Raw genomic sequence first — 57,671 nt, 5'->3', positions numbered from 1 at the left:
GGTGGCCGATGCAACGGCTATCACATGGCTAAGAACTGCTTTGAAAATCGCCTCAGTTGCCTGAACTGTAACTGCCTCCACGCTGGCGGTTGTGACGTTGTAAATGAAACCGAAAGCCCCTCTGAATGCCCCTACGTGCTGGATTTCTGCACTTACTACCAAATCAAAATCAGCTGATCCGGAGCAGCAATACAATGACCGATCACACTATCAACCCATACTGCGCGGCTCTCGAAGCCCTTCGCGCAGCACCCACGCACAAGCTGAAAGAAGTCGGTGACCAGTGGCGGTCGCCGGATCGGCTGTGGTGGGGTATCAACTCAAAATATGGCCCTTTCGTCCTGGACCTTTTTGCTGATCGAGATAACGCGAAGTGTGAAGCGTTCTACAGCGCTGAAGATAATGCGCTTACGCAGGACTGGAGTGCACGCCTGGCAGAACTGAACGGCGCCGGATACGCCAACCCACCCTATTCCCGCGCCAGCCAGCACGAAGGCCAGTACATCACTGGCATGCGCCACATCATGGCTCACACGCTTGCCATGCGTGAAGCCGGTGGCCGCTATGTTTTTCTGATTAAAGCGGCAACAGGAGAAGTCTGGTGGCCGGAAGAAGCGGATCACGTCGCTTTCATTCGCGGGCGCATCAGCTTTGACCTGCCAGTGTGGTATCGCCCGGAAGAGGGGCAGCCATCAGAATCATCAGCTGGGTTCGGTGCGGCGATCGCAGTGTTCGATAAAACGTGGCGCGGGCCGAAGTTTGACTACGTGAGCCGCGATGAGCTGGAAGCGCGCGGCGCAGCGTTCATGCGGCAGATTGAGCTGGCGGCGGCCAGAATGATTCCACCAGCACCCACCGCCCGGTCGCTGCCGGAAACCGAAAACGATGTCTGGCCAGAAGAAGTACACCGCATTGCCAGGGGAATAGAACACCTCGCCGAGCTGCCATCAGAAAAAAACCGCAAAGTGATGCAGCACATCAACCATCTGCTGCTGGACCGCGCGCCATCCGGCACGATCATCGTTATGGCTCAGTCACTGGCATCAACTTTTAAGGAATTCCCGAATGCGTGAAATCATCGTAGATAACTTCGCCGGCGGCGGCGGGGCCAGCACTGGCATTGAAATGGCAACCGGGCGCAGCGTCGATATTGCTATCAACCACGACCCGAACGCGATCGCCATGCACACAACGAATCACCCGGACACGCTGCACTATTGCGAGTCGGTGTTTGATATTGACCCGGTAGCAGCCACCAGTGGCGCGCCGGTAGGTTTAGCCTGGTTCTCCCCGGACTGCCGCCACTTCTCGAAAGCGAAAGGCAGCACCCCGGTGAAGAAGGAGATCAGGGGGCTGGCCTGGATTGTCCTGCGCTGGGCGCTGGCCACCCGCCCCCGCGTCATGATGCTTGAGAACGTTGAGGAGTTTAAAACCTGGGGTCCGCTGCTGGCAGATGAAGAACGCCCGGACCAGGCCCGCGCTGGTGAAACGTTCGCCGCGTTCGTGGGCATGCTGGGTGCTGGCGTACCAGCAGATCACCCAGCGCTGGATGAAGTCTGCGAGTTCCTGGTGATTGACCGGCACAGCCCGGCGGCACAGCGGCTGACTGACGGCCTCGGCTATGCAGTCGAATACCAGGAGTTACGCGCCTGCGATTACGGCGCGCCGACGATCCGCAAAAGATTCTTTATGGTGATGCGCTGCGACGGGCGGCCGGTGGCCTGGCCGGAACAGTCGCACGGTGATCCAAAATCACTGCAGGTGCAAAGCGGCCAGCTCAAGCCGTGGCGTACCGCCGCAGAGTGCATTGACTGGTCATTGCCCTGCCCGTCGATTTTCTCCCGTAAAAAGCCGCTGGCTGAAAATACGCTTAAGCGCATTGCCCGCGGCATCCAGCGCTTCGTGATCGACAACCCGACGCCTTTCATCGTGAAGTGCAACCACACCAGCAGCAAAACCAGTTATGACACTTTCCGGGGCCAGGGTCTGGATGCGCCGCTACAGACCATCACGAAAAAGACAGGTTATGCAGTCGTAATCCCACACCTCACTAAATTCCGTACCGGCGCAACCGGGCAGGAAGTGACTGACCCGATGCCGACCGTTACCGCTGGCACCTCCGTGCGACCGGGCGGCAATGGTCATGCGCTGGGAATGGTTGAAGCAGCAATAACTCCGTTCACCGTTGGCGCTGGCGGCCCGAAATACTCAGCAAAGCCGCGCAGCGTTGATCAGCCGATGAATACCGTTGTTAACACGAATCACTCCTGCGTGATTGCACCAGTGATCGCCCGTCAGTTCGGCGCCAGCGTGGGCCATGCAGTAGACCAGCCAGCGGGGACGGTTACTGCCGGCGGTGGTGGCAAAAGCCAGCTGGTATGCCCGACGCTAATACAGATGGGATATGGCGAACGAGTAGGACAGGCTCCGCGAGTGCTGGACCTGCATAAGCCCACCGGAACCGTCACCGCCGGTGGCAATAAATTTGCAGTAACCAGTGCATTCCTGGCTAAGCACTTCGGCGGGAACTACACCGGACCAGGTGCGCCGCTGGATGGGCCAATGCACACCGTCACAACCACGGATCACCACGCGCTGGTGACGTCGAGCATCATCAAAATGCGCGGCACAAACACCGGGCAGCCCATCGACACACCGCTGCAAACGGTCACAGCTGGCGGCCAGCACTTCGGCGAAGTCCAGACCAGCCTGGCGGTACATGACTATGACGAAGATCGCGCCGCGCTGGTCAGTGAGTTCCTGCGTCAGCATGACCTGAGCGAGTTCGTCCAGATCCAGGGGGTGACATACCGCATCGTTGATATCGGCATGCGCATGTTGCAGCCGAAGGAACTGTACGCCGCCCAGGGCTTCCCCGCCTGGTACGTGATTGATCAGGACTACCGCAGCAACAAATACGCAAAAGATAAACAGGTTGCCCGCTGCGGCAACGCCGTGCCGCCGCCGTTCGCCGAGGCGCTGGTGCGCGCAAACCTGCCAGAAATGTGCATTACAGAGGAGAAAGTAGCATGAAAGATAACCAGAGCTGGATGGACACTAAAGAGGTCTGTGAGCACTTGTGCGTATCGGCACGAACGCTTGAGCGGTACCGGAAACGGGATATCAGCGCCAACCCATTCCCGGATCCGGATGATTACTGCATCGGTCGCGCCAATAAGTGGCTGCGCGCCAAAGTGCTGGCGTGGCAGCAGGCGGAAGTGCAGCAACCCAAAAGAAAGGCGTTGCAGCACATCCACGGCAAGTTCCAGCGGGATCAGTTCGGGCGCATCACCCGGCACTGCGCGGCGTGAACTCCAGCACGTCAGGCTCAATGATACCCATCAACCTCGCCCACCACTTCCCGTACGCCACCCGCATTTCATCCATGTACTGATATTTGTCGTACACGCCCAGCACGCCAGGCAGCGCATGCCCCAGCATTTTCTCTGCAACTATCGGATCTGCCAGCTCAGAGAAGTTGGTGCGCGCTGTACGTCTCAAATCATGCACAGTGAAATGCGGAACATTCTCCTGGTACGCTTTGAGCATAAACTGCCGAAGGTTGGCTGTTATGCTCAGGTGATTACCCTCAGGCATTGGCCCCTCTTTCCGACCAGAAAACACAAACTCACCTGGCGCGATATCCATTGCGCGCTGGAGCAACGGCACTATTTCCGGGATTATCGGCCGCAGAAGCGGCTGCCCGGTCTGGCGCCCGGTTTTGTGATTCTCTGGTGGCACAGTCCATACCCCCTCAACGAAATCAAAATCACTCTCCTTCGACAGGCGCAGCTCAGATAGTCGGCAGGCAAAGAACAACAGCAGCTTCAGTAGTAGCTTGTTCCTCTCCATTAGCCTCGAGTCGTCGATCGCCATCCAGACCATCGCAATTTCCTTCCGATCCAGCACCCTTTTCCCGATACCTTTTTTGATACCGAAGTCGCGGCCGGTCAGCTCACTGAGTGGGTTAACCGTCAGGATCTGCCGCTTCACTGCCCAGCTGTAACACTGCTTTGCATTGCTGATCACCCGCTTTGTGATTTCGCTGTATGCCTTCGACAGGCGGTCCAGCAGCGTCAGCCAGTTGTGCAGAGTCAGTTCTGCCGCCGGGTACTTCCCTACTTTCGGGAAAACGTGTAGCTCGAACGATCGGATGATCAGCGGTGAGCTTTCTTTCTGAATGCACACCATCGCGAACCACTCACGGAACAACTGCTCGAAGGTGAACTGCGTGCTGATCTTCCCGCGCTCCAGGTCGCGCTTGATTTTCGGGTTGTCGCCTTTGGCCAGAACTGCGGCCCATTTCTCTACTTCTTCGCGAGCATCCTTCAGGCCAATTTGCGGGTAACTGCCGATCGTCATCTTGTCCTGTTTACCCAGGAACCGATAGCGATAGAAGAAGGTGACGGCGCCTTTTACGGACACACGCACCCACAGACCATCACGGTCTGCTTTTTCAACTACCTTCTCCCGCTCTTTGTTCAGGCAGGATTTAAGGTAGCTATCTGAAATAGCCATGTTTTTTGTCTCCCCGTGTCCATGATGGACACACTGCAACGAGCCAATAGTAGAATATGGACACGCTGATGGACAGTAAAACGATGGCTTATGCGGTCGGATCGTGACGCATGTTGTCGTAGGTGGTTTGGTTTGGGAACAGAGGGGGTAAGGCTTTGAGTGGGATTTTTGTCGGAGGTTGTCGGAGCTTGTCGGGCAGTTAATTATCGATGTGGGCGATGATAGAAAAGTTTCTTATGTGCTTCATTATTGAGATTTTTCTGCCTTACAAATTCTGGAACTCTCGCGATGCGAAGTCAGGAGAGCGTGATATCACAGGCGAACACTGGCCCGAAAGGCAGCATTCTACACTACATATCAAAGGGGTGGAATCTTCACGGTCAGGCAAAAACGCATGCATGACCATATCGAACGGGAAACAGGGAAGATGACGAGGTGAAATAAGGCGGTTGGCGAGGGAATACAGCCAACCGTCTTTTCGCGGGTCAGGCATCGGTACTGACGTGAATAGCGTCAGGTGGCAATGCCACGCTGAGGATCACCGGCTGGAAAGAGGCAGAACGGCCCAATATTCCGGAGATACCTTTTGCAATAATAAACCCGCCCACGCCGCCCAGCAGCGCACCGCAGGCAGCCGCCAGATCGCTGTGAAACAACATCTGAAACACACCGGCCAGGACAAAAAGCCCGATCAGAGGGGTCATGTAAACCAGAAACGCCGAGCTGAGCAGGCTGGTTTCAGCAATGCCCAGTTCGATACGCTGGCCGGGGGTAAGCGGCTGCGCACTGGCGATTTTCATCACATGCGCGTTCTTCGGCCCGAGCTTATCCAGCATGTGACTGCCGCAGCCTTTGCGTGCCGAGCAGCTGCTACAGGATGTTTTGATTTCGGAGTGCAGCGTGGCAATACCATTCTGCCACGACACTACCGTTGCCCATTCTCTCATCATGGCGCGGCCCCTAAAGTGACACTATCAGCAATACGTTTAGCGGTAGCCGGTGGCAGTTCACCCACTACCGTGATCTCCGCATTATTACGCACTTCAGTTTGGACCGTACGACGACCAGTGCGCAATTGCTGTGGCGAACTGGTTTTATCGGCAAGCGTCACGTTAATGGAGAAGCTAAACAGGCCATCAGTAAAGAGGATGGTTTCAACCGGACGGTCAAGTGAGGGAAGCTGACGGCGGCTTTTCGCCACTTCCTTCATCCCTGCTGGCAGCCAACCCGCTTTCCAGTTAAATGTCACGGCATTTGACGTAGGGACAGATAACACCGGAGGAAGCTTGGCGCTTTCCAACCCCTGCATGATATTGCGAACGCCGTCATCCACCGCGAAACTGACCACCCGATACTGTTCGAGTGTCTCGCCATCACGATCGAGGAGATCAACCCGCAAAGGCAGTTTCGTTTCGCTGTCCAACCAGACGATATAACTGTAACGAGTGCCATCACGAGGGACGATGCGAATCACTTCACACAGCTGATCGGCAATACGCGTGCGTCCAACGGAAACAAAATCGTAGGTTTCAGCCAGACGGTCGAAATCGGCATACACCAGCGCAGGCAGCGAATCGACAATATGATCCCCCGTCATGGTGAACGGCTCAAGGCCCGATTCAAAATAGCTGACCTCATTGCCACGCTGGATAATCTCGCGGCGCGGGCCATCCATCTGAAGCAACTGCGCATAACTTTTGTTGTTGATGATGGAATGACGGTAGCGTAGTGACTCGATGCCCAGCCGCGATACGTTGATATAGGCGAGTTCATAGCTGAGAGACTGACTGGCCTGTTCCATCTGATGTAACAACGCCCCGGAGGGCGTTGACGCGGCCGGGGCGACAGAGGAGTAAATCAGGCAGCCAGCGATAAAACTGGCGGCGCACCAAAACGGCTTCATTGCTGCGGTTGCATTCCTAACGACTGAGTACCTGGAACCTGAGCAGCAGCCTGTTGATCAGGGCTTTGCTCAAACTGTAACTGCTCAGCATGCAGACGACGTTGCAGTTCGTAATCCTGCAATAGCGCGTTAACGCGGCGACGTTGATCCTGCACCTGCTGATTCGCATTAAGCTGCGTACTGGCGTTGTCCGCTGGCACACCGAGGCTGACCGGAGAGGCTTGCCCCATCATCGGCAACGTATTGAATACCGGAGAATCTGGGGACTGGACATCAGCCGGTTTGTTGTACTGCTGCACACCGACGATCACCGCCAGTGAAACGCAGGCAGCCAGGCCCACCTGAGTAATCTGAGCCGCCCATGGACGCAGTTTCGCCCAAAATGGCATGGCTGCGACCTGTGCCGGCACAGGCTGTTCTTCCGGAATCAGATGCGTAATATTTTTTGCTGGCTCATTCTCAATCGCTGCCATCACACGGGCAGAAATATCAAAATCAAGCAGTTGTGGGACATCGCCGCGCAGTGTGTCGCGAATCAGATGATAGCTTTCCCAGTCTTTTTGCAGCACAACGTCTTTAGACAACGCAGACATCAATTCATTGTCCAGCGTTTCACCGTCCATAAGAGCGGAAAGTTGTTCTTTCTGCATGCCTCAATACCCTTCCTGTGTCGCTATCGCTAGCGTTGGATAAGCGGTTGAATTTTATTATCAATAGCTTCACGGGCGCGGAAAATACGTGAACGAACCGTACCGACCGGGCAATCCATGATCACAGCTATCTCTTCGTAGCTCAGGCCATCGAGTTCACGTAAGGTGATTGCCATACGCAAGTCTTCGGGTAACATCTCGATGGTACGAAAAACTATCTGTCTCAATTCTTCCGACAACATTAAGTTCTCAGGGTTCGAAATTTCTTTCAGCGCTCCCGCACTTTCAAAATTCTCGGCGTCGATAGCGTCCACATCGCTCGATGGTGGACGACGTCCCTGAGCAACCAGGTAATTTTTGGCCGTATTGACGGCAATCCGGTAGAGCCAGGTATAAAAAGCACTGTCGCCCCGAAAAGATTCCAGCGCACGATAGGCTTTAATAAACGACTCTTGCACTACATCAGGCACATCCCCTGACGGCACATAGCGGGAAACCAGACTGGCCACTTTATGCTGATAGCGAACTACCAGTAAGTTAAATGACTTCTGATCTCCCTTCTGCACTCGTTCAACGAGGACCTGATCCGTTAGCTGCTCGCTCATCCGAGGTAAGATCTCCCCAAACTTGTCTCCACGCGTAATCGCACTTCCAGCAATAACTCAATCATTATGAACAAGCATCCAGTCTGAGTCGCATTCATCGGAAAAGTTCCATTACGCCATTATATTTGTTGTGCCATCAGGGGACATCGACAAACCAGCACGCGTTTTTATGCATTCTCGCTGACCTGTGGGCCACTGCCTCTCTCTCACTCCCGGAACATCATCGCTCAGGAGCCTGATGACGCCCGCAGAGTAACGCAAGAAGCCAGTTTTTTCACCTTATAATCACGTCAACACGTGACAGTTCGCCAGAGTAAAGCCTGCCTGGTGCATTTACGTGATGTCACCAACGCCGTGAGGCTTGTTCAATTTTTGATTTAGCTCCCACTGTGGAGAGGGGCCAATAAAAAGCCTTTTTGCCTGGATAAGTGAGTGCTATGCTCAACAAACAATCTGTTTAGTAAATTAAACAACATGACTCTTTCTTCCGATTACAGCTGTGATGTGTTGATTATTGGTAGTGGCGCGGCGGGCTTATCACTGGCATTACGCCTGGCAGAGAAACATCAGGTCACCGTACTGAGTAAAGGTCCGGTCAGTGAAGGCTCAACGTTTTATGCCCAGGGCGGGATTGCCGCCGTGTTTGATGAAACAGACAGCATTGAGTCGCACGTTGAAGATACGCTGATTGCAGGGGGCGGCCTGTGCGATCGCGAGGCCGTCTCGTTTATCGCCAGTAATGCACGCCATTGTGTGCAGTGGTTGATTGATAACGGCATGCTGTTCGATAAAGAAACCCCGGTGGACAGCGAAGAACGCTATCACCTGACGCGTGAAGGCGGTCACAGCCATCGTCGCATTCTGCACAGCGCGGATGCCACCGGGAAAGCCGTGGAAAACACGCTGGTCAGCCAAGCGTTAAGTCACCCAAACATTACCCTGATTGAGCGCGGTAATGCTGTTGACCTGATCGTCTCCGATAAAATCGGCCTGCCTGGCGAGCGCCGCGTGGTGGGCGCTTACATCTGGAACCGTCAACGAGAAGCCGTAGAAACCTGCCGTGCACGTGCCGTGGTACTGGCCACCGGGGGGGCAGCAAAAGTCTATCAGTACACCACCAACCCAGATGTGGCCTCCGGGGACGGTATTGCGATGGCATGGCGCGCGGGCTGTCGGGTCGCTAATCTCGAATTCAACCAGTTCCATCCGACCTGCCTGTTCCACCCGGATGCACGTAACTTCTTGCTGACCGAGGCACTGCGTGGAGAAGGCGCGGTGTTAAAACGCCCGGATGGCAGCCGATTTATGCCCGACTTCGATGAACGAGGCGAACTGGCGCCACGCGATATTGTGGCACGCGCCATTGACCACGAAATGAAACGCCTTGGCGCTGACTGCATGTACCTGGATATCAGCCACCAGCCGCCGGAGTTCGTGCGCGCGCACTTCCCGATGATCTACGAGAAACTGCTGACACTGGGCATTGATCTCACCACACAGCCGATCCCGATTGTTCCGGCAGCGCACTACACCTGCGGCGGTGTCATGGTCGACCAGCAAGGGCGTACCGACCTTAACGGACTTTATGCTATTGGAGAGGTCAGTTATACCGGGCTGCATGGCGCCAACCGCCTGGCATCGAACTCGCTGCTGGAGTGCCTGGTGTACGGTTGGTCTGCGGCAGAAGACATCAATCAGCGCCTGCCTGCTGTTGAGAGGGTCGAGGGCCTGCCCGCGTGGGATGAAAGCCGCGTGGATGATTCCGATGAGCGCGTGGTCATCCAGCACAACTGGCATGAACTGCGGTTATTTATGTGGGACTACATGGGGATTGTACGCACCACGAAACGGCTGGAGCGCGCGCTGCGCCGCATCACGACGCTACAACAGGAAATTGACGAGTATTACGCCCATTTTCGCATTTCCAACAACCTGCTGGAGCTGCGTAACCTGGTGCAGGTCGCTGAGCTGATGGTACGCTGTGCAATGGCACGTAAAGAGAGCCGGGGCCTGCATTACACCCTCGACTATCCGGAAGCCCTGGGCGAGGCGTTACCAACGATTCTGGCGCCCTGATTAGCGGAACAGATAGAAATCGCGGGTCAGGCTGCAGTGAGCATCGGAATACTGATGGTCCGGCCCGCGTATCGTCATGCGATCCAGTAATTGCTCGCCCGGCTTGGGTGATAACGCCAGCAGCACCCGATTGGGCGGCCGGGTATCATTATCGGCAACATCAGTGCGAAAACGCAGATGCCAGCCGCGCTGTAAAGCCAACTCAACCAACTTACTTCCCGCCGACTCCGGCAGGATCACACAGAAGAAGCCCTCTTCCGCGATCAAGTTTTCCGCGCACACCAACAGCACATCATGCGTCAGATCGGTGGTATAGCGCGCCGAAGCCCGCTCAGGCGATGCACATTCCGACCCCGGTGAAAAATAAGGGGGGTTACTGACGATAAGCGAATAACGCTGATCGCAGCGCTGAGACCATTCGACAATATCGGCCTGGTGCACATGCACTCTTCCCGACCAGGGCGAGGCCGCCACATTTTCCTGCGCCTGCGCGGCCGCCATTTCATCCAGTTCAACGGCATCAATGTTCACGGACTCTGCCGTTCTCTGCGCCATCATCAACGCGATCAAGCCGCTGCCCGTGCCGATATCCAGCACTCGCTGTACATTCGCGACAGGGGCCCATGCACCGAGCAGCACACCATCGGTGCCGACTTTCATGGCACAGCGATCGTGGGCGACAAAAAACTGTTTGAAGGTGAATCCGTTGGCGCGGAGAATGGCTTTCTGTTGTGACATTTGACTGACCTGAAAGGGAAACGGCGCTAGCATAGGACAAACTGTGACGAAGGAAAAGTCATTAACTCCACACAAACAGATGAAGATCGTGTTCAATCTGTCTATAATCAGCGCCCCAAACTGAGGTAGACCATGACTGTAACCACTTTTTCCGAACTCGAACTAGACGAGAGCCTACTGCAAGCCCTGCAGGAGAAAGGCTACACGCGTCCTACTGCCATACAGGCAGAAGCTATTCCGGCAGCACTGGAGGGTCGCGACGTTCTGGGTTCGGCACCAACCGGTACAGGCAAGACTGCGGCCTACCTGCTGCCCGCATTACAGCATCTGCTCGACTTCCCGCGTAAGAAGTCTGGCCCGCCACGCATTTTAATCCTGACCCCAACGCGCGAACTGGCGATGCAGGTTGCAGACCAGGCGCGTGAAATGGCCAAACATACGCATCTGGATATTGCCACTATCACGGGTGGCGTTGCGTTTATGAACCATGCCGAAGTGTTCAGTGAAAACCAGGACATCGTGGTAGCGACTACCGGGCGTCTGCTGCAATACATTAAAGAAGAGAATTTTGACTGCCGTGCAGTTGAAACGCTGGTTCTCGATGAAGCCGACCGCATGCTGGATATGGGCTTTGCTCAGGATATCGAAACCATTGCGGCTGAAACCCGCTGGCGTAAGCAGACTTTGCTGTTCTCCGCCACGCTGGAAGGCGAAGCGATCAAAGATTTCGCCGAGCGCATTCTGAACGAGCCGATTGAAATTGAAGCCGACCCGGCGCGCCGTGAGCGTAAGAAAATCCAGCAGTGGTACTACCGCGCGGATGATATCAAACACAAAACTGCGCTGCTGATCCACCTGATGAAACAGCCGGAAGTGACCCGTTCAGTGGTCTTCGTGCGTAAACGTGAGCGTGTGCACGAGCTGTGTGGCTGGCTGCGTGAAGCAGGCATTAACACCAGCTATCTGGAAGGGGAACTGGTTCAGGCGAAGCGCAACGAAGCGATTAAACGTGTGGCTGAAGGTCGTGTAAACGTCCTGGTCGCAACCGATATTGCTGCACGCGGCATCGACATCGACGATGTCAGCCACGTGTTTAACTTCGATATGCCAGTGACCGCCGACACCTACCTGCACCGCATTGGCCGTACCGGCCGTGCAGGCAAAAAAGGTATCGCTATTTCACTGGTTGAAGCGCACGACAACATGCTGCTGGGCAGAATCATTCGTTACATCAAGGAGCCGCTGAAAGCGCGCACCGTTGATGAACTGCGCCCGGTCACGCGCGCACCCAGCGAAAAGCTGCAAGGCAAACCCTCGAAGAAAGTGTTAGCCAAGCGCAAGCATTTAAAAGATAAAGAGAAGCAGGAAGAGAAGCCGCGCGTTAAAGAGCGTCATCGCGATGCCAAAAATGTGGGTAAACGTCGTAAGCCAACAGCAGCAAAAACTGACAGTGCTGAATAATCACACTGCATGACAAAAAACCGCCTTATTGGGGCGGTTTTTTATTGCCTGAAATTGACAGAAACAGGGGTCAGAGCAAGAAAACTCACGTTCTAATACAAATGAATAATTTTCGTTAGATCCCCGGCCTGTTAAAAACAGATTCTGCACAATGTAATCATGATGTTAATAAAAAAGGACCGAAGGTGTATTTTTCACCCCCGGCCCTTTTATCGTACCCCGTTCAGGCTTACAGGCTTTCAGTAAAGGTACGGGTAATCACATCTCGCTGCTGTTCTGGCGTCAATGAGTTAAAACGCACGGCATAGCCCGAAACACGGATAGTCAGCTGTGGGTATTTTTCCGGGTTTTTTACGGCTTCTTCCAGCGTTTCACGGCTCAGGACGTTCACGTTCAGATGCTGGCCGCCTTCCACGCGCACCTGCGGTTTCATTTCCAGTGGAATTTCACGATATTCGATCTGGCCAAGCTCGCTGACTGGCACGATCTGATCTTCGCTATAACCTGCTTTGGCACAAACGCAACGCGCTTCCGCTTTATCACTGTCCAGCAGCCAGAATGAATTCAGTAATGCACTGTTGGATGCTTGAGTAATTTGAATTCCGGTAATCATGTGAGTCGCCTCCCAGGCAATACGGCGCTGCTCTCATTTCCAGCGCCAGGTTGATGAAAAAAACCGTGATCTTCTGGGATCTGTATACCAGCACCAGAATGGTGTCTCCTTGATACAAATCAACCTGCGAGGAGGAATTTAAAGCCTGAAAACAGCAACTTTCTGTTTTATATCAATTTTATCAAATCAAAAAATTCTTCTTTTTTTGCAAATTTTCAACTTTATTTTAAGTATTACCTTGTGGCAAAGCGCGATAAGCTACGCACTTTGATGATGAGAAGGAGACGGTAATGGTCAATACCATGACCTGGCACGACGTGCTGGCCGAGGAAAAAGAGAAGCCTTATTTCAGGGAAACACTGGCAAAAGTCGCGGCAGAGCGCGCAGCCGGTAAGACCGTCTATCCACCGCAAAAAGACGTTTTTAACGCATTTCGTCTCACTGAACTGGGCGAAGTGAAAGTGGTGATTTTAGGTCAGGACCCCTACCACGGTCCGAATCAGGCACATGGGCTGGCGTTCTCCGTTCTGCCTGGTGTTGCGGTACCCCCTTCACTGGTGAATATGTATAAAGAACTGGTCACGGATATTCCTGGTTTTGAGCGACCAAAACACGGCTTTCTCGAAAGCTGGGCACGTCAGGGCGTGATGCTGCTCAACACCGTACTAACCGTGGAAGCGGGCCAGGCACATTCACATGCTAAATTCGGCTGGGAAACCTTTACGGATAATGTGATTGCGGCCATTAATCAGCATCGTGAGGGCGTGATATTTCTGCTGTGGGGCTCTCACGCGCAGAAAAAGGGCGCGATTATTGACCGTAACCGCCATCACGTACTACAAGCCCCCCACCCTTCCCCGCTCTCTGCGCATCGCGGTTTCTTCGGCTCTGCCCATTTTTCGAAAACCAATCAGTGGCTCAGTGAGCACGGCGAAACCCCCATTGACTGGGTTCCGCACTTACCTTCCGAGTAAGCTCGATTATCAGGGGGTATCAACCCCCTGTCAGGCACGGGCATCCTGTTCATTTACATTCCCACACGTAATAATGCGATTTTCGTCACAATTTTTTATCAAGATTTCCCTCTCCCTGCCGATCTGATCGGCTTCAGGGTGCATATTCATGCGCCCAAGATTGGCTGGTCCATTCAGGGGAGAAGAACGGATGTTATCCATGAAGAATATGAAAGTAGGTGTCCGTCTGGGCGCCGCCTTCGGCCTGGTGATACTGTTATTGATTATCGTTAGTGCCACAGCAACACTCAAAATTGGCAACATTAATCAGGCGGTAGACAGTATCGTCAGCGATCGTTATATCAAAGTCCGGCTGGCATTTGATGTACGCGATGGCGTCAACGAACAGATTAAATATTTGCGCGGTATGGTTCTGGATATTGCCCGTCCGGACAGTAACATCAAACGGTTTAAGCAGCTCGATGGCGCGACGCAGAAAACCAATGCGGCGATTGAAAAAATCGCACAGTTGCAAAGCACTGAGATGGGGATTAAAAAAATCCAGGACGTCAAAGATGCCGCCCAGCGTTTTGAGAGTGATAAACAAGAACTGCTGACCCTCATCCGTGCAGGAGATGTTGCGCCGGCCACGGAATATGTACTGCGAAAAATCACCACCTCGCAGAATGCGTTTCTCGATATAGTGGTGAGTTTTGCGGATTCACAGTCCTCACAGTTGCAGGCTGAAGGAGCCAATGCCGTCAGTGATGGCACCACCGCCATTCACATCACGCTGATTTTCTCGCTACTGGCTATCGCTGCGGCGATGCTGCTCGGCTTCTTCTTAACCCGTTCGATTGTGCGCCCGCTGCGTGAAGCCGTCGGCATTGCTGAAAATGTTGCCGCTGGCGATCTGCGCACCACCATTCATGTCAACTCGACGGATGAAACCGGTCAGTTGATGCTGGCGCTGAAAAATATGAATGACAATCTGCTGAAAATTGTTAACGAAGTCCGTTCCGGTACGGACCTGATTGCCAAGGCATCCAGTGAGATTTCAGCGGGTAATATGGATCTCTCCTCACGCACTGAGCAACAGGCCAGCTCCCTCGAAGAAACCGCCTCTGCGATGGAGCAGATTACCGCCACGGTGAAACAAAACGCCGATAACGCTCGCCAGGCTAACCAGTTAGCCGCTCAGGCCTCTCTGGTGGCGGAACAGAGCGGCGATGCGGTGAAGCAGGTGGTCAGTACGATGGAAATGATCAACGGATCATCGAAGAAAATCGTCGATATTATCAGTGTGATTGACGGTATTGCCTTCCAGACCAATATCCTGGCGCTGAATGCGGCGGTAGAAGCCGCCCGTGCAGGTGAGCAAGGGCGTGGTTTTGCCGTTGTGGCTTCAGAGGTTCGCAGCCTGGCACAGCGCTCGGCATCTGCTGCCAAAGAGATTGCACAGCTGATTCAGGATTCTGTTGCACGGGTGGATGAAGGTGGCCGCCAGGTCGCAAAAGCCGGGCTGACCATGGACGACGTCCTCAGCAGCGTGAAAAACGTGACCGGAATTATCGGTGAGATTACTATCGCCAGCGCCGAGCAAAGCAGCGGCATTGATGAGATCAACATGGCCATCACGCAGATGGATCAGGTGACTCAGCAGAATGCGGCGCTGGTGAATCAGTCGGCAGCGGCAGCCCAGTCAATGCAGGAACAGGCCGAACAACTGTCTCTGGCAATACGCGTGTTTAAGGTGAATGAACCCGCTTACCACTAATTCACCGGCAAAAAAATAGCCGCACTAGGCGGCTATTTTAAACAGGCAGACACAGGGGCGACCGGAAAAAAAGGTCCCCCCCTACAGCAATTAATTTTTAGCTTTCGATACTGCAACCATCGCCGGGCGCAGCAGGCGACCGTTCAGGGTATAGCCACGCTGCATCACCATCAGCACATGATTTGGCGCAACGTCTTCAGATTCCATCATAGACATTGCCTGATGGACTTCCGGGTTGAACGGCACGTTGATATCCCCCACCACTTCCACGCCAAACTTGCGCACAGCGCCCAGCAGGGATTTCATGGTCAGTTCGATGCCTTCAATCATAGCGGCCAACTCAGGATTGGATTTATCCGCCACTTCCAGCGCGCGTTCCAGGCTATCAATCACTGGCAACAGCTCGTTGGCAAATTTTTCCAGCGCAAATTTGTGCGCTTTTTCCACATCCAGTTCACTACGGCGACGGATGTTTTCGATCTCAGCCTGAGCACGAAGCTGTGCGTCACGCACACCGCCCAGTGACTCCGCCAGTTGGGCTTCCAGTTGTGCAATACGCTCATCCCGCGGGTCCACCACTTCTGCTGTCTCCGCGTCCTGGGTTTGCGCCTGCTCCATCTCAATTTCGTCTGAGACTTGCTCGTTAGGTGTGTTCTGTTCTTTACTACTCATGAATTTCTCCGCGTTTGTGCATATTCATCTCGCTGGTTCGCTTATTATGGGGATCAGAATCGCGGTTTCAAGGGAACCAGTCACATTGTCGGGGGAGTTTACCTCGTGAGGAATGCCAGGAACATGAATAACCACTTCAACTGCATCGGGATCGTCGGCCATCCACGCCATCCCACTGCACTAACCACCCACGAGATGCTCTATCGCTGGCTGACAGCGAGAGGCTATCAGGTGATTATTGAGCAGCAGATTGCGCGTGAGTTAAAACTGGAAGGCGTGCAGACCGGAACGCTGGCAGAGATTGGCCGCAAGGCCGACCTGGCGGTGGTGGTCGGTGGTGACGGGAATATGCTGGGCGCAGCAAGGGTGCTGGCACGTTACGATATTAAGGTCATCGGGATTAATCGCGGCAATCTCGGGTTTCTCACCGATCTCGATCCTGATAACGCTCAGCAGCAACTCGCTGACGTGCTGGAAGGAGAATACTTCGTCGAGAGCCGCTTCCTGCTGGAAGCTCAGGTTTGCCGCCAGTCCGGCAGCCCGCGTATTGGTACGGCGATCAATGAGGTGGTGCTGCACCCGGGTAAAGTGGCACATATGATCGAATTCGAAGTGTACATTGATGAGAACTTCGCGTTTTCACAGCGTTCGGATGGCTTGATCATCTCCACGCCGACCGGGTCGACGGCTTATTCATTGTCAGCAGGAGGCCCCATTCTGACGCCATCGCTGGATGCTATCGCCGTGGTACCGATGTTCCCCCATACCCTCTCGGCTCGCCCGCTAGTGATTAACAGCAGCAGTACGATTCGTCTGCGTTTTTCTCATATGCGCAGCGATCTGGAGATCAGTTGTGACAGCCAGATAGCACTCCCCATTCAACAGGGAGAAGATGTATTAATCCGTCGCAGTGATTACCACCTCAACCTGATACACCCTAAAAATTACAATTATTTCAACACGCTAAGCTCAAAACTGGGTTGGTCAAAAAAATTATTCTAAAACTGCTGCCAGCGGGTTTACTGTTTATAAAACCAGTATATACTGTATGAAAAACCATATCTGTGTTTTCATACAGGAATACCATCATGCTGGCACAACTGACCATCAGTAATTTCGCGATTGTACGTGAGCTGGAGATCGACTTTCAGCGTGGAATGACGGCCATTACCGGTGAGACAGGTGCAGGTAAATCCATCGCTATCGATGCGCTGGGTTTATGCCTGGGTGGCCGGGCCGATGCAGATATGGTGCGCCAGGGTGCGGCACGCGCCGACATCTGTGCGCGATTCTCGCTGAAAGATACTCCTTCAGCCCAGCGCTGGTTAACCGACAATCAACTCGACGACGGCAATGAATGTCTGCTGCGCCGGGTGATCAGCAGCGATGGGCGTTCACGTGGCTTTATCAACGGCACCGCCGTGCCTCTTTCACAGCTGCGCGATCTCGGCCAGGCGCTGATTCAGATCCACGGCCAACATGCTCACCAGCTCCTGCTCAAACCTGAACATCAAAAAAATCTGCTGGATGCCTATGCGGGCGAACCGTTGCTGATGCAAAACATGGCGCAACACTATCGCCAGTGGCATCAGAGCTGTCGCACCCTTGCCCAGCATCAGCAACAGTCACAGGAGCGTGAAGCCCGTCGTGAGCTGCTGCAATATCAGCTCAAAGAGCTGAATGAATTCGCCCCGGTCAGCGGTGAATATGAGCAGATTGATGAAGAGTACAAACGTCTGGCGAACAGCGGACAGCTGCTTTCCACCAGCCAGCAGACTCTGCTGATGCTGGCTGATGGCGAAGATAACAATCTGCAAAGCCAGCTGTATAACGCACGCCAGCTGATGGCAGAACTGATTGAGATGGATGACAAGCTGAGTGGCGTCTTTGCCATGCTGGAAGAAGCCGCTATCCAGATCAGCGAAGCCAGTGATGAACTGCGCCATTATTGCGATCGTCTGGATCTCGATCCCAACCGTCTGCACGAACTGGAGCAGCGCCTGTCACGTCAGATCGGCCTGGGACGTAAGCACCACATCGCGCCGGAAGAGCTGCCGACCTTTTACCAGCAGCTACTGGCTGAACAGCAGCAGTTGGATCAGCAGGAAAGCGATCAGGATGAGCTGAGCCAGGCCGTCAGCCTTCATTACGATGCGGCCCTCAGCTGCGCACGGCAGTTGCATGACCGCCGTGTTCACTTTGCCGATGAACTGACCGGGCTGATTACCGAAAGCATGCATATGCTGTCGATGCCTCACGGGCGCTTCACCATTGATATCCAGTTCAACCCGGATCATCTGACTGCCGAAGGCGCTGACCGCATTGATTTCCGCGTCAGCACCAACCCAGGTCAACCGGTTCAGCCGCTGGCGAAGGTCGCTTCCGGCGGGGAGCTTTCGCGTATTGCGTTAGCGATTCAGGTCATTACTGCCCGTAAGATGGACACACCGGCGTTGATTTTCGATGAAGTGGATGTCGGTATTAGCGGGCCAACCGCCGCAGTTGTTGGAAAAATGCTGCGTCAGCTGGGTGAATCTACGCAGGTTATGTGCGTGACGCATCTGCCGCAGGTTGCTGGTTGTGGTCATCAGCATTTCTATGTCAGCAAAGAGACCGATGGCGAGATGACAGAGACGCATATGAAGCCCCTGGACAAGCGTGCACGCCTGCAAGAACTGGCGCGCCTGCTGGGTGGCAGCGAAGTCACACGCAACACGCTGGCGAACGCAAAAGAACTTTTAGCCGCGTGAAGATTGCACTTTTTTACCGGATTGTGGTCATATCGTTGCTTCGCAGAGGTTTTAAACTGCGGAAAGGTTTATTATCATCGGCAAGTTACGCTGGTATCATCATTGCACACTGATAAACCCGAAAGACCCGGAGCTGCGGTTTCAGGGGAAACGAATATAGCCACAAAGGAATAAACATTGATTATGCGCTGTAAAACGCTGACTGCTGCTGCGGTGGTTCTTCTGATGATGACCGCGGGTTGTTCCACTCTGGAGCGCGTGGTTTACCGCCCGGATATCAACCAGGGCAACTACCTGGTCGCCAACGATGTTGCTAAAATTCATACGGGGATGACCCAGCAGCAGGTTGCCTATACCCTGGGTACGCCGATGATGCATGATCCGTTTGGCAGCAACGTCTGGTATTACGTGTTCCGCCAGCAGCCAGGCCACGAGGCGGTGAAGCAGCAGACACTGACCCTGACCTTCGATCAGAGCGGCACACTGACTAACATTGATAACAAAGCTGCTCTGTCTGCTAACGCAGGCTAAAAGCAGGTTGTGAGCTCAACAAGATAAGGCGCAGATTGCGCCTTATTTTTTTGCCGCGCGTTCAGCACGCTGACGACGAAGATCTTTAGGGTCGGCGATCAGCGGACGATAGATTTCAATACGATCGCCGCTCTGTACCACATCATGCAGTTTAACCGCGCGACTGAAGATGCCTACTTTGTTTTCCTGCAAATCAATATCGCTGCGTAGAGCCAGCAGACCAGAAGCGACAATGGCCTGCTCAACGGTGCTGCCCTCTTCGACCTTTACGCTGTAAAGGTACTGTTTATCCGGCAATGCATACACCACTTCAACAGCGATATCAGGCACTGTACACCTCTTTCGCGCGCTGGGTGAAAGCCTGTACCATGCTGCTGGCCAGCTCTTTAAAAATACGGCCAAAAGCCAGTTCGACCAGCATATTGGTGAACTCGAAATCCAGATTTAACTCCACTTTGCAGGCTTCATCGCTCAACGCCGTAAAGCGCCAGCCGCCGCTCAGTTTGCGGAACGGACCGTCAACGAGTTGCATATGGATGCTTTGGTTATCCGTCAGCGTGTTACGCGTGACAAAAGTCTTACTGATTCCAGCTTTAGAGACATCCACCGAGGCCGTCATTTGATCGGAACTGGCATCCAGCACCCGGCTACCGGTGCAACCCGGCAAAAACTGCGGATAACTGTCAACATCATTCACTAAGCGGTACATTTGTTCCGCACTGTACGGCACCAGCGCCGAACGACTAATCTGGGACATATCGATTCCTGTCATTTTCTAAACATACCAATAATACCATCGCCGGCAATCAAACAAAAATTCTCTCCTGCTAACCATCTGCTAGAATAGGCTTTTCCCCCATGCCTGGCGCTACAGGGGATGCCATTAATCACTGCTTCATGTACACTAAGTGGCACTATGACAAAGAAAAAAGCACATAAACCCGGTTCCGCGACCATTGCCATGAACAAGCGCGCCCGCCACGAATACTTCATCGAAGAAGAGTTCGAAGCCGGGCTTTCGCTCCAGGGATGGGAAGTCAAATCTCTCCGCGCCGGTAAGGCCAACATCAGTGATAGCTACATCATGCTACGCGATGGCGAAGCCTACCTGTTCGGGTCAACTTTCCAGCCTCTGAGCGTCGCCTCATCGCATTATGTTTGCGATCCCACGCGCAGCCGTAAGCTGCTGCTGAAAAAGCGCGAGCTGGATAGCCTGATTGGTAAAGCCAATCGTGATGGTTTTACTATCGTTGCACTGTCGATGTACTGGAAGAATGCCTGGGCCAAGCTGAAGATCGGCGTGGCGAAAGGTAAGAAAGAGCACGACAAGCGCGATGACATTAAAGATCGTGAGTGGAAACAAGACAAAGCACGTATCATGAAGCACGCTAATCGCTAACCTACTGGTACAACGACAGGTTTTTCTGATATACTGCGAAACAGTACTTGGGGCTGATTCTGGATTCGACAGGATTTGCAAAGCCCTAGGAGCATGCCGAGGGGCGGTTTGCCTCGTAAAAAGCCGCAAAAAAATAGTTGCAAACGACGAAAACTACGCACTAGCAGCTTAATAACCTGCTTAGAGCCCTCTCTCCCTAGCTTCCGTTCTTAAGACGGGGATCAAGAGAGGTCAAACCTAAAAGAACTCGCGTGAATACCTTGCCTGGGGTTGAAGCGCTAAAATCTAATCAGGCTAGTTTGTCAGTGGCGTGTCCGTTCGCAGCTGACCGGCGAATGTAAAGATGGACTAAGCATGTAGTGCCGACGGTGTAGTAATTCTGGACGCGGGTTCAACTCCCGCCAGCTCCACCAAATCTTTTCGCGGCGGTTCCAGAGCCGACCGCGTAGAAGTCCTGAAAGCCCACAAGGTTAACGCCGAGTGGGCTTTTTTGTGCCCTCGATTTGCCCCGCGAAGTCCGAACTCAACTCATTAAATCCGAACATTTTAGGCCCATTGATAGGCCAATGAAAACGATTATGTTTTTCGATGGGCCTCCAGGAGCAGAGACTGAGCATGGCAAGTCAAACCATAGCCATTGACCGATACAGAAATCAAAGCCGCCAAACCTAAAGACGTCGATTACCAGCTGTATGATGGTGACGGGCTTACTCTATTAATCAAGTTCAGTGGTAGTAAACTCTGGCAGTTCCGTTACTATCGACCGCTGACAAAACAGCGAACCAAACAGAGCTTCGGTGTCTACCCTGCCGTCTCACTTTCTGATGCGCGTAAACTCAGAGCTGAATCTCGTGCATTACTGGCAAAAGAGATCGGCCCTCAGGAACACCAGAAAGAACTGGCAAGGAATTCTCTGGAAGCAAAGACCAACACGTTCAAACTTGTCGCTGAACGTTGGTGGAACATCAAGAAAGCCAGCGTCACAGAAGACTACGCCGAAGATATCTGGCGTTCACTGGAGAGAGATGTTTTTCCTGCAATCGGTGATGTAAGCCTCACCGATATCAAAGCCCATATATTGGTTCAGGCAGTACAACCAGTACAGGCAAGAGGAGCATTAGAAACCGTCCGTCGCCTTTGCCAGCGTATCAATGAAGTTATGATTTACGCGCAGAACACAGGTCTGATTGATGCTGTTCCCAGCGTCAATATTGGCAAAGCCTTCGAGAAGCCTCAGAAGAAGAACATGCCAAGCATTCGGCCCGATCAGTTACCGCAACTGATGCAGACCATGCGCACTGCCAGCATCAATCTGTCAACCCGGTGCCTGTTTATGTGGCAGCTTCTCACTATCACCCGCCCAGCCGAAGCAGCTGAGGCTCGCTGGGATGAAGTGGATCTGGAAGCGCGAGAATGGAAAATCCCCGCATCACGGATGAAAATGAACCGTGACCATACTGTTCCCTTGTCAGATGAAGCAGTGGCTGTTCTGGAGTTGATGAAGCCGTTAAGCGGCAACCGGGAATTTATCTTCCCTAGCCGTATCAAGCCCAACCAGCCAATGAATAGCCAAACCGTCAACGCTTCACTGAAACGTGCAGGTTTTGGTGGTGTGCTTGTTTCACACGGCCTGCGATCTATTGCAAGTACGGCCGTTAATGAGCAGGGATTTCCACCTGATGTCATTGAAGCCGCACTTGCTCATGTGGACAAAAATGAAGTACGTCGCGCTTATAACCGCAGCGACTATCTTGAGCAACGACGTCCCATGATGCAATGGTGGGCGGACTTTGTTATGGCAGCAGATCGTGGGAGCATTATTGAAGGGGGAATGAAAGGAATGCGGTTGATCGGATGACTTATATGAACTCAGATGAGCCTAGACTTTTGGGCTGATCTGGAGAAATTATTATATTTCCATCCGGTATGTGCTTTGATTTCAACGGGTCGATGCATTGCAAAGCCAAAAGCGGGCCTCGTCGTTGGACTGACCCAGCACCTGCAGCGTGTTGCGCGATAAAAAGCGCATCCCTGTTGAAGACTTTCCACTCACGTAAAGGGGATACGATCACGTGCACCTGGATAAGTTGGAGTTACCGAGCTAAAAAATGATGTTTTCAATTTCAACATATAAAACTTCCCGGTTATGCAACTTTACTTGTATCGCATTGATCGTGCTTGATATAGTAATGGAAAGTTCTAATAGATTTGATCTATTCATTTAAAACCAGATTAGTCAAGGAAAAACTAATGACACTTTTATGCGATAAAGAATATCCCAATGGCATGTTAACGGATAACTTTATTAAAAAAGCCTTGTCGCAATTATTTTGTGAAAATGCAGATGAGACCAAAGCTAAATATTCAACATATGAGTTATCTTTAGATGCCGGTTTTGAGCTCATCAAATATGACGACAAAGGTAATATTCAACGAAATGAAAAAGAAGAGTCGACTGGAAAAGTTTGCGCTAATCCGGGCGATACCATATTAGTCTACTCGAAAGAAGTTTTTTCTTTACCTAAAAATGTTTATGCTCGAGTAAATACTGTCGGGCAGATTTTTATGGCTGGATTTTCAGCTGAAAATACTTATGTTGATCCGGGATTTACAGGTCAAATATCTATCACGTTAATCAATAACTCCAACCGAACTTTAACAATGGATGAAGGGATTCCCCTTGCCAGGGTTGAGTTTATAAAATTATCAGATGAACCATCAATAACTCATAAAGGAAGGAGTGGTGTACGAGCGACAAAAGTTAAGCAAAGTATTGATAAGGAGTTAACCTCTGCTTTCGAAAAAGTTGAGTTGAAAGAATTATTCGATGAAATTAAAAGTTCTATAGCAATTGATGCTATACAGAAAAAATCCGTTCGGACAGATATTGCATTGTCAAGAGCATATATTAAGCTGGTTTCTGATATTGATTCAATTAATACATTATTACAAAAACAAGAAAAAAAGATCAAATATTGGTCTTGGCTGGCATCATTAGGCTTGGGCACTGCATCTGCGTTTTGGATAGATAAATTTGGGTTAACGACTATTATGGCTGGTTGGATTAATAGCGACTCGAATCAACCTATGTGGTTGGTAGTAATTATCAATATTGTTTGTTCTATAATTGCTACTTTCATATATGAGAAATTTTTGAGGAGATTTATTAAATGATTAAAATTACTCGTAAAAAATTTAGGGAATATTATCAACCTAGTAAAATAATGCTAGGTATTTTTTCCGACATTGAATTAAATAGATTTAATATTATTACGTTATGCTTTACAACTACCTGTTCTTATAATCCGCCGATGATAGCGATATCAATAGAAGATAGGAATCATTCTTATCACTTAGCAGAGCAATCTAAGGAGGTGGTTTTAGCTATTCCAGGAAAGTCGTTAGCCAATGAAGCTATGCAGTGCGGATTTTATAGCGGTCGAGATATCGATAAATTTTCGACGTGTGGATTTACAAAATTAAAGTTGCCTAATGTAGAGATACCCGGCATAGCTGAAGCCATTGCCAATATCGAAGTTAAAGTCATTAATCGTATAAAAACAGGTGACCATATAACCTTGTTTTGTGAAGTTTTAGGTTATCACTTAAATAATGCAATAGTTGAAAAAAATTTAGTATCTATCGGTCCAAATACGCTTGGGTATGATTTATTAATTAAGAAAGGAATGCATAGGATCGGAGTCGTAAATGGTGAGAATGAAAAATACATCGATTTTTTTAACAATTAAATATGAATTTGAGCAGGTCTGTTTTGGGCATTTTTTAATGCCCAAAAAAACATTTTGGATTAAGTAACTTCGTAATTTTCAAACCAAATAAAATTATCTCTAAGGCAAAGATCTAATTCAATCATTTTCTTTTGGAGTGGAAAAATTTCGTTTTTTACAACAATTTTGCTTGCATTCCCCACCCCCCAAAAACCCACCCTTGCTCGACATAATTCCCATCATTGATGAGTTACGGGTTCGCTATGTAAGTAGACCCGTTTTAGTTCCACACACTTTTTGAGGTTTCCGGTTTTTCAGCCATCAGCCGGTATTCTTCCGGTGTCAGGTTATTCAGGGATTCATGAGGCCGCTCGCTGTTGTATTCCGTCAGCCAGCGCTCTGTAATTTCCCGTGCTTCATTCAGCGTTCCGAACAGATAAAAATCCAGGATTTCTGTCCGGTACGTCCGGTTAAAGCGTTCGATAAAGGCATTCTGTGTCGGTTTGCCTGGCTTGATAAATTCCAGCATCACGCCATGGTCCTCAGCCCATTGTGCCAGAGTCAGTGATATCAGCTCCGGTCCGTTATCCATCCGCATCTTCACCGGATATCCACGGTTTGCCACTATCCTGTCCAGCACCCGCACAACCCGCTGCGCCGGGATATTCAGGTCAATTTCGATGGCCAGAGCCTCGCGGTTAAAATCATCCACGACGTTGAAAGTCCGAAAACGTCGGCCACATGTCAGCGCGTCGTGCATAAAATCAATCGACCAGCTCTGATTGAGTGCTTCCGGCGTCGCCAGCGGAACCGGATTGCGCACCGGCAGGCGTTGCTTTCCGTTACGACGAAAATTGAGTTTCAGCAGGCAGTAAATCCGGTGTATACGCTTGTGGTTCCAGACGTGTCCCTGCCTGCGAAGCACCTGAAAAAGCTTCTTAAATCCGTAGCGCGGATAGCGTTCTGCCAGTTCAGTCAACGCCAGGATCACTGGTTCATCACGCCGGGTATCGGTCTGATAAAAATACACCGTCCTGCTCAGCGATACTGTCCTGCATGCCTGGCGGATGCTCATGGAAAATTGTGCAGTCAGATAGCTGACAAGCTCCCGCTTTATCGCTGGTTTTAGAGCTTTTTTTCGATAACGTCCTTCAGCGCCCGGCATTCCAGACTCAGATCGGCAAACATCTGCTTCAGACGACGATTATCGTCCTCAAGATCTTTGATTTTTTTGATATCAGCGGCTTCCATCTCGCCATATTTCGCCTTCCAGTTGTAGTAGCTGGCTTCGGAAATAGCGGCCTCGCGACACACATCTTTGACGGTGCGCCCGGCTTCGACAGACTTCAGAACGGCGATGATCTGGTGCTCGGTGAATCGGATCTTACGCATAGCTATATCCACAGGTGACATAATCAGTATGTCGGAAGATCTCTAAAAGTGAATGGGCCGTTTTGCCGGGATACTTACAGATACACCTAGCGAACCTACCAAAATGCGTATTGATATCGTCATAACAAACGCAGGGAAAGTAGTTCGTACACCAATCCAAGAGGTTTACCGCTAATCATCAGAATCTTTGGTTTCCGCAGATATACGAATTCAGCTTCCAGTTAGGGAGTTGAATTCGCCACACTCAATAACGTGACGCAAATCACATATTTTGACATTGCGGAAAAATCCACTATTCCTTCTCTTGAAAACCACAATCTTGCACCCAGATCTCATTAGCATTAATTACTAATCATGAGGTTCCTTATGGCAACTTGCCAAGATGCACACCGCTATAACTCTCTTTTTAGCGTCCTCCCAGAAGACCAAAGTTATCCTTTTCGCCATAAGTGTGCAGGCTGTGCATACGATTTAGGATTTAACGCTGGCGTTTCCAACCAGTTGCCAAACGAATCCACTGCAATTGATTCGATTTTAAAGAGCCAAGCAGCTGAAGTCCGCCATAGAAGCCCAAGAGTTGCTTATTACCAAGGTTTCACTGATGGACTTAATGAGTATTACAGATTAAACCCAAGGGCTTGAAACTACGTTCAACTCTAAAAACTTACTAAAACCAGTGGTAAAGGAGTTTTAAATGATTGTTTATGCTTCTGAATTTTCTGAAATACCTCATGCACTTCGTAATAACCCGGCACTTAAAGACCATATGCTGGCACTCATTTCTGCTAATAAAATCTCAGGGAAAGTTACTGAGGGGGGCGACCGTCTAGGTAAGTTCCGGCAGATTTTATCTCGACTCACTAGCGATCAGCTCTCACTTCAAGAAGCCATTAGAGAAGTTGAACATCAACTCGCCCGGCATCTATCAATTCATGCCGGAAGCAACCAAGTTTTCGCAAGTAACTGGGCTGAACGGCTTGTAAGAACTCAATTTAGTCGTTTTTACAATCAAGCCGTTCTTGAAAGCGAAATCTCCAAAGGCAACAGCGAATGCTTTGTGCCGCCCTCCTCTCAGGAGCAGGCCACATCCCAATGCTCACAGACTTTAGCTGGAAGATCTCACGACGTTAGCCATCTACTTAAACTTCTGGTTACTTCCTATGAGGATGGTAAGTGGGAGAAGTCACCAAAAATCCCGGATCATCCGCATTGCACACACGTTGTTAAGCCTATTTCTTGATTCAATATCCATTCAATATGTGCCATACTTCTGTGACATTGATTCTTGCTACACAGCCCAATGAATCAGAAAGTTAGCATTTGGTGGCGCTTGCAGCCAGCTCCACCAAATCTTTTCGCGGCGGTTCCAGAGCCGACCGCGTAGAAGCCCTGAAAGCCCGCATGGCGTAAGCCCTGCGGGCTTTTTTGTGCCCTCAATTTGTCCCGCGAAGTCCGAAGAGAACTAATTAAATCCGAACCTTTTAGGCCCATTGATAGGCCCAACGAAAAGCTCTATTGTTTTCGTTGGGCCTAAACGCATGGAGACTCACCATGGCAAGAAAAACCAAGCCGTTAACCGATACGGAAATCAAAGCCGCCAAACCTAAAGATGCCGATTACCAGCTGTATGATGGTGACGGGCTTACTCTATTAATCAAGTCCAGTGGAAGCAAACCCTAGTAATTTCGCTACTATCACCCCTTCACCAAGCAGAGTTTTGAAGCCTACCCTCCCGGTGACACTTTCCGACGCACGGAAAGTGAGAGCAGAATCGCGTGCGTTACTTGCAAAGCAGATCGATCCTCTTGAACATCAGAAAGAGCAGCTTCGATCTTCACAAGAAGCCAAAATCAAAACTTTCAAATTGATTGCCGAATGTTGGGGGAACGTGAAGAAAACAAGCGTAACTGAAAATTATGCTGAAGATATCTGGCGGTCTTTGGAGAGAGATGTTTTTCCTGTTATTGGTGAAATCTGCATTACCGACATCGAAGCTCATGCTCTGCTCAAAGCCATACAGCCGGTTCAAGCCAGCGCATTAATGAGGTGATGGTATACGCCAAAAATACCGGGATTATTGACGCTGTTCAGGGCGTTAATATCGGTAAGGCCTTTGAGAAAACTCAAAAGAAGAATATGCCAGCTTTATGAAAATAAGTGTTTTTACGAAAAAGATGATGGCGTACAGGATAACGTTTACCCGTTCACTCCTCGCCATTACTATCAATTCTGGATAGCTTGATAACAAGGAAAGGTTATGGAAAACGGTTTTAGTATTGCAATGACCCCGGTCCAGCTGGCAGCCGTCATGGCTGATGAATCTGTGCTCACTGAACGTATCTGGGGTAGCATCGGGTTTCTCGGGAGTATACTGGAGCTGGCCGGTGCCACCGCCCTTTGCCTGGTCCCGGAACCTACCGGAGTGACGAAAGCGGGATGCATTATTGTGGGGGTGCACAGTCTGGATGGGAAGTGAAATCATGATTGATTACAAAAATATCAGAACATACTTCTCTGTATTTCTCGGTAGTGATATCGATGCGTATGGAGAAACTTACCCTGAAGTTGTGGACTCTTCGATAGACGTTATTGGTGCAATAGATAATGATCTTATTGATGAAATCGATAAATTTCTTGCTGAATATCCAACAAATGATCTGGCTGGACCAGCCATGAACCTAATTACTGAAAACAGAGTTGGCGATTGCGCCGGGTTTCCCCCAACGTTAATCGACTTCCTGACCTGGCTCTCAGCTTACCTGAAACAAAAGCGTGATGAATAAATATGAAGCCCGCTACTCAACGCTGCGGGACAGCAGGCTGAGTGCTACCACAGGTGTACGGATGGTTATAGCCAGTGATTTAAGTCCTTTGGGCACCTCACCAACGACCAGATCGTGACGGCTGTTTCCTTCATCTAAATCAGGCGCAGATAGTCGATGGCAATCAGCGCCGTCTTTGGCTGCTGTTGCTTGTGGCAATTCTCGCCCAGTCTTCATCCCATATCCCCCCGAAGCCGCAGAGGCCTTTCTTACCCGGGTTCATCTGACATCCTCTACGGTTTCATGGTATGGTGCCGGGCTGTAACGTCATCATGTACAATCCGTTAGCAGGATGGCACCATCCCCCGGTTTTTTAGCCCCCCCACGTTGATGTGCACTGCTACGCACAGGGGCAGCCGTGGCGTATTCCGGGCATCTTATGGCGTCACAGTTTCGCTTTCTGCCGGGCCTGTCTACGGGTATCATCGCTACGCTCCTGGCACCGGTTCGGCCTGGTATAATATAGATTCAAAATTTGCCATTTTTTCCAGTACCGCCGTCTTTGTTATTGATACGAAAATCGGCTGAAATAAGGTATAAAGCCGCATGAAAATTCCCAACAGACTCCAGCCTCTGGTTGATGATGGCCTGATAGACGATGTGCTTCAGCGACTAAAAAGCGGTAAAGAAGCAGACGTTTACACCGTTTTATGCGGTGACAACATCCGCTGCGCCAAAGTTTATAAAGAAGCAACCCAGCGTAGCTTCAAGCAAGCCGTGCAGTACCAGGAAGGGCGTAAAGTCCGTAATACCCGTAATGCCCGTGCCATGCAAAAAGGCTCAAAGTTCGGCCGTAAGCAACAGGAAGAGACCTGGCAAACGGCAGAGGTTGATGCCTTGTTCCGCCTGGCGAATGCCGGAGTTCGCGTGCCACAGCCCTATCTTTGTATGGACGGGGTGTTGTTGATGGAACTGGTCACTGATGCAAACGGTGGAGTTGCCCCACGTCTCAGTGATGTGACCTTAACGGAAGAGATGGCCGTTACTGATTTCCACGAGATGATCCGCAATATCGTGCGCATGTTGTGTGCAGGGATTGTGCATGGTGATTTATCGGAGTTTAACGTGCTGCTGGATGCACAAGGGCCGGTCATTATCGACTTGCCCCAGGCCGTTGATGCCGCCGCTAATAATCATGCTGAATCCATGTTTGAACGTGATGTGAATAACATCACTACTTACTACGGCCAGTTCGCACCACAGCTTCTGCAAACACGTTATGCGAAAGAAATCTGGTTGCTGTATGAAGACGGCAAATTAACACCAGAAGCCCCGCTCACCGGTCTGTTCGTTGAAGAGGTCCATGATGTGGATATGGATTCCCTGATGGATGAAATCATCTCAGCAGAAGATGAGTTTTACGACCGTCAGCGAGCAGCCCAGGAACGCGAAGATTAATAAGAGAGTGCGCCAGGTTACAGCAGCAGGATGATGACAGCCCACAAGGTTAATACTGGTGGGCTTATTTAACACTGAACCGATAGCGTAGAAAAATGTGATACCTTGCCATGTTATAAAATCTAATACCTCCCTTCCCTAACAGCCGCTACAAAGTGCTCCTCCTTAAGACATCGCATTTTCTGAAATGAAACCCCCTCTCGCTGTCGTTATGCTGCAGTCCCTCACTTCTTAAAATACATGGATTGTTATGATGAAGAATTATCCTCACGCGACAGCGAGACTGCTTTTCGGCATTTTTTTTTGTACAGCCCCGGTCACAGCCGCCCTTGCCGGTGTCCCAAACGCAATACGTACGCCGCTTTCACTCGACTATAACGGTGATAATGTCGATTTGAAGAAAGAAAAAGAAGCAAAAGAAGCAGAAGCAACAAAGTCCCCAGACTTATTTGGCCCAACGACAGGACCGCTGCCTTTCTTTGGTGAGGAAATACGCAAGCGGGGTTATGACTTGCCCGATCCTTATGGGATTGGCTATAACCATATGAATATGCGCCAGAACATCAAAGTTAATAGCATCGACTTTTCCGGACTTAAACTTTTCGGCTTTCCTATCCCTCAGAGCATTTTTAAAATCGATGTCGGCCACACGCGGGAAAGGTCTCTGACTGATACCGCGAAACTGGACACCTGGTTATTCCCTTTCTTAAATGTTTACGCGGTTGTCGGGCATACCAAGGGAAGTTCAAACTCTACTGTTTCCGTTAATGCACCCATCATCGGAAAAATGTCAGATATCGATTTTATCCTGAAATTCAAAGGGACCACCTATGGTGCGGGCACAACCCTGGCCTATGGCTACCATAACTGGTTTGGCACTATGGATTTCAATTATACCCGTACGAACTTTGATATCCTTGACGGTAGTACTACCGCCTATACGTTTACGCCGCGCATTGGGTATCGTTTTACCGTTCCTGGATCAACGAAATATTCTATTCCCGTTTCTCACGCCAGTTTATGGGTTGGCAGCATGTACCAGGATGTTTCCCAGAATTTTGGTGGCAATCTGAGCAATCTACATATGCCGGCTAATTTGATTAACCTGGTTAACTTCGTTAATAAAGACAAAGAAGGACGCTTTCGTGTCAAACAGCACCTCCAGTCGCCCTGGAATATACTGGTGGGTGGTCAGTACGAATTGACACGTAACTTTAATGTCATGACTGAAGTGGGCTTTGAGAAACGTAATAGTATTATGGTTGGCGGCGAGTTCCGTTTCTAAATATGCGCTATTTCCGCGCCCTGTTAGTGGGGTTATTGTTAATTCCAACTTTGTCTGAGGCAACATTATTACCCAGCAGGGCGACAGTCGACGGCTATCTTGCCAGATTCAGCTCAGACCCTGTTGATATGCACAAAAGGATCGACTGGGGCGTTGTGCCAGGCCCCTTTTATACTCCCGAGCTGGGCATTGGCATCGGGGTGGCGGCTGTAGGCTTTTATCGTCCCGATGAAGAACAACAGCGGGCCCCGATTTCGTCGCTCTCACTGACCGGATTTGTCAGCTCTACAGGCGCCTTTGGCGTTGGTTACGAAAACAACACATTTCTGCGTAATGACCAATGGCGTTTTATTCTGAGCGGCGATGTCAGCTATCGCCCACTGGATTATTGGGGCCAGGGATATGCGGAGGGCCATCACCAGCGAGGGAAACAGTCCTATAACTCGCGCACCCTGTCGTTCAATCCAGAGATCCTGTATCGATTACAGGCGCATACCTATGTCGGTATGGGGGGGGCCCTCGCCTATGAGAAGGCAACCGGACTACAGAATAAGGCGGCAGGCAGTTTCTTCCAGCATCCGGTACCGCTAAACGAGCTTAACACCGGTGTCAGTTTGCTATTCAGCTACGACACACGAGATGTCACCATTAACCCCTCTAAGGGACAGTTGTTGAATCTCCGCTACACCGATTACCTCCCGGAATTAGGCGGAGATAACCGACTCTCCATCTGGGATATGCAATACAACCTTTACCACGCCGTCAACCCAACCACGCTGCTGGCATGGGATCTGTACGGCCGTTTTGCCGGCGGCAATGTGCCCTGGACGATGGACGGCACACTCGGCGACAGCCATCACCTGCGCGGTTACTACCAGGGACGATATCGCGATCGCAATGTGCTCACTACGCAGATTGAACTGCGTAAAAAACTCAGCTGGCGACATGGAATGGTTGCCTGGGCTGGCGCAGGCAGTATGTCTCCCCATCCCAGTGAGGTTGTGGACGGGCATTGGCTCCCTTCTGTCGGTATCGGCTATCGTTTTGAAATTAAGAAAAGAATGAATTTGCGTCTGGATTACGGTGTAGGACAGAAAAGCTCAGGCTTCTATTTTCAGGTAGGAGAAGCCTTCTGATGAAAAAAGTACTGCTCCTGTTATGCCTGTTCCTTAACGCCTGCCATGCCAGCATTCCCCTGACTGATAAGCCGATAACGCCGGGTGATTTTCAGCTTCCGCCCCCACCCGCGCAACACGTCTGGCCAGCGATCCTGCCACTCCCTCCTCCTGATGGTCTGCGCCCTTGTTGTGCTTTTGGCTATAACATTCGGGCTAAGCTTTTAGGGGTTCCTGTCCCCTTTTTTCAATTACGTAATGTCGTCGATCCTGATAACACGGGAAAGCATCACTATAACGACAGCTGGAAAAGCATCTTTACGACACTGACGGGAATAAACAGTGAGCTCAACGGTATTATCTATACCCGACGGGGCGGATTTATTGACCTTGCTCATGTGCGTGATACCGCGGACAACACGCTATGGCTGTTCAGCAAAATTTGGCCAGCGCTGGGGCGTGCTACCACGATAAAGATGAGCGATGAACTCGGGCAACGCATTATCCGACTACGGCAGTTCTCGCCCCCTGAAGACACGCTGGCGCGTTACAATCTGAGTGTCAGTCTGGCGGCTTACCTCGCCTTTCAGCTCGCCGCCTGGCATGAGGTCGCTCAGTGGTATGGCTTCGAGTCCGTACCCGGCTATCCTGAAACCGTTTCCGCATTTTCACCAGAAGATCTCTATTCCAATCTGCTCGGGGCGCGCATGGCTACAGATATACTTAATGCGGGCGGAGCATCATCACTGCCGCAGTATCAATATTCGATGGCACAGATGCTTCCGCAGGCGCTCGCACAGCTACAAGCCGTCAGCCCGCAAGCCACCCGCTTTCACTTTGATATGCTGGATGGCATATGGTGGAACAACCATTGTCGCCTGCCCGACAAATTTCTGGTGCGTCTGCGCAACTACAGCGTCAGTCACCAGCGGCTGCCGTCGCGTCCTGCGGATACTGTGCCGGAACTGTGGCTGACGTTACCCGATCATTTTGACCATCGTCCGTTGTCACAATTTGCACGACTTGAAATCTGGCGCGGTGATCATATGGCTAACCTGCCTTCGCCGTCATTGATGTATAGCGATAATGATTTTGTCACTCTGGCGCAACAGGCAGCAAAAAATGACCGCCACGCCCTGGCAAAAATCGGTAACCAGTGTGATTAACGCCCCCCTGCCAACCCTCCGTAATATAAGAAAATATTATTAATAACCAGAGAGCGTGAAGCACACTCCTGGTGTTTCAGTATGTCCACTCTCCCCGTATTTCTGCCATTTCCGGCAGGCAACCGTTTTCGCCTTGCCACAAACGGCCCTAAACCCCATTACGGGAAAAGTTCCCCTCACACGGCACTTTAATGTGACATTCATCACACTTTAACTGAATTAAAATGAAACTGAATTTGACAAGTGTGAGCAATCTCTATTTCCTAATGCCCTGATAGCGGCACACTGCCGCAGTATTCATGGCGGGTGTTTTTGTTACAGTCACAAGCACCCATTTGTCGCCCGTAGATAACATGACCCGACCAGCGCGCTGGCTGCCGAGCAGGGTCTCAGAGCATGTGGTAATAATAATGAAATATAAAATTATGATGGCTGGCGCACTGGCAGCACTTTCCTATACCAATGTTTCTCTCGCCGAAACCAACAGTCCGGAATATGTTTCTGACTGGTGGCATCAGAGCGTGAACGTCGTAGGAAGCTATCACACCCGCTTCGGGCCGCAGCTGAACAACGACGTCTATCTGGAATATGAAGCGTTTGCGAAAAAGGACTGGTTCGATTTCTACGGCTACATCGACGTTCCTAAATTCTTCGGCGTGGGTAACGGTAACGATGTCGGCGCGTGGGATGATGGTTCTCCGTTCTTCATGGAGATCGAACCGCGCTTCTCTATTGATAAACTGACCGGCACCAACCTTGGTTTTGGTCCGTTCAAAGAGTGGTATTTCGCCAACAACTATATCTACGATATGGGCGACAACAAGGCGAGCCGCCAGAATACCTGGTATATGGGTCTGGGTACCGACATCGACACTCACTCTGATGTGGGCCTGTCACTGAACGTGTATGCCAAATACCAGTGGGAAAACTACGGTGCAGCCAATGAAGACAGCTGGGACGGCTACCGCTTCAAAGTGAAATACTTCGTTCCACTGACTCAGCTGTGGGGCGGCAACCTGACCTATATCGGCTTTACCAACTTTGACTGGGGTTCTGACCTCGCCGATAAAGCCGGCCCGTCACGCACCAGCAACTCTATCGCGTCCAGCCATATTCTCTCGCTGGGCTATGATCACTGGCACTACTCTGTTGTGGCGCGTTACTTCCACAACGGCGGCCAGTGGAATGACGGCACCGAGTTGAACTTCGGTAAAGGTGATTTTAACGTGAAATCAAACGGTTTCGGTTACTACCTGGTTGTCGGTTACAACTTCTGATAACCCGGGGATATCCCCAATGCTGACATAACGCGCCTTCGGGCGCGTTTTTTTTGCCTGCAATAAACCGCTATACTCCTCCGGCAATATTGCGTCCGCTAAAAGGAATTTTTATGTCTGCCAAGTCTGTTGATCACAGTGTAAAACTGCGCCCGCTCGAACGCGAGGATCTGCGTTTTGTTCATCAGCTGGATAACAACGCCAGCGTGATGCGCTACTGGTTTGAAGAGCCGTACGAGGCGTTTGTTGAGCTGTCCGATCTCTACGACAAGCATATCCACGATCAGAGCGAACGTCGGTTTGTGGTTGAACACGATGGAAGTAATGCCGGGCTGGTTGAACTGGTGGAGATTAATCATATCCACCGTCGTGCAGAATTTCAGATAATTATTGCCCCCAGCCATCAGGGAAAAGGGCTGGCCAGCAAAGCCGCGAAACTGGCGATGGATTACGGATTTTCGGTCCTTAATCTCTACAAACTTTACCTGATCGTCGATAAAGAGAACGAAAAGGCCATCCATATTTACCGTAAGCTGGGCTTTGAAATTGAAGGCGAGCTGATCCACGAGTTCTTTATCAACGGTGAATATCGCAATACCATCCGCATGTGCATTTTCCAGCATCAGTATCTGGAAAAATTTAAACCCGCGCAGGGTATGGTCAAAACCACGGCGCAGTAAACAACAACGGCAGGTGGGATAGCCCGACCTGCCGTTGTTCGTTTAGCCGCCTCGCGCGCCAACCGGATTCATGATGGTCTGCAAGCGTTCCGGTTCAATCTTATACATGCCCCCGTAGAACGGGTCGACCACCAGCCAGCCAGGGATGCCAAGCAGCGGAATGTTGCCCAGCAGATACCACAGGTTCGGGCTCTCTTTCAGTGGGAGCGTTTGCGGAACATAGCCTGCGCGCTCCAGCATCACCAGATACTTTTTCTTACCGAAGTAGTTGCCGTTAGACTTCTGCAGCGTAACGGTTTTTGGCGTGTAACCTTCGGCCACCGCTTTACCCGTTTCATCCTGTACCACAAACTTCACCCCTGGGGGCTGAGTCTGAAGCGTCACATCCTGGGTTTCACTACCGACAATCGTGGCGCAACCACTTAACATCCACGCTGCTGCCAGCGCTGCTATCAGCCGTTTCATCATTCATCCTGCCTGAATCCATCATGCTAACAGTCTACGCGTCAGATAAGGCAAGCTAGCGCGTTAATAGCGCGACGAATTGGTGGTTTATTCAGCCATTGGCACGCTGGGGTTAACCAAACATTCTTTCCAGATAGCGTTCCAGCGCAACGCGTGAGCTGAAACCATGAGGGATGCCGTAGTGATCGTTTGATTCCCCGACCAGATACATCGGGAAACGGACGTAATGGTCGCAGGTTTTAACATCCGATGATGCCGTGGCGATCGCCTGGCTTCGCTCCTTGAGCGTTGGGTGAATGACCAGAGCGGTTCGACCCAGACGTGCCTCACGGTTAACATACACATAGTCTTCACCGCGACAGTAACCGTAAGTTTTTGCGGTGACCGCATCCATCTCAAATCCCGCTTTTTCCAGTACGCGAGCTACCTCATCAGGTCGTAAATACATACTTGCTCCTCTAAGTCTGCTAACCCGGCAACCTTACAACAGGCTGCACAGTCAGCGCTTTCGGAATAGTCCATAAACGCCCTGTCGTGCATGGCGTTCTCTGCGTGTGTTCTATACTTAATAGTACGTTTTCAGAGTAAGGGAGCAAAAAATGTTCAACCGGACCACAAAAAATAACGATATAGACCTGAATCAGGATGTTTCTCTGCTGGCTGATAGCCTGGATGATTTATTGAAATCCTGGGGAAGCAAATCAAAGGAAGAAGCGGATGAGGCACGCTCTCGGGCCGAATCCCTGTTGAAAGAGACGCGGGCCAAACTCCATGGCCGCAACCGCGTAACCCAGGCTGCGAAAGACGCCGGAAATCATGTCGACAACTACATCCACGATAAGCCCTGGCATGGTGTAGGTATCGGTACAGCACTGGGTATCCTCGTTGGGGCGCTTATTGCCACCACCACATCCAGCAGATAGTCGAAAAATTTGCGTTAGAAAAAGAGGCCCGTGGCGAAAGCTGCGGGCTTTTTTTGTCAGCAAAACTTTTTAATCGGGCGCAATCCTTGTGGCACAAGGCTTCAGTGTGAGCTGACTTAACAAATACTAAAATCCTATATGTTGTGTGGTTGCATTTCGGCGGCACTATATCTAGTATTTAGCCCATCAAGACCACACAACATGGTGTGGCAGTGGTGGCGCTTCCTGGGCAGTAAACTGGCGCCAGATACTCAAGATAACCAGCCCACAAGGTAAATACGAATCATGCGCATTATTATTTACACTAAAGATAACTGTGTCCAGTGCAATGCCACAAAAAATGCTATGGACAAGAAAGGCATCGATTATCAGTTGATCAATCTGGACAGCGAACCTGCACATGTGGAGACACTGAAGTCTCTCGGTTACCGCCAGGTGCCGGTGGTGATGGCTGAACAGGATCACTGGAGCGGTTTTCGTCCGGACAAAATCCATGCGCTGAGCCACCTGGCTGCGGCGCGGGGATGAGATCATGACCACGCTGGTTTACTTTTCCAGCCTGTCTGAAAATACCCATCGATTTATCACCCGTTTAAATCTGCCTGCTGTGCGTATTCCACTGGACTACGCGCAGTGCTTGCAGGTTGATCAGCCCTACATTCTGGTGGTGCCCAGCTACGGCGGCGGTACGGCTCAGGGTGCGGTCCCTAAACAGGTGATTCAGTTTTTGAATGACACCAATAATCGTCAGCTGATCCGCGGCGTTATCGCTGCTGGCAACCGCAATTTTGGCGAGGCTTACTGCCTGGCTGGCGACATTATTGCGCGAAAATGTCAGGTGCCTTATCTCTATCGCTTTGAGCTAATGGGCACCTCTGACGATATCGCTAACGTACACAAGGGAGTAACCCAATTTTGGCAGCGACAGACAGCACACTCATAGAGGCCACCGCAGCAACGCCGGATTACCATGCGCTTAATGCCATGCTTAATCTGTACGATGCTGAAGGTCATATTCAGTTCGAGAAAGATCGTGAGGCCACGCGTCAGTATTTTATCCAGCACGTGATCCCTAATAGCGTTCAGTTCGACTCTATTGCTGACCGTTTACAGTATCTGGTTTCCGAAGGCTATTACGAAGCTGACGTTCTGAATGCCTATCCGTTTGAGTTCGTCTGTTCGCTGTTTCAGCAGGCTTACGACCGTCGTTTCCGCTTCCAGACGTTTCTCGGTGCATGGAAGTTTTACACCAGCTATACGCTGAAAACCTTCGACGGCAAACGCTATCTGGAAGGCTTCACTGAACGCGTCTGCATGGTGGCCCTGACGCTGGCAAAAGGCGATCAGGCGCTCGCCCTGTCACTGACCGATGAAATTCTCGCTGGCCGCTTCCAGCCTGCCACGCCAACCTTCCTGAACTGCGGTAAGCAGCAACGCGGTGAGCTGGTTTCCTGCTTCCTGCTGCGCATCGAAGACAATATGGAGTCGATTGGCCGTGCGGTGAACTCCGCGCTGCAACTCTCCAAACGCGGCGGTGGTGTTGCCTTCCTGCTGTCAAACCTGCGTGAGTCCGGTGCGCCAATCAAGCGCATCGAAAATCAGTCTTCCGGGGTGATCCCGGTGATGAAGATGCTGGAAGATGCCTTTTCCTACGCCAATCAGCTGGGTGCGCGCCAGGGCGCAGGGGCTGTCTATCTCAATGCGCACCACCCCGACATCCTGCGTTTCCTTGATACCAAGCGTGAAAACGCCGATGAAAAAATTCGTATCAAAACGCTGTCGCTTGGCGTGGTGATCCCGGATGTCACCTTCCAGCTGGCGAAAGACAACCAGCCGATGGCGCTGTTCTCGCCGTACGATGTCGAACGCATTTACGGCCTGCCCTTTGCCGATATCAGCATCAGCGAGAAGTATGACGAAATGCTGGCCGATGAGCGCATCCGTCGCACCTTTATTAATCCGCGCGAATTCTTCCAGACGCTGGCCGAAATCCAGTTTGAGTCCGGTTACCCGTACATCATGTTTGAAGATACGGTTAACCGCGCCAATCCGATTCATGGCCGCATCAATATGAGCAACCTGTGTTCGGAGATCTTGCAGGTCAATACTCCAACGGAATATAACGATGACCTCAGCTACAAGCGCATCGGTAAGGATATTTCCTGTAACCTCGGCTCGCTGAATATCGCCCATGCCATGGATTCTGTCGATTTCGCACGCACGGTGGAGATTGCTGTACGTGGCCTGACAGCGGTGTCAGATCAAAGCCATATCCATTCCGTGCCCTCCATTGAACAGGGCAATGCGCAGTCGCACGCTATCGGCCTGGGACAGATGAACCTGCATGGCTATCTGGCGCGTGAAAGCATTCAGTACGGTTCCGACGAAGGGCTGGATTTCACCAATATCTACTTCTATACCGTCACCTATCACGCGCTGCGCACCTCAAACCTGCTGGCGCGCGAACGTGGTGCCAGCTTTAGTGGCTTTGCCGACTCACGTTATGCCAGCGGTGAATACTTCAATCAATATGTAGAACAGAGCTGGCAGCCGCGCACGGCTCAGGTCGCTGCGCTGTTTGCCAAAGCGGGGATCGCCATCCCTACGCAGGCACAATGGCAGGCACTGAAAGAATCGGTGATGCAGTACGGGCTGTATAACCAGAATTTACAGGCGATCCCACCGACCGGTTCGATTTCTTATATCAACCACGCCACATCGAGCATCCATCCGATTGTGTCGCGCATTGAAATCCGCAAGGAAGGAAAAACGGGCCGTGTCTATTACCCTGCGCCGTTTATGAACAACGATAACCAGGCGTTCTATCGTGATGCCTATGACATTGGCCCGGAAGCGATTATTGATACTTACGCGGAAGCCACGCGCCACGTGGATCAGGGACTGTCACTGACGCTGTTCTTCCGTGATACCGCCACCACGCGCGATATCAACAAAGCTCAGATTTACGCCTGGAAAAAAGGCATCAAGACGCTGTATTACATCCGTCTGCGTCAGATGGCACTGCAAGGCACCGAAGTTGAAGGCTGCGTGTCCTGCTCGCTGTAAAACATCGCTGTGGGAGGGCGAGGCATGCCTCGCCCCTACACATCATGCACAGCATGCCCCGAACCGTATTGCGTAGGGGTCAGGCATGCCGACCCGACAAATCGTGCACCACATGTACAGCACCGTATTGCGTAGGGGTCAGGCATGCCTGACCCGACAAATAGTGCACCATATGTACAGCACCGTATTGCGTAGGGGTCAGGCATGCCGACCCGTTAAGATCCGCTCCAGGAACAACAACATGAAATTAAAGAAAATTCACGCCATTAACTGGAACAAAATCGAAGACGACAAAGATCTGGAAGTGTGGAATCGCCTCACCAGCAATTTCTGGCTGCCCGAGAAAGTGCCACTTTCTAACGATATTTCCGCGTGGAACTCCCTGAATCACGATGAACAACAGCTGACGATCCGCGTGTTCACCGGCCTGACTCTGCTGGATACCATTCAGAACACCCTGGGCGCACCCGCGCTGATGGCTGACGCACTGACGCCGCATGAAGAAGCGGTGATGTCGAATATCAGCTTTATGGAAGCGGTCCATGCGCGCTCCTACAGCTCGATCTTCTCCACGCTGTGCCACACCAGCGATGTCGATGCTGCTTACGCCTGGAGCGAAGAGAACGGTCCGTTGCAGCGCAAAGCCGAGATCATTCTTCAGCACTATTATGAGAACGATCCGCTGAAGAAAAAAATCGCCAGCGTGTTCCTTGAATCCTTCCTGTTTTATTCCGGTTTCTATCTGCCGATGTACTGGTCAAGTCGCGGCAAGCTGACGAACACCGCTGACCTTATCCGCCTGATTATTAAAGATGAAGCGGTTCACGGCTACTATATTGGCTACAAGTATCAGAAGGCGCTGGAGACGCAGAGTGCGCAGCGTAAAGAGGAGCTGCAACAGTTCGCCGTTGACCTCCTGCTGGCACTGTATGAGAACGAGCTGGAGTACACCGATGCCCTGTACGAAGGCGTAGGCTGGCAGGAAGATGTGAAGAAGTTCCTGCATTACAATGCCAACAAAGCCCTGATGAACCTCGGCTATGAGGCACTGTTCCCGTCAGAGATGACCGACGTGAACCCGGCGATCCTCTCTGCGTTGTCACCGAATGCCGATGAAAATCACGATTTCTTCTCTGGTTCCGGCTCCTCTTATGTGATGGGGAAAGCCGTCGATACCGAAGATGCCGACTGGGACTTTTAACCCTTTCAGAGATGGCTGTGACTGACAGCCATCTTTCTCCTCTTCCCGTTTTAATTAGTTATTAATTTTCAAACCTTCCCTCCTCTTTCAGCGTCATCAATATGGCAGTTTTCTTACAATTATTTCCGTTGTCATAACGTCAGATAGCGAGCTAATTCAGCAGTCACTGAGATGTTTCTTAGCGAAATATTCATTTTTTTCAGACCAACTCAATTCGCTCTCATCCCTTACCTGCTCTGGCATTCGCCGGGACTGGCATCTCAATCAACATTTATGAACAGCCCATTTAGGGTTGTCTCAGATTCTCAGTGTGCTACGGTATAGGCCGTTAATATTTAACCACACAGAAGAGCAAATATATAAAACCAACCAATAACCAGGAAATTAATTAATGCATGGCTATTAAACTTGAAGTTAAAAATTTATATAAAGTTTTTGGGGAAAACCCCGAGCGCGCATTTAAGCACATTGAAAAAGGGATCAGTAAAGAGGCACTTCTGGAAAAAACCGGACTGTCTCTCGGCGTGAAAGACGCCAGTCTGGCCATTGAAGAAGGCGAGATTTTTGTCATCATGGGGTTGTCCGGTTCTGGGAAATCCACCATGGTTCGCCTTCTCAATCGTCTGATAGAACCCACCCGCGGCCAGGTCATCATTGATGGCGAAGATATTGCCAAAATATCTGACAGTGAATTACGCCAGGTTCGTAGAAATAAAATCAGCATGGTATTCCAATCCTTCGCACTGATGCCTCATATGACGGTATTAAATAATGCCGCCTTCGGGATGGAATTAGCCGGTATTCCTTTGCAAGAACGTCAGGAAAAAGCACTGGATGCATTACGTCAGGTTGGGCTGGATAATTATGCTCATGCCTACCCGGATGAACTCTCCGGAGGCATGCGTCAGCGTGTTGGATTAGCCCGTGCACTGGCCATCAATCCCGACATATTATTGATGGATGAAGCCTTCTCTGCACTCGATCCATTAATTCGTACCGAGATGCAGGATGAGCTGGTGAAATTACAGTCTCGCCACCAGCGTACTATCGTCTTTATTTCCCACGATCTTGATGAAGCAATGCGCATCGGTGACCGCATTGCGATCATGCAAGGCGGGGAAGTGATTCAGGTCGGTACGCCGGATGAAATTCTCAATAATCCCGCTAATGACTACGTGCGTACCTTCTTCCGTGGCGTCGATATCAGCCACGTGTTCAGTGCGAAAGATATTGCCCGCCGCAGTGCCGCAGCACTGATCCGTAAAGCCCCCGGTTTTGGCCCTCGTTCAGCGATCAAACTACTCCAGGATAATGACCGCGAATACGGTTATGTCCTGGAGAAACAACGATTCGTCGGCACCGTGTCGATTGATTCTCTGAAGGTGGCACTGGCCGCCGGCGAAGGCCTCGATCAGGCACTGCTGGAAAGCCCGGCGGCGATGCCTGCGGAGACGTCATTAAGCGATCTCCTCTCACATGTGGCGCAGGCCCCTTGTGCGGTGCCTATCGTGGGCGAAGAAGGTCAGTATGTGGGGATTATTTCCAAAGGAATGTTGTTGCAGGCATTAGACCGTGATGGAGGCCAGCCATGAGTGAACAAACCAGTAACCCGTGGGAGTCCGGCGCCACGCAGAATGCCGCACCCGCCACCAGCGCCCCAACGGACAGTAGCCAGGCTGCCGCCAGCAGCAGCGATCCCTGGGGTTCACCCACGGACGCGGCGACTACTCAGCCCGCACCGGATGCCGCCTCCAGCGGTGGTGACGCCTGGGGAACCGCCCCAGCCGGTGGCCATGATGCCGCAGCCAGCGGCGACTGGCTGAACAGTGCCCCGACCCCGCAGGTGGAACATTTTAATATTCTCGATCCGTTCCATAAAACCCTGATCCCGCTCGACAGCTGGGTAACCACCGCTATTGACTGGATTGTTGTCCACTTCCGTCCGCTGTTTCAGGGTATCCGCCTGCCGGTGGATTACATCCTCAGCGCCTTCCAGAACCTGCTGCTGGGCATGCCCGCGCCGGTGGCGATTATCGTATTTGCGCTGATCGCCTGGCAACTGTCCAGCTTCAGTATGGGCGTGGCCACGCTGGTCTCTCTGGTGGCGATTGGCGCGATAGGTGCCTGGTCACAAGCGATGGTAACACTGGCGCTGGTACTGACCGCCCTGCTGTTCTGCATCATTATCGGTCTGCCGATGGGGATCTGGCTGGCACGCAGCGAGCGAGCGGGCAAGATCATTCGCCCACTGCTGGATGCGATGCAGACCACGCCGGCGTTTGTCTACCTGGTGCCGATCGTGATGCTGTTCGGTATCGGTAATGTGCCGGGTGTGGTGGTGACGATTATCTTCGCCCTGCCACCGATTGTACGTCTGACCATTCTGGGTATTAAACAGGTGCCTGCCGATCTGATCGAAGCGGCAGAGTCGTTCGGCGCCAGCCCACGTCAGATGTTGTTCAAAGTACAGCTACCACTGGCGATGCCCACCATTATGGCGGGGGTCAATCAGACGCTGATGCTGGCACTGTCGATGGTAGTGATTGCCTCGATGATCGCCGTCGGTGGTCTCGGCCAGATGGTGCTGCGCGGTATCGGCCGCCTGGATATGGGGCTGGCCACCGTCGGTGGCGTCGGCATTGTGATTCTGGCGATTATTCTCGACCGCCTGACGCAGTCGCTGGGACGCGACAGCCGCAGTCGTGGCAACCGTCGCTGGTACGCCAGTGGCCCTCTGGGTCTGCTGACTCGCCCTTTCTGCAAAACCAAATAACAAAAAGGTACTGATGACTATGCGAAAAATAACACTGCTGGCCGCCGCGTTCACCACGCTGGCCGCCGCCCAGGTATCCGCCGCCGATCTGCCTGGTAAGGGTATTACCGTTAAGCCCGCACAGAGCACCATCACCGAAGAGACGTTCCAGACGCTGCTGGTCAGTCGTGCACTCACGAAGCTGGGCTATACCGTTGAAGCGCCGAGTGAAGTCGACTACAACGTGGCATACACCTCGATTGCGTCCGGCGACACCACCTTTATTGCCACTAACTGGAAACCGCTGCATGACGATATGTATAAAGCGGCAGGCGGTGACGCTAAATTCTATCGTCAGGGAACCTATGTGCAAGGGGCAGCCCAGGGCTACCTGATTGACAAAAAAACTGCCGAAAAATACCACATCACGCGTATCGATCAGTTGAAAGATCCGAAGCTGGCGAAACTGTTCGATACCAATGATGACGGTAAAGCCGATATGACCGGCTGTACGCCAGGCTGGGGCTGTGAAGCGGTGATTAATCACCAGATCAAGGCCTTTGATTTGACGAAGACCGTTGAGCATAACCAGGGTAACTACTCGGCGATGATCGCCGATACCATCACCCGCTTTAAAGAAGGTAAACCCATCTTCTATTACACCTGGACGCCATACTGGGTGAGTGATGTGCTGGTGCCAGGCCGTGATGTCGTCTGGTTGCAGGTGCCTTTCTCTTCGATGCCTGGCGAACAGAAAGACGTAGATACCAAGCTGCCTAACGGTGCGAACTACGGCTTCCCGGTGAACACTATGCACATCGTAGCCAATAAAGCCTGGGCTGAGAAAAACCCGGCGGCGGCAAAACTGTTTGCTGAGATGAAGCTGCCGATTGCCGATATTAATGCGCAGAACTCACGTATGCATCAGGGGCAGTCTTCTGAAGCCGATATCAACGCACACGTTGACGGCTGGATCAAAGCCCACCAGGCACAGTTTGATGGCTGGGTGAAAGACGCGCTGGCTGCGGGTAAATAATCACTCGCCAGGGGCAACCAGAACAACGGTTGTGCCATGAGCGTGAATCACCTTCAGACTGACGTAAGGGTCGACCTCTTTTTCGGTCGACCCTTTTCTTATCAGATAAAACAGGACAACCCTGCTGCCGAACTGGTTTGTCCTGTCAATTATCATGTGAGTGAAATAGTTTTTTAGGTTATTATTAGCCACTCAGATAATTCTCACACTCATACTGGTTGTTATGACATCCCCTCGTCCCGGCCTGAATTCTGCACTTGTCGCCCTGATGTCCATCGCTACAGGCTTATCCGTTGCCTGTAACTATTACGTGCAGCCCTTGCTGGCAACCATTGCTCAGACCTTCGATCTCTCATTCCATCAGGCAGGATTTATCGTCACCACCGCTCAGTTAGGCTATGCCGCCGGGCTGCTTCTGCTGGTGCCGCTTGGCGATATGCTTGAGCGCCGGGGGCTGATCGTCATCATGAGCCTGCTGGCAGCCGGCGGTATGGTGATCACTGCGCTGTCAGGTTCGCTGATGATGATGCTACTGGGCACCGTTCTGACCGGACTGTTTTCTGTGGTCGCGCAGCTTCTGGTGCCACTGGCTGCCAGTCTCGCGGCACCGGAAAAACGGGGAAAAGTCGTCGGCACTGTCATGAGCGGCCTGTTGCTGGGTATCCTGCTGGCGCGCACCGTTGCCGGGGGGCTGGCGCAGTTGGGCGGATGGAGACTGGTTTACTGGGTAGCGAGTGTATTGATGGTGATGATGGCACTGGCCTTGTGGCGCGGGTTGCCACGCTATAAGCAATCGGTTCCGTTAAATTATGGCCAGCTGCTGGGATCTATTTTCACCCTGTTCGCACAGCATCCGATATTGCGTACCCGTGCCATTACTGGCTGCCTGGCGTTTGCTAACTTCAGCGTACTGTGGACCTCAATGGCGTTTCTGCTGTCATCACCAGAGTGGAATTATTCTGAAGGCGAGATTGGTCTGCTGGGCCTGGTTGGCGCAGCGGGTGCCCTGGCAGCACGGCAAGCCGGGTCACTGGCCGATAAAGGCAAAGCCCGCCTGACCACCAGCGCTGGCCTGCTGATCCTGCTGGCTTCATGGGGCATTATCGCGTTTGGTGCGCACTCATTAATCGCTCTGATTATCGGGATTATCCTACTCGACCTGGCCGTACAGGGTGTGCATATTACCAATCAGAGCGTGATTTATCGTCATATGCCAGAAGCACGGAACCGACTGACGTCCGGGTATATGACCAGCTATTTTATCGGCGGTGCCGCCGGCTCACTGCTTTCCGCATCCGCTTTTCAGACGGCAGGCTGGTATGGTGTCTGCACCGTGGGTGCTCTGTTAACCTTAGTTAATCTATTTAACTGGTGGCGAAGTCATCATTATGAGGCTGAATTGCATTGATTTTTTGCAGTGAAAATGAAGTTTTTTCAATGCCAGCGGCCTGTTAAGACATTTCGTACTCTGGTAAGGTTAGGCGCAATTTATTCAGGCTGGTGATGTTTTCAGATGAAATTATTCAGTAACAGTAGAGTAACATTTGCTCATGGCTGAGCTTCAGAACCCGGTTAAAAATGAAAATCGTCCGCGCGCCAGCTGGCGTGAAGGCGCCACAGACAGTCTGCCAATTGTTATTGGCTACCTGCCTGTGGCATTTGCCTTTGGTCTGAATGCCTCCCGCCCTGGTTTTACTCCAACTGAAGCCTCTGTTTCATCTTCGTCACTGACCGATATTTTCGCGATTTTGCCAACCCTTGTGGGTTTCGGCTTGCTGAGTATTACCTTCAATTTTTCGCGCAGCATTGTTTTTTCAATGCTGTTGAGCGCCCTGGGTTATGGAGTGACCTGGAAACTACTGATGATGGCAGCATAAACGTGAGTGAATCACCGTCTGCAGAGAAGTGGAATTACTTTATTAATCATCATTGTTATTATACCAGTTGCAACTAGTGAGGTTCCTACATAATGGAAAGTTCGTTTACTCCCATTGAACAGATGCTGAATTTTCGCGCTAATCGTCAGAAAGATTTCCCGTTACAGGAAATTATGCTGACCCGTCTGTGTATGCACATGCAGAGTAAGTTGCTGGAAAACCGCAACAAAATGCTGAAGGCACAGGGGATCAACGAAACGCTGTTTATGGCATTAATTACGCTGGATGCGCAGGAAGATCACAGCATTCAACCGTCAGAACTGAGTTCTGCGCTAGGTTCATCCCGCACTAACGCCACGCGTATTGCCGATGAGCTGGAAAAACGCGGCTGGATTGAGCGTCGTGAAAGTGATAACGATCGCCGTTGTCTGCATCTGCATCTGACGCCAAAAGGACACGAGTTCCTGCGCCAGTTGCTGCCACCACAGCATCAGTGCCTGCAATTATTGTGGTCTGCACTGAGCTCATCAGAAAAATCACAGCTTGAGGGAATCACCCGCAAACTGTTGACCCGCCTCGATAAAATGGATGAAGAGGAAGTTGTCGCCTCCCTTTCCAGATAATTGATCCACTAATAGCATAATGTGCGACACACCATTTATTGGAAATCGCTACTTTAAGCCCCTTTAGAACACATTCATGCCAGCGCTTACCCCGCTGGCATTTTAGACTCGGGCGATCGCGCGTATTGATGATAGCGGCCCCGAATGGCAGAGAATCAGGAGAACATCATGAGTGCAAGCGCGGTGACACAAGACCCGCAGCAGCCACGCAATAAGAAAAAGACGCGCAAAAATGCACTGATTTTTCTGGCTGTACTGTTCGTCATTATCGGGGTGGCTTATCTGACGTACTGGTTCCTGGTATTACGTCATTTTCAGGAAACAGACGATGCCTATATTGCCGGAAACCAGGCGCAGGTGATGGCGCAAGTCTCCGGTAGCGTCAATAAAGTCTGGTTTGACGATACTGACTTCGTGAAAAAAGGCGATGTGCTGGTCACGCTGGATCGTACCGATGCTGAGCAGGCTTTCGAGAAAGCGCAGACGGCACTGGCAACCAGCGTACGTCAGACGCACCAGTTGATTATCAATGGCAGGCAGTATCAGGCCACTATCGGCTTGCAGAAAACGGCCCTCGAACAGGCTCAGGCAGATTTACGTCGTCGTGAGCCGCTGGGTGCATCTAACCTGATTGGCAAAGAAGATCTGCAACATGCGCGTGATGCGGTTGCCACAGCGAAAGCTCAGCTTGATGTGGCGATGCAGCAGTACAACGCAAACCAGGCGATGATTCTGGATACGTCACTGGAAAACCAACCCGCAGTGAAACAGAACGCCGCCGCCCTGCGTGATGCCTGGCTGGCATTGCAACGTACCAACATCATCAGCCCCATTGATGGCTATGTGTCGCGCCGCAGCGTGCAGGTAGGTTCACAAATCGGTACAACCACGCCGCTGCTGGCGATTGTTCCGGCCAATAATCTGTGGGTGGATGCTAACTTCAAAGAGACGCAACTGGCAGGCGTTCGTATCGGCCAGCCAGCCACAGTGGTCAGTGATATCTACGGTGATGACGTGGTGTATAAGGGCAAAGTGGTCGGCCTTGATATGGGAACGGGCAGCGTGTTCTCCCTGTTACCGGCACAAAATGCTACCGGCAACTGGATCAAAGTCGTTCAGCGTCTGCCTGTACGTATCGAACTTGACCCACAGGAAGTGGCGAAACATCCACTGCGCATTGGCCTGTCGACGCTGGTCAAAATCGATACCAGCAACAGTGAAGGTGCCGTACTCGCCACCAGCGTACGCAGCAAGCCTGCCTACGAAAGTGATGCTCTGGCACTGGACCTGACGCCAGCGAATCAGCTGATTAGCGATATTATCCGTGCCAATGCCGGCTAAAACGGCGGGAGACTGTTATGGCGCGTAAACCGCTTGAAGGCGCGCAACTGGTTCTGATGACCATTGCGCTGTCGCTGGCTACTTTTATGCAGGTGCTGGATTCCACGATTGCTAACGTGGCGATCCCCACCATCGCCGGGAACCTGGGGGCCTCGAACTCCCAGGGGACCTGGGTGATCACCTCGTTTGGCGTAGCTAACGCAATTTCGATTCCGATCACCGGCTGGCTGGCCAAGCGTTTCGGGGAAGTGAAACTGTTCCTGTGGTCGACGGTGGCCTTCGTCATCGCCTCCTGGCTATGTGGCATGTCTGAAAGCCTGAGCATGCTGATCTTCTTCCGCGTGATCCAGGGGATCGTCGCGGGCCCTTTGATCCCGCTGTCACAAAGCCTGCTGTTAAGTAATTACCCCCCCGCAAAACGCAGTGTGGCACTGTCACTGTGGGCAATGACCGTGATCGTTGCGCCGATCTGCGGCCCTATTCTGGGTGGCTGGATCAGTGATAACTATCACTGGGGATGGATCTTCTTTATCAACGTGCCTATCGGCGTGGTGGTGGTGATCCTGGCTTTACAGACATTACGTCATCGCGAAACGGAAACGGTCATCCGTCCGATAGATACCGTCGGTCTGGTGCTACTGGTGGTCGGTATCGGCTGTCTGCAGGTCATGCTGGATCGCGGTAAAGAGCTGGACTGGTTCAGTTCCCCTGAAATCATCACATTAACGGTCATCGCCGTCGTAGCCCTGGCGGTGCTACTGGTGTGGGAGTTGACCGACGACCACCCGATCGTGGATTTGTCACTGTTCAAATCGCGCAATTTCACCATCGGCTGCCTGTCGATCAGCCTTGCCTATATGCTCTATTTCGGTTCAATCGTTCTGCTGCCGCAACTGTTGCAGGAGGTTTACGGTTATACGGCAACCTGGGCGGGGCTGGCCTCGGCACCGGTGGGGATTATTCCGGTCATACTGTCACCCATTATCGGCCGCTTTGCGCATAAGCTCGATATGCGACGGCTGGTGACATTCAGCTTCATTATGTATGCAGTGTGCTTCTACTGGCGCGCCTATACTTTTGAACCGGGAATGGACTTTGCTGCCTCCGCCTGGCCGCAGTTTATCCAGGGGTTTGCGGTGGCCTGCTTCTTTATGCCACTGACAACCATTACCCTTTCGGGGCTGCCACCGGAAAGACTGGCGGCGGCATCCAGCCTGTCGAATTTTACCCGAACGCTGGCGGGTTCGATTGGCACCTCGATTACCACCACCATGTGGACCGATCGTGAGTCGCTGCATCATGCTCATCTGACGGAATCGATAACGCCATACAATACAAACGCGCAACAGATGTACGCGAAGCTGGAACAAATGGGGATGACCCATGACCAGGCATCAGCCTACCTTGCACAGCAGATCACCAATCAGGGGCTCATCATCTCAGCCAATGAGATCTTCTGGGCTTCTGCGGGGGTGTTTATCCTGCTGCTGGTGCTGGTGTGGTTTGCCCGTCCGCCGTTTGGTGCGGGTGGGGGCGGGGGCGGCGCCCATTAAAAAGGGGCAGATCATTGATCTGCCCCTGGAATCAGGGGGTGGCCTGTTTGACGGGCCACCCCTTTTTTATTGCCGTTCGTTCATGGCTACATCAAACGTTCTGACGCCACCATTCGGCCAGCAGTACACCGGTTGCGACGGAAACGTTCAGACTTTCCACTTTCCCGGTACCACCGATAGAAACACTCAGGTCACCCTGGTCGAAGGTGCTGTCAGACAGACCATCACGTTCCTGACCCAGTACCAGTACCATTTTTGCCGGCAGTTCAGCTCGTGAGAGCGGCACACCTTTATGGCTGGACGTGGTAACAATGGTATAGCCTGCTTTACGGAACGCGCTCAGGCCCGCAGCAAAGTTCTCGCCGCTAATCGCCTGAACATGCTCTGCACCACCTTCAGCGGTACGCACAGCGGCGCCCGACTCCAGCAGGGAAGCATCATCCACCAGCAAACCTTTCACACCAAAGTGTGCGCAGCTACGCATAATGCCGCCGAGGTTGTGCGGGTTGCCGATATCTTCCAATGCCAGCACGCAATCTTTCTCACCGGCTGTTGCCAGCCATTCGCTAACGGGCATGCCCACGCGTTTTTTGATCAGGAAGCAAACACCGCCGTGGTGTTCAGTGCCGGAAGCTTTCTGCAGCTCGGCTTCATCCACAGTGTGGTAAGCCTTGCGGTTCGCCGCCATATATTTTAACGCTTCACGAAAACGCGGTGTGACGCTCTGGATAAACCAGGCACGCACAATACTTTCCGGACGGCTCTGGAACAGGGCCTGGCAGGCATTTTCGCCATACACACGCGTCTCTTCCATACGCTGACGGCGTATCTGCTCGGGATCGATATAACTTTTACCGCTGATGCCACCATGGTCCGGTTTATCATCAACAGCGGGTGCAGCATTTGGCGCACGGGAAACGGTACGCCACGGAGAGTCAGAGTGCCCTTCGTCGCGATCGCGCCCGCCACGTGGCTTGCTGTCTGCATTACGTGAAGGACGGCGTGCGCCATCCTGCTGACGTGGGCCGCCTTTACCGGTACGGGGATTCCCGCCCTTGTTGCTGCTCTCGTCATCACCGCGGACATACATCACTTTGACCTTGCCGCTCTTACCTTTAAATTCGTCGTTCATTTTTCCTCCACCTGGCCTGAGCGCGAAGCGCGCAGATTACCTGATGTGGCAGCACTTAGCTATCAACTTCCAATAAAAGCCAGTAGCCGCTAATCCGCATCATTGTTATGAGACATTACCTATTATACCCATTGAACAAATCTCGTTGTTAGCCTCTTCACCCGACAGCATAATGTTGGCTGATTTACTAAGAATTGCAGTAAGTAATCACTTACTCCTGAACTGAGGTGAATAATGAATACGGTTTGTGCATCCTGCCAGGCGACCAACCGCGTACCGGCTGAACGGCTGACTGACGGCGCCAAGTGCGGCCGCTGTGGTCATGTGCTGTTTGACGGCCATGTGGTCAATGCCACCGCCGCGACGCTGGACAAATACCTGCAGGATGACCTGCCGGTAGTGATCGACTTCTGGGCGCCCTGGTGCGGCCCGTGCGTTAACTTTGCCCCGGTGTATGAATCGGTGGCGCAGGAACGTAACGGTAAGATTCGTTTCCTGAAAGTGAATACCGAAGCTGAGCCAGAACTGAGTGCACGCTTTCGCATCCGCAGCATTCCGACCATTATGGTGTTTAAACAGGGCCAGATGGCGGATATGTTAAACGGTGCGATGCCAAAAGCGCCTTTCGAAGCCTGGCTGGACGAAAATCTGTAACCATCTGGCCGGGCACGCCCGGCCAGAATCCGTTAGAATAGCGTTTTTCCTTGATGACCGATCATGACCGATAACGCTGTTCTGTTGCTGCGCGCTGCACGCCTTGCCCGAGCCACCCGTCCTTTCCTTGCCCGAGGTAATCGCATTACGCGCTGCCAGCGTTGTCTGCTGCCGCAAAAAAATTGCCTGTGCGACACCATTGATAGCCAGCAGGCACGCAGCCGCTTTTGTCTGGTAATGTTTGACAGCGAACCCCTGAAACCCAGTAACACCGGACGGCTGATCGCAGATATTCTGCCGGATACGCTGGCGTTTAGCTGGTCGCGGACCGAACCCGATGCCGCCCTGCTTGAAGCCGTACGCGACCCGCGTTATCAGCCCGTTGTCGTTTTCCCGGAATCCTATGCCGACGCTGGCCGTGCAGTACTGAACAGCCCACCCACCAGCGGAAAACCACCGCTGTTTATCATGCTGGACGGCACCTGGACCGAAGCGCGTAAAATGTTTCGCAAAAGCCCGTGGCTGGACACTCTCCCGGTGATGTCGCTGACTCTGACCCGCCCTTCTAACTATCAGTTACGCGTCGCTCACGCCGAAGGCCAGCACTGCACGGCAGAAGTCGCCGCCGAGTTGCTGTTACAGGCGGGCGACACCGCTGCGGGTGAGGCCCTGTTTCGCCACTTTGATCTGTTCCGCCAACGTTACCTCGCTGGAAAACCCCATCACCCACAGCAGATGGCTGAAAATGATGAATAAATTCTGGCTGCGATCAATTAACTGATACGCAATCCAGCATCTTCGTCAGACCCGGAGTAAACTCAAGCTACTTTGCCCGGCAGCATAGCGGGTCATTCTCGAAGGGAGCGGAGATGAGTCAACGAGGATTAGAAGCCCTGCTTAAACCGAAATCTATTGCGGTGATCGGTGCCTCCACCCGGCCTGAACGTGCCGGCTATCTGATGATGCGTAACCTGCTGGCCGGGGGATTCAGCGGGCCGGTACTCCCGGTAACGCCCAAATATCAGGCGGTTTGTGGTGTGCTGGCATGGCCTGATATTCCCAGCCTGCCACTCTCTCCCGATCTCGCCATTATCTGCACCCATGCAAAACGCAATCTTGAGCTGCTCACGGCACTGGGCGAACGTGGCTGTAAAGCCTGTATCATTCTCTCTGCTCCTGCCGAGCAGCTTGCTGAACTGAAAGCCTGTGCCAGCCGCTGGCAAATTCGACTTCTTGGGCCTAACAGCCTGGGTTTGCTTGCGCCGTGGCAGGGGCTGAATGCCAGCTTCTCCCCGGTGCCTATTACCCCTGGCAAACTGGCTTTTATTTCCCAGTCTGCGGCGGTGTCCAATACCATTCTTGACTGGGCGCAACAGCGACAACTGGGTTTCTCCTGGTTTATCGCATTAGGTGACAGCCTGGATATTGATGCCGATGATCTGCTGGACTTCCTGGCGAGAGACGGGAAAACCAGCGCCATTTTGTTGTACCTTGAGCATCTCAGCGATGCCCGTCGTTTTGTTTCTGCGGCACGTAGCGCTTCGCGTAATAAGCCGATTCTGGTGATTAAAAGTGGCCGCAGCCCTCATGCCCAAAAGTTACTAAAAACCCACGGTGGGATGGACGCCGCCTGGGATGCCGCCATTCAACGTGCGGGTCTATTGCGTGTGCAGGATACCCATGAACTGTTCTCCGCGGTGGAGACACTCAGCCATATGCGCCCACTACGTGGGGAGCGGTTGATGATCATCAGTAACGGTGCGGCACCGGCGGCACTGGCACTGGATGCACTCTATGCCCGTAACGGTAAGCTTGCTACGCTGAGTGAGTCTTTACTTACTGAAATGGCCTCACTGCTCCCGGAAGGTGTCACGCCAGGTAACCCGCTCGATCTGAAAGATGATGCCACCCCGGAGCACTATTTACAGGCGTTGTCCCTGCTGCTCTCCAGCCATGACCTGGATGCCATTTTGATCATTCATGCGCCCAGCGCAGTCGCACCGCCGACACTAACGGCCCAGAAGATTATCGCCCTGGTGAAACAGCATCCGCGCGGTAAACAGCTCACCCTGTTGACCAACTGGTGTGGTGAGTATTCATCACTGGACGCACGTCGTCTGTTTAATGATGCCGGTATTCCAACGTATCGCACCCCCGAAGGGACGGTTACGGCCTTTATGCATATGGTGGAGTACCGCCGTAACCAGAAACAGCTACGTGAAACGCCTGCATTGCCCGCCAACCTGACCGCAAATACCACCGATGCTCATCGTTTGATCCATGAGGCATTAAAAGACGGTGCCACCTCGCTGGATACGCATGAAGTTCAGCCTATCCTGCAAGCCTTCGGCCTGACCACACTCCCCACCTGGATTGCCAGCGACAGCGCAGAAGCCGTGCAGATCGCCGGGCAGATTGGCTATCCGGTAGCGCTGAAACTGCGCTCGCCGGATATTCCGCATAAATCTGAGGTGCAGGGGGTAATGTTATATCTGCGTACCCCGGACGAGGTACAACAGGCCGCCGAAGCCATTATCGATCGCGTGAAGCTCGCCTGGCCGCAGGCATGCATCCAGGGATTGCTGGTACAAAGCATGGCGAACCGCGCCGGAGCGCAGGAACTGCGCATCGTGGTAGAGCAGGACCCGCTGTTCGGGCCGGTGATTATGCTGGGAGAAGGCGGAGTGACCTGGCATGCCGACAAGCAAGCGGTTATCGCCCTGCCGCCGCTGAATATGACTCTGGCTCGCTATCTGGTGATTCAGGCCATTAAGAAGGGAAAAATACGTGGCCGCAGCGCGCTTCATCCACTGGATATTGTGGGCCTGAGCCAGGTGCTGGTCAGGGTATCCAACATGGTGGTTGACTGCCCGGAAATCGTGCGGCTTGATATTCATCCGTTACTGGCCAGTCATGATGAATTTACCCTGCTGGATGTGACGCTCCAGTTGGCTGAGTTCAGCGGAGATGCCGAAGGCAGGCTGGCGATCCGCCCTTATCCTCATGAACTGGAAGAGGCCGTGCAGTTAAAAAATGGCCAGCAGTGTCTGTTCCGGCCTATTCTCCCGGAGGATGAACCGCTGCTGCAGCAGTTTATTGCTCAGGTAACGAAAGAAGATCTCTACTACCGCTATTTTAGTGAGATCAACGAGTTCACCCATGACGATTTGGCTAACATGACGCAGATCGACTACGATCGTGAAATGGCGATTGTCGCAGTACGTCAGCATCAGGGGCAGGATGAGATCATCGGCGTGACCCGTGCCATCTCTGATGCCGATAACATTGATGCCGAATTTTCGGTATTGGTACGCTCAGATTTGAAAGGACTTGGCCTCGGCAGGCGTCTGCTGGAAAAGATGATCATCTATACCCGGCAGCATGGTTTACAGCAGTTGAACGGCATTACCATGCCGGGTAACAGAGGTATGGTCACTCTGGCACGTAAGCTGGGTTTTGCCATCGATATCCAACTTGAAGATGGCATTGTCGGCCTGTCACTGCTGTTGCAAAACGCTCACACAGGCGACGAAAAGTAAATCTGATAGCATCATGACCAACTAGTGGTATTATTCGCGGTTAGGGTCATGATTTTATGGCAAAAGGCCATTCTATGAACAGAGAAGAAACGCACTGTGATGTTGTCAAAATTTAAACGCAATAAACACCAACAGCACCTTGCGCAACTGCCTAAAATAGCTCAGTCAGTTGCTGATTTCACCACGCTGTATTCACCCGCAGAATTTCGCGAAACGCTGCTGGAAAAAATTGCGTCTGCCACACGGCGTATCTGCATAGTGGCCCTCTATCTGGAAAATGATGAGGGTGGTCGCGCCATCCTGTCTGCACTTTATGCAGCAAAACAGCAGCGCCCTGAACTGGATATTCGCGTTCTGGTCGACTGGCATCGTGCACAGCGTGGGCGCATCGGCGCGGCGGCCGGAGCAACCAATGCCGACTGGTATTGTGACATGGCGGCTCAACACCCCGGTCTGGCGATTCCAGTCTATGGTATCCCGGTCAATACGCGTGAAGCACTCGGTGTTTTACACCTGAAGGGCTCCATCATTGATGATACCGTGCTGTATACCGGGGCCAGTTTTAACGATGTGTATCTGCATCAGCAAGACAGATATCGCTATGACCGCTACCAGTTGATCGGTAATCGCACGCTGGCAGATACCATGTTTGACTGGATTGAAAACAATCTGATCCAGGCGGAAGCGGTTAATCGTCTTGACCAGTATGAGCGGCCAAAAAGCCCGGAAATAAAAAATGAAACCCGGCAATTCCGTCAGGATTTGCGTGGCTTCGACTACCAGTTTAACGGGGATGCCAACAACGAAGAGCTGGCGGTTACGCCTCTGGTTGGCCTCGGTAAACGTAGTCTTCTGAACAAAACCATCTATCATCTGATGCCTTGCGCAGAGCAGAAGCTGACGATCTGTACACCTTACTTCAATCTGCCCGCTATTCTGGTGCGTAACATTATCTATCTGTTACGACAGGGCAAAGATGTCGAGATTATTGTTGGCGACAAAACGGCGAACGATTTCTATATCCCGGAAGATCAGCCATTCAAGATCATCGGCGCGCTGCCTTATCTGTATGAAATTAACCTGCGTCGTTTCCTTAGCCGCTTACAGTATTATGTCAACAGTGGGCAACTCACCGTACGCTTGTGGAAAGATGGTGAGAATAGCTACCACCTCAAAGGGCTGTGGGTTGATGACGAATGGATGATGGTCACGGGGAATAACCTGAATCCGCGCGCCTGGCGCCTGGATCTGGAAAATGCTGTACTGATCCACGATCCCCTCCAGCAACTGACCGCGCAGCGCGATCACGAGCTGAACCTGATCCGTGAACATACCACCACCGTGCAGCATTTCCACGATCTGGAAAGCATTGCAGATTATCCGGTGAAAGTTCGTAAACTTATCCGCCGCTTACGACGTATTCGTATTGACCGGTTAATCAGCCGTATTCTCTAATCTGCCTCTGTTTTCGCGCCCCGCTCAGCCGGGGCTTTTTTATGGGAGGATGTATGCGTATCTGCCTGCTGTCTGCCGTACTATTTTGCAGTGGCTGTACTCATATGGCCCAGGATGAGTGGACCGGGCGTGATAAAGCCCAGCATTTTCTCTCATCCGCTTTTCTTTCTGCCGCCGGAAGCGCCTATGGAGAACATCAAAACTGGCGTGAAGGCCATAGCGGCAGCTTCGGGGTGATGTTTGCGATTAGCCTCGGCGCGGTAAAAGAGCTGTACGATAGCAGAGAGGGTGGAAGCGGCTGGAGCTGGAAGGATTTTAGCTGGGATGTCGCCGGTGCTGCCACCGGCTATGCATTATGGAACCTGGGTCAGTAGTGACAGCTTCAGACTATTTCGTGTCAGATCGACGATTATCGCCAGATTCAAAGCACAAAAAAGCCTCATACTTTCGTATGAGGCTTGTCTGCTTATTTGATGCCTGGCAGTTCCCTACTCTCGCATGGGGAGACCCCACACTACCATCGGCGCTACGGCGTTTCACTTCTG

Annotated in this window: 54 protein-coding genes, 1 other RNA gene and 2 pseudogenes; 43 read left to right on the top strand and 14 right to left on the bottom strand. The window is 51.9% G+C overall.

Annotation, left to right across the window (positions count from 1 at the left end; translation table 11 throughout):
* The first annotated feature begins 194 nt into the window (after nt 1-194).
* The 3 genes from FVB43_RS04700 to xis are packed head-to-tail and all read left to right on the top strand — an operon-like array spanning nt 195 to nt 3,311.
* On the top strand, nt 195-1,073 hold the full coding sequence (locus FVB43_RS04700; protein WP_167863454.1) for a phage N-6-adenine-methyltransferase: 879 nt from the start codon (nt 195-197) through the stop codon (nt 1,071-1,073).
* Nucleotides 1,066-3,033, top strand: coding sequence for a DNA cytosine methyltransferase (locus FVB43_RS04695; RefSeq protein ID WP_167863453.1), 1,968 nt, complete (start codon nt 1,066-1,068; stop codon nt 3,031-3,033). The genes FVB43_RS04700 and FVB43_RS04695 overlap by 8 nt, the downstream gene beginning before the upstream one ends.
* Nucleotides 3,030-3,311 (top strand): excisionase Xis, encoded by a 282-nt coding sequence (gene xis, locus FVB43_RS04690; RefSeq protein ID WP_167863452.1) that lies wholly within the window; start codon nt 3,030-3,032, stop codon nt 3,309-3,311. The genes FVB43_RS04695 and xis overlap by 4 nt, the downstream gene beginning before the upstream one ends.
* Here the strand turns inward: xis and FVB43_RS04685 are convergent.
* The 5 genes from FVB43_RS04685 to rpoE form a co-directional block, all read right to left on the bottom strand.
* Nucleotides 3,289-4,518 carry a tyrosine-type recombinase/integrase gene (locus tag FVB43_RS04685; protein WP_167863451.1) on the bottom strand — a complete coding sequence of 410 codons (1,230 nt, stop codon included), beginning with the start codon at nt 4,516-4,518 and terminating at the stop codon, nt 3,289-3,291. The two genes, xis and FVB43_RS04685, sit on opposite strands and share 23 nt — an antisense overlap.
* 485 nt (nt 4,519-5,003) lie before the next feature.
* The gene (rseC, locus tag FVB43_RS04680; RefSeq protein WP_133845831.1) at nt 5,004-5,468 is read right to left on the bottom strand and encodes a SoxR-reducing system protein RseC; all 465 of its coding nucleotides are present in this window, start codon (nt 5,466-5,468) and stop codon (nt 5,004-5,006) included.
* Nucleotides 5,465-6,421 carry a sigma-E factor regulatory protein RseB gene (rseB, locus tag FVB43_RS04675; RefSeq protein ID WP_133845830.1) on the bottom strand — a complete coding sequence of 319 codons (957 nt, stop codon included), beginning with the start codon at nt 6,419-6,421 and terminating at the stop codon, nt 5,465-5,467. The genes rseC and rseB overlap by 4 nt, the downstream gene beginning before the upstream one ends.
* Nucleotides 6,418-7,071: an anti-sigma-E factor RseA gene (rseA, locus tag FVB43_RS04670; protein WP_133845829.1), complete on the bottom strand. Its 654-nt coding sequence runs from the start codon at nt 7,069-7,071 to the stop codon at nt 6,418-6,420. Before rseA ends, rseB begins: the two co-directional genes overlap by 4 nt.
* Before the next feature lie 29 nt (nt 7,072-7,100).
* Entirely contained in the window at nt 7,101-7,676 is a 576-nt protein-coding gene (rpoE, locus tag FVB43_RS04665; RefSeq protein ID WP_062744587.1) for an RNA polymerase sigma factor RpoE, read from the bottom strand.
* Between the two features lie 474 nt (nt 7,677-8,150).
* Here rpoE and nadB point away from each other — a divergent pair, with 474 nt between their 5' ends.
* On the top strand, nt 8,151-9,752 hold the full coding sequence (gene nadB / locus FVB43_RS04660; protein ID WP_133845828.1) for an L-aspartate oxidase: 1,602 nt from the start codon (nt 8,151-8,153) through the stop codon (nt 9,750-9,752).
* Here nadB and trmN read toward each other — a convergent pair whose 3' ends face one another.
* Nucleotides 9,753-10,490 carry a tRNA(1)(Val) (adenine(37)-N(6))-methyltransferase TrmN gene (gene trmN / locus FVB43_RS04655; RefSeq protein WP_133845827.1) on the bottom strand — a complete coding sequence of 246 codons (738 nt, stop codon included), beginning with the start codon at nt 10,488-10,490 and terminating at the stop codon, nt 9,753-9,755.
* A 132-nt stretch (nt 10,491-10,622) separates the two neighbouring features.
* Between trmN and srmB the strand changes: the two genes are divergently transcribed.
* Nucleotides 10,623-11,951: an ATP-dependent RNA helicase SrmB gene (gene srmB / locus FVB43_RS04650; RefSeq protein ID WP_167863450.1), complete on the top strand. Its 1,329-nt coding sequence runs from the start codon at nt 10,623-10,625 to the stop codon at nt 11,949-11,951.
* Between the two features lie 229 nt (nt 11,952-12,180).
* Here srmB and grcA read toward each other — a convergent pair whose 3' ends face one another.
* A complete protein-coding gene (gene grcA / locus FVB43_RS04645; protein WP_133845825.1) occupies nt 12,181-12,564 on the bottom strand; it encodes an autonomous glycyl radical cofactor GrcA in 384 nt (127 codons plus the stop codon).
* Nucleotides 12,565-12,854: 290 nt separating this feature from the next.
* Between grcA and ung the strand changes: the two genes are divergently transcribed.
* Both ung and FVB43_RS04635 read left to right on the top strand, forming a co-directional pair.
* Nucleotides 12,855-13,538 (top strand): uracil-DNA glycosylase, encoded by a 684-nt coding sequence (gene ung / locus FVB43_RS04640; RefSeq protein WP_133845824.1) that lies wholly within the window; start codon nt 12,855-12,857, stop codon nt 13,536-13,538.
* A gap of 190 nt (nt 13,539-13,728) precedes the next feature.
* Entirely contained in the window at nt 13,729-15,294 is a 1,566-nt protein-coding gene (locus FVB43_RS04635; RefSeq protein WP_167863449.1) for a methyl-accepting chemotaxis protein, read from the top strand.
* A gap of 90 nt (nt 15,295-15,384) precedes the next feature.
* On the opposite strand, the gene grpE is transcribed toward FVB43_RS04635, so the two are convergent.
* Nucleotides 15,385-15,966 (bottom strand): nucleotide exchange factor GrpE, encoded by a 582-nt coding sequence (grpE, locus tag FVB43_RS04630; RefSeq protein WP_159338557.1) that lies wholly within the window; start codon nt 15,964-15,966, stop codon nt 15,385-15,387.
* A gap of 123 nt (nt 15,967-16,089) precedes the next feature.
* Between grpE and nadK the strand changes: the two genes are divergently transcribed.
* The 3 genes from nadK to bamE all read left to right on the top strand — a co-directional run bounded on the left by nadK (nt 16,090) and on the right by bamE (nt 19,247).
* Nucleotides 16,090-16,968, top strand: coding sequence for an NAD(+) kinase (gene nadK / locus FVB43_RS04625; protein ID WP_167863448.1), 879 nt, complete (start codon nt 16,090-16,092; stop codon nt 16,966-16,968).
* Nucleotides 16,969-17,054: 86 nt separating this feature from the next.
* Nucleotides 17,055-18,716: a DNA repair protein RecN gene (gene recN / locus FVB43_RS04620; protein WP_167863447.1), complete on the top strand. Its 1,662-nt coding sequence runs from the start codon at nt 17,055-17,057 to the stop codon at nt 18,714-18,716.
* 183 nt (nt 18,717-18,899) lie between these two features.
* Nucleotides 18,900-19,247: an outer membrane protein assembly factor BamE gene (gene bamE, locus FVB43_RS04615; RefSeq protein WP_133845819.1), complete on the top strand. Its 348-nt coding sequence runs from the start codon at nt 18,900-18,902 to the stop codon at nt 19,245-19,247.
* A 42-nt stretch (nt 19,248-19,289) separates the two neighbouring features.
* Here the strand turns inward: bamE and FVB43_RS04610 are convergent, their stop codons facing one another.
* Both FVB43_RS04610 and FVB43_RS04605 read right to left on the bottom strand, forming a co-directional pair.
* Entirely contained in the window at nt 19,290-19,577 is a 288-nt protein-coding gene (locus tag FVB43_RS04610) for an RnfH family protein (RefSeq protein ID WP_159338559.1), read from the bottom strand.
* Complete coding sequence (locus FVB43_RS04605; RefSeq protein WP_133845817.1) at nt 19,570-20,004, bottom strand: type II toxin-antitoxin system RatA family toxin; 435 nt, start codon at nt 20,002-20,004, stop codon at nt 19,570-19,572. The genes FVB43_RS04610 and FVB43_RS04605 overlap by 8 nt, the downstream gene beginning before the upstream one ends.
* Nucleotides 20,005-20,163: 159 nt before the next feature.
* Between FVB43_RS04605 and smpB the strand changes: the two genes are divergently transcribed.
* The 5 genes from smpB to FVB43_RS04580 all read left to right on the top strand — a co-directional run bounded on the left by smpB (nt 20,164) and on the right by FVB43_RS04580 (nt 24,395).
* Nucleotides 20,164-20,646 carry an SsrA-binding protein SmpB gene (smpB, locus tag FVB43_RS04600; protein WP_133845816.1) on the top strand — a complete coding sequence of 161 codons (483 nt, stop codon included), beginning with the start codon at nt 20,164-20,166 and terminating at the stop codon, nt 20,644-20,646.
* A gap of 49 nt (nt 20,647-20,695) precedes the next feature.
* Nucleotides 20,696-21,059, top strand: a transfer-messenger RNA (tmRNA) gene (gene ssrA / locus FVB43_RS04595).
* Nucleotides 21,060-21,283: 224 nt separating this feature from the next.
* Nucleotides 21,284-22,504, top strand: a complete 1,221-nt coding sequence (locus FVB43_RS04590; RefSeq protein ID WP_167863446.1) for an integrase — start codon at nt 21,284-21,286, stop codon at nt 22,502-22,504.
* Nucleotides 22,505-22,896: 392 nt separating this feature from the next.
* Nucleotides 22,897-23,820, top strand: a complete 924-nt coding sequence (locus FVB43_RS04585) for a dCTP deaminase domain-containing protein (protein WP_167863445.1) — start codon at nt 22,897-22,899, stop codon at nt 23,818-23,820.
* Nucleotides 23,817-24,395: a flavin reductase family protein gene (locus tag FVB43_RS04580; protein ID WP_167863444.1), complete on the top strand. Its 579-nt coding sequence runs from the start codon at nt 23,817-23,819 to the stop codon at nt 24,393-24,395. The genes FVB43_RS04585 and FVB43_RS04580 overlap by 4 nt, the downstream gene beginning before the upstream one ends.
* A gap of 259 nt (nt 24,396-24,654) precedes the next feature.
* Here the strand turns inward: FVB43_RS04580 and FVB43_RS04575 are convergent.
* Nucleotides 24,655-25,766 (bottom strand): IS3 family transposase gene (locus tag FVB43_RS04575; protein ID WP_422718013.1). Its coding sequence is split into 2 segments (ribosomal slippage): nt 24,655-25,505 and nt 25,505-25,766, totalling 1,113 coding nucleotides; the frame shifts between segments, so codons are not numbered across the junction.
* 694 nt (nt 25,767-26,460) lie between these two features.
* Here FVB43_RS04575 and FVB43_RS04570 point away from each other — a divergent pair.
* From FVB43_RS04570 to speG, 10 genes and pseudogenes are all read left to right on the top strand, one after another.
* The gene (locus FVB43_RS04570; RefSeq protein ID WP_167863442.1) at nt 26,461-27,006 is read left to right on the top strand and encodes a hypothetical protein; all 546 of its coding nucleotides are present in this window, start codon (nt 26,461-26,463) and stop codon (nt 27,004-27,006) included.
* Nucleotides 27,007-27,317: 311 nt separating this feature from the next.
* Nucleotides 27,318-27,914, top strand: a pseudogene (locus tag FVB43_RS04565) (integrase arm-type DNA-binding domain-containing protein); the annotation flags it as partial.
* A 109-nt stretch (nt 27,915-28,023) separates the two neighbouring features.
* Nucleotides 28,024-28,242, top strand: a complete 219-nt coding sequence (locus tag FVB43_RS04560) for a hypothetical protein (protein WP_167863441.1) — start codon at nt 28,024-28,026, stop codon at nt 28,240-28,242.
* A 4-nt stretch (nt 28,243-28,246) separates the two neighbouring features.
* Complete coding sequence (locus tag FVB43_RS04555; RefSeq protein ID WP_133845812.1) at nt 28,247-28,549, top strand: hypothetical protein; 303 nt, start codon at nt 28,247-28,249, stop codon at nt 28,547-28,549.
* A gap of 585 nt (nt 28,550-29,134) precedes the next feature.
* Nucleotides 29,135-29,986 carry a PA4780 family RIO1-like protein kinase gene (locus tag FVB43_RS04550; protein ID WP_167863440.1) on the top strand — a complete coding sequence of 284 codons (852 nt, stop codon included), beginning with the start codon at nt 29,135-29,137 and terminating at the stop codon, nt 29,984-29,986.
* A gap of 250 nt (nt 29,987-30,236) precedes the next feature.
* A complete protein-coding gene (locus FVB43_RS04545) occupies nt 30,237-31,271 on the top strand; it encodes a hypothetical protein (protein ID WP_133845810.1) in 1,035 nt (344 codons plus the stop codon).
* Between the two features lie 128 nt (nt 31,272-31,399).
* Complete coding sequence (locus FVB43_RS04540; RefSeq protein ID WP_241008255.1) at nt 31,400-32,407, top strand: BamA/TamA family outer membrane protein; 1,008 nt, start codon at nt 31,400-31,402, stop codon at nt 32,405-32,407.
* On the top strand, nt 32,407-33,552 hold the full coding sequence (locus FVB43_RS04535) for a DUF4056 domain-containing protein (RefSeq protein WP_133845808.1): 1,146 nt from the start codon (nt 32,407-32,409) through the stop codon (nt 33,550-33,552). Before FVB43_RS04540 ends, FVB43_RS04535 begins: the two co-directional genes overlap by 1 nt.
* Nucleotides 33,553-33,962: 410 nt before the next feature.
* On the top strand, nt 33,963-34,829 hold the full coding sequence (locus FVB43_RS04530) for a nucleoside-specific channel-forming protein Tsx (RefSeq protein ID WP_133845807.1): 867 nt from the start codon (nt 33,963-33,965) through the stop codon (nt 34,827-34,829).
* Between the two features lie 113 nt (nt 34,830-34,942).
* Entirely contained in the window at nt 34,943-35,509 is a 567-nt protein-coding gene (speG, locus tag FVB43_RS04525; RefSeq protein ID WP_133845806.1) for a spermidine N1-acetyltransferase, read from the top strand.
* A gap of 42 nt (nt 35,510-35,551) precedes the next feature.
* Here the strand turns inward: speG and FVB43_RS04520 are convergent, their stop codons facing one another.
* Nucleotides 35,552-35,974, bottom strand: coding sequence for a hypothetical protein (locus tag FVB43_RS04520; protein ID WP_166653754.1), 423 nt, complete (start codon nt 35,972-35,974; stop codon nt 35,552-35,554).
* 112 nt (nt 35,975-36,086) lie between these two features.
* Nucleotides 36,087-36,422, bottom strand: coding sequence for a DUF2002 family protein (locus tag FVB43_RS04515; RefSeq protein ID WP_133845804.1), 336 nt, complete (start codon nt 36,420-36,422; stop codon nt 36,087-36,089).
* A 151-nt stretch (nt 36,423-36,573) separates the two neighbouring features.
* Between FVB43_RS04515 and FVB43_RS04510 the strand changes: the two genes are divergently transcribed.
* From FVB43_RS04510 to emrB, 13 genes and pseudogenes are all read left to right on the top strand, one after another.
* Complete coding sequence (locus tag FVB43_RS04510; RefSeq protein ID WP_133845803.1) at nt 36,574-36,897, top strand: DUF883 family protein; 324 nt, start codon at nt 36,574-36,576, stop codon at nt 36,895-36,897.
* Between the two features lie 285 nt (nt 36,898-37,182).
* Nucleotides 37,183-37,425 (top strand): glutaredoxin-like protein NrdH, encoded by a 243-nt coding sequence (gene nrdH / locus FVB43_RS04505; protein WP_133845802.1) that lies wholly within the window; start codon nt 37,183-37,185, stop codon nt 37,423-37,425.
* A gap of 4 nt (nt 37,426-37,429) precedes the next feature.
* Nucleotides 37,430-37,840 (top strand): class Ib ribonucleoside-diphosphate reductase assembly flavoprotein NrdI, encoded by a 411-nt coding sequence (nrdI, locus tag FVB43_RS04500; RefSeq protein ID WP_133845801.1) that lies wholly within the window; start codon nt 37,430-37,432, stop codon nt 37,838-37,840.
* Nucleotides 37,813-39,963 (top strand): class 1b ribonucleoside-diphosphate reductase subunit alpha, encoded by a 2,151-nt coding sequence (gene nrdE, locus FVB43_RS04495; protein WP_133845800.1) that lies wholly within the window; start codon nt 37,813-37,815, stop codon nt 39,961-39,963. Before nrdI ends, nrdE begins: the two co-directional genes overlap by 28 nt.
* 241 nt (nt 39,964-40,204) lie before the next feature.
* The gene (gene nrdF / locus FVB43_RS04490) at nt 40,205-41,164 is read left to right on the top strand and encodes a class 1b ribonucleoside-diphosphate reductase subunit beta (protein ID WP_167863439.1); all 960 of its coding nucleotides are present in this window, start codon (nt 40,205-40,207) and stop codon (nt 41,162-41,164) included.
* Nucleotides 41,165-41,559: 395 nt separating this feature from the next.
* A complete protein-coding gene (proV, locus tag FVB43_RS04485; protein WP_133845798.1) occupies nt 41,560-42,756 on the top strand; it encodes a glycine betaine/L-proline ABC transporter ATP-binding protein ProV in 1,197 nt (398 codons plus the stop codon).
* Nucleotides 42,753-43,937 (top strand): glycine betaine/L-proline ABC transporter permease ProW, encoded by a 1,185-nt coding sequence (gene proW / locus FVB43_RS04480; RefSeq protein ID WP_133845797.1) that lies wholly within the window; start codon nt 42,753-42,755, stop codon nt 43,935-43,937. Before proV ends, proW begins: the two co-directional genes overlap by 4 nt.
* A 19-nt stretch (nt 43,938-43,956) precedes the next feature.
* The gene (gene proX / locus FVB43_RS04475; RefSeq protein WP_159338584.1) at nt 43,957-44,952 is read left to right on the top strand and encodes a glycine betaine/L-proline ABC transporter substrate-binding protein ProX; all 996 of its coding nucleotides are present in this window, start codon (nt 43,957-43,959) and stop codon (nt 44,950-44,952) included.
* Nucleotides 44,953-45,175: 223 nt separating this feature from the next.
* Nucleotides 45,176-46,360: an MFS transporter gene (locus FVB43_RS04470; protein ID WP_133845795.1), complete on the top strand. Its 1,185-nt coding sequence runs from the start codon at nt 45,176-45,178 to the stop codon at nt 46,358-46,360.
* A 142-nt stretch (nt 46,361-46,502) separates the two neighbouring features.
* Nucleotides 46,503-46,661: pseudogene (locus tag FVB43_RS04465) on the top strand (branched-chain amino acid ABC transporter permease); the annotation flags it as partial.
* A gap of 260 nt (nt 46,662-46,921) precedes the next feature.
* Nucleotides 46,922-47,452: a transcriptional repressor MprA gene (mprA, locus tag FVB43_RS04460; RefSeq protein ID WP_133845794.1), complete on the top strand. Its 531-nt coding sequence runs from the start codon at nt 46,922-46,924 to the stop codon at nt 47,450-47,452.
* 168 nt (nt 47,453-47,620) lie between these two features.
* Complete coding sequence (gene emrA, locus FVB43_RS04455) at nt 47,621-48,793, top strand: multidrug efflux MFS transporter periplasmic adaptor subunit EmrA (RefSeq protein WP_133845793.1); 1,173 nt, start codon at nt 47,621-47,623, stop codon at nt 48,791-48,793.
* A 17-nt stretch (nt 48,794-48,810) separates the two neighbouring features.
* Complete coding sequence (gene emrB, locus FVB43_RS04450; protein WP_133845792.1) at nt 48,811-50,346, top strand: multidrug efflux MFS transporter permease subunit EmrB; 1,536 nt, start codon at nt 48,811-48,813, stop codon at nt 50,344-50,346.
* 91 nt (nt 50,347-50,437) lie between these two features.
* On the opposite strand, the gene FVB43_RS04445 is transcribed toward emrB, so the two are convergent.
* Nucleotides 50,438-51,478: a tRNA/rRNA methyltransferase gene (locus FVB43_RS04445; protein WP_133845791.1), complete on the bottom strand. Its 1,041-nt coding sequence runs from the start codon at nt 51,476-51,478 to the stop codon at nt 50,438-50,440.
* Between the two features lie 234 nt (nt 51,479-51,712).
* Here FVB43_RS04445 and trxC point away from each other — a divergent pair, with 234 nt between their 5' ends.
* From trxC to FVB43_RS04420, 5 genes are all read left to right on the top strand, one after another.
* The gene (trxC, locus tag FVB43_RS04440; protein WP_133845790.1) at nt 51,713-52,132 is read left to right on the top strand and encodes a thioredoxin TrxC; all 420 of its coding nucleotides are present in this window, start codon (nt 51,713-51,715) and stop codon (nt 52,130-52,132) included.
* Between the two features lie 63 nt (nt 52,133-52,195).
* Nucleotides 52,196-52,888 carry a tRNA-uridine aminocarboxypropyltransferase gene (locus FVB43_RS04435; RefSeq protein WP_167863438.1) on the top strand — a complete coding sequence of 231 codons (693 nt, stop codon included), beginning with the start codon at nt 52,196-52,198 and terminating at the stop codon, nt 52,886-52,888.
* 113 nt (nt 52,889-53,001) lie between these two features.
* Complete coding sequence (locus FVB43_RS04430) at nt 53,002-55,671, top strand: bifunctional acetate--CoA ligase family protein/GNAT family N-acetyltransferase (protein WP_167863437.1); 2,670 nt, start codon at nt 53,002-53,004, stop codon at nt 55,669-55,671.
* Nucleotides 55,672-55,770: 99 nt separating this feature from the next.
* Complete coding sequence (gene pssA / locus FVB43_RS04425) at nt 55,771-57,126, top strand: CDP-diacylglycerol--serine O-phosphatidyltransferase (protein WP_133845963.1); 1,356 nt, start codon at nt 55,771-55,773, stop codon at nt 57,124-57,126.
* A 53-nt stretch (nt 57,127-57,179) separates the two neighbouring features.
* A complete protein-coding gene (locus FVB43_RS04420; RefSeq protein ID WP_133845787.1) occupies nt 57,180-57,500 on the top strand; it encodes a YfiM family lipoprotein in 321 nt (106 codons plus the stop codon).
* Nucleotides 57,501-57,671 lie beyond the last annotated feature (171 nt).

It is taken from the genome of Erwinia rhapontici, from assembly GCF_012271765.1.
Taxonomy (GTDB): domain Bacteria; phylum Pseudomonadota; class Gammaproteobacteria; order Enterobacterales; family Enterobacteriaceae; genus Erwinia; species Erwinia rhapontici.
This window is presented reverse-complemented; position numbering and strand designations above follow the sequence as displayed.

Coding starts and splice junctions, on each gene's coding strand:
- rseB (WP_133845830.1), bottom strand. CDS start 6,421: ATGAAGCCGTTTTGGTGCGCCGCCAGTTTTATCGCTGGCTGCCTGATT.
- proX (WP_159338584.1), top strand. CDS start 43,957: ATGCGAAAAATAACACTGCTGGCCGCCGCGTTCACCACGCTGGCCGCC.
- FVB43_RS04510 (WP_133845803.1), top strand. CDS start 36,574: ATGTTCAACCGGACCACAAAAAATAACGATATAGACCTGAATCAGGAT.
- recN (WP_167863447.1), top strand. CDS start 17,055: ATGCTGGCACAACTGACCATCAGTAATTTCGCGATTGTACGTGAGCTG.
- proW (WP_133845797.1), top strand. CDS start 42,753: ATGAGTGAACAAACCAGTAACCCGTGGGAGTCCGGCGCCACGCAGAAT.
- emrA (WP_133845793.1), top strand. CDS start 47,621: ATGAGTGCAAGCGCGGTGACACAAGACCCGCAGCAGCCACGCAATAAG.
- nrdH (WP_133845802.1), top strand. CDS start 37,183: ATGCGCATTATTATTTACACTAAAGATAACTGTGTCCAGTGCAATGCC.
- rseC (WP_133845831.1), bottom strand. CDS start 5,468: ATGATGAGAGAATGGGCAACGGTAGTGTCGTGGCAGAATGGTATTGCC.
- FVB43_RS04435 (WP_167863438.1), top strand. CDS start 52,196: ATGACCGATAACGCTGTTCTGTTGCTGCGCGCTGCACGCCTTGCCCGA.
- FVB43_RS04695 (WP_167863453.1), top strand. CDS start 1,066: ATGCGTGAAATCATCGTAGATAACTTCGCCGGCGGCGGCGGGGCCAGC.
- FVB43_RS04515 (WP_133845804.1), bottom strand. CDS start 36,422: ATGTATTTACGACCTGATGAGGTAGCTCGCGTACTGGAAAAAGCGGGA.
- FVB43_RS04420 (WP_133845787.1), top strand. CDS start 57,180: ATGCGTATCTGCCTGCTGTCTGCCGTACTATTTTGCAGTGGCTGTACT.
- grpE (WP_159338557.1), bottom strand. CDS start 15,966: ATGAGTAGTAAAGAACAGAACACACCTAACGAGCAAGTCTCAGACGAA.
- FVB43_RS04540 (WP_241008255.1), top strand. CDS start 31,400: ATGCACAAAAGGATCGACTGGGGCGTTGTGCCAGGCCCCTTTTATACT.
- xis (WP_167863452.1), top strand. CDS start 3,030: ATGAAAGATAACCAGAGCTGGATGGACACTAAAGAGGTCTGTGAGCAC.
- nadK (WP_167863448.1), top strand. CDS start 16,090: ATGAATAACCACTTCAACTGCATCGGGATCGTCGGCCATCCACGCCAT.
- FVB43_RS04545 (WP_133845810.1), top strand. CDS start 30,237: ATGATGAAGAATTATCCTCACGCGACAGCGAGACTGCTTTTCGGCATT.
- FVB43_RS04555 (WP_133845812.1), top strand. CDS start 28,247: ATGATTGATTACAAAAATATCAGAACATACTTCTCTGTATTTCTCGGT.
- ung (WP_133845824.1), top strand. CDS start 12,855: ATGGTCAATACCATGACCTGGCACGACGTGCTGGCCGAGGAAAAAGAG.
- trxC (WP_133845790.1), top strand. CDS start 51,713: ATGAATACGGTTTGTGCATCCTGCCAGGCGACCAACCGCGTACCGGCT.
- FVB43_RS04700 (WP_167863454.1), top strand. CDS start 195: ATGACCGATCACACTATCAACCCATACTGCGCGGCTCTCGAAGCCCTT.
- smpB (WP_133845816.1), top strand. CDS start 20,164: ATGACAAAGAAAAAAGCACATAAACCCGGTTCCGCGACCATTGCCATG.
- nrdF (WP_167863439.1), top strand. CDS start 40,205: ATGAAATTAAAGAAAATTCACGCCATTAACTGGAACAAAATCGAAGAC.
- FVB43_RS04635 (WP_167863449.1), top strand. CDS start 13,729: ATGTTATCCATGAAGAATATGAAAGTAGGTGTCCGTCTGGGCGCCGCC.
- bamE (WP_133845819.1), top strand. CDS start 18,900: ATGCGCTGTAAAACGCTGACTGCTGCTGCGGTGGTTCTTCTGATGATG.
- mprA (WP_133845794.1), top strand. CDS start 46,922: ATGGAAAGTTCGTTTACTCCCATTGAACAGATGCTGAATTTTCGCGCT.
- FVB43_RS04685 (WP_167863451.1), bottom strand. CDS start 4,518: ATGGCTATTTCAGATAGCTACCTTAAATCCTGCCTGAACAAAGAGCGG.
- rseA (WP_133845829.1), bottom strand. CDS start 7,071: ATGCAGAAAGAACAACTTTCCGCTCTTATGGACGGTGAAACGCTGGAC.
- FVB43_RS04580 (WP_167863444.1), top strand. CDS start 23,817: ATGATTAAAATTACTCGTAAAAAATTTAGGGAATATTATCAACCTAGT.
- srmB (WP_167863450.1), top strand. CDS start 10,623: ATGACTGTAACCACTTTTTCCGAACTCGAACTAGACGAGAGCCTACTG.
- nrdI (WP_133845801.1), top strand. CDS start 37,430: ATGACCACGCTGGTTTACTTTTCCAGCCTGTCTGAAAATACCCATCGA.
- FVB43_RS04560 (WP_167863441.1), top strand. CDS start 28,024: ATGGAAAACGGTTTTAGTATTGCAATGACCCCGGTCCAGCTGGCAGCC.
- FVB43_RS04585 (WP_167863445.1), top strand. CDS start 22,897: ATGACACTTTTATGCGATAAAGAATATCCCAATGGCATGTTAACGGAT.
- FVB43_RS04570 (WP_167863442.1), top strand. CDS start 26,461: ATGATTGTTTATGCTTCTGAATTTTCTGAAATACCTCATGCACTTCGT.
- rpoE (WP_062744587.1), bottom strand. CDS start 7,676: ATGAGCGAGCAGCTAACGGATCAGGTCCTCGTTGAACGAGTGCAGAAG.
- FVB43_RS04605 (WP_133845817.1), bottom strand. CDS start 20,004: ATGTCCCAGATTAGTCGTTCGGCGCTGGTGCCGTACAGTGCGGAACAA.
- FVB43_RS04445 (WP_133845791.1), bottom strand. CDS start 51,478: ATGAACGACGAATTTAAAGGTAAGAGCGGCAAGGTCAAAGTGATGTAT.
- FVB43_RS04530 (WP_133845807.1), top strand. CDS start 33,963: ATGAAATATAAAATTATGATGGCTGGCGCACTGGCAGCACTTTCCTAT.
- speG (WP_133845806.1), top strand. CDS start 34,943: ATGTCTGCCAAGTCTGTTGATCACAGTGTAAAACTGCGCCCGCTCGAA.
- FVB43_RS04470 (WP_133845795.1), top strand. CDS start 45,176: ATGACATCCCCTCGTCCCGGCCTGAATTCTGCACTTGTCGCCCTGATG.
- nadB (WP_133845828.1), top strand. CDS start 8,151: ATGACTCTTTCTTCCGATTACAGCTGTGATGTGTTGATTATTGGTAGT.
- emrB (WP_133845792.1), top strand. CDS start 48,811: ATGGCGCGTAAACCGCTTGAAGGCGCGCAACTGGTTCTGATGACCATT.
- pssA (WP_133845963.1), top strand. CDS start 55,771: ATGTTGTCAAAATTTAAACGCAATAAACACCAACAGCACCTTGCGCAA.
- FVB43_RS04520 (WP_166653754.1), bottom strand. CDS start 35,974: ATGAAACGGCTGATAGCAGCGCTGGCAGCAGCGTGGATGTTAAGTGGT.
- FVB43_RS04430 (WP_167863437.1), top strand. CDS start 53,002: ATGAGTCAACGAGGATTAGAAGCCCTGCTTAAACCGAAATCTATTGCG.
- grcA (WP_133845825.1), bottom strand. CDS start 12,564: ATGATTACCGGAATTCAAATTACTCAAGCATCCAACAGTGCATTACTG.
- trmN (WP_133845827.1), bottom strand. CDS start 10,490: ATGTCACAACAGAAAGCCATTCTCCGCGCCAACGGATTCACCTTCAAA.
- proV (WP_133845798.1), top strand. CDS start 41,560: ATGGCTATTAAACTTGAAGTTAAAAATTTATATAAAGTTTTTGGGGAA.
- FVB43_RS04550 (WP_167863440.1), top strand. CDS start 29,135: ATGAAAATTCCCAACAGACTCCAGCCTCTGGTTGATGATGGCCTGATA.
- FVB43_RS04535 (WP_133845808.1), top strand. CDS start 32,407: ATGAAAAAAGTACTGCTCCTGTTATGCCTGTTCCTTAACGCCTGCCAT.